At 72.5% G+C, this 56,170-nt stretch carries 55 protein-coding genes and 1 tRNA gene; 38 read left to right on the top strand and 18 right to left on the bottom strand.

Going from position 1 to position 56,170, the window contains the following annotated elements:
• The first annotated feature begins 208 nt into the window (after positions 1 to 208).
• Positions 209 to 613: a hypothetical protein gene (locus tag PSU4_RS16630; RefSeq protein ID WP_147109159.1), complete on the top strand. Its 405-nt coding sequence runs from the start codon at positions 209 to 211 to the stop codon at positions 611 to 613.
• A 43-nt stretch (positions 614 to 656) separates the two neighbouring features.
• Entirely contained in the window at positions 657 to 1,517 is an 861-nt protein-coding gene (locus tag PSU4_RS16625) for a pentapeptide repeat-containing protein (protein ID WP_147109156.1), read from the top strand.
• 121 nt (positions 1,518 to 1,638) lie between these two features.
• Here the strand turns inward: PSU4_RS16625 and PSU4_RS32805 are convergent, their stop codons facing one another.
• The gene (locus PSU4_RS32805; protein ID WP_222596290.1) at positions 1,639 to 3,657 is read right to left on the bottom strand and encodes a TPM domain-containing protein; all 2,019 of its coding nucleotides are present in this window, start codon (positions 3,655 to 3,657) and stop codon (positions 1,639 to 1,641) included.
• A gap of 166 nt (positions 3,658 to 3,823) precedes the next feature.
• On the opposite strand from PSU4_RS32805, the gene PSU4_RS16615 reads away from it, so the two are divergent.
• On the top strand, positions 3,824 to 5,995 hold the full coding sequence (locus PSU4_RS16615) for a molybdopterin-containing oxidoreductase family protein (protein ID WP_147109153.1): 2,172 nt from the start codon (positions 3,824 to 3,826) through the stop codon (positions 5,993 to 5,995).
• 1 nt (position 5,996) lies between these two features.
• Here the strand turns inward: PSU4_RS16615 and PSU4_RS16610 are convergent, their stop codons facing one another.
• The 5 genes from PSU4_RS16610 to PSU4_RS16590 form a co-directional block, all read right to left on the bottom strand.
• Positions 5,997 to 6,941, bottom strand: a complete 945-nt coding sequence (locus PSU4_RS16610; protein WP_147109150.1) for an AraC-like ligand-binding domain-containing protein — start codon at positions 6,939 to 6,941, stop codon at positions 5,997 to 5,999.
• 185 nt (positions 6,942 to 7,126) lie between these two features.
• Positions 7,127 to 7,333 carry a hypothetical protein gene (locus PSU4_RS16605; RefSeq protein ID WP_147109147.1) on the bottom strand — a complete coding sequence of 69 codons (207 nt, stop codon included), beginning with the start codon at positions 7,331 to 7,333 and terminating at the stop codon, positions 7,127 to 7,129.
• Positions 7,334 to 7,540: 207 nt separating this feature from the next.
• Positions 7,541 to 7,612: transfer RNA gene (locus PSU4_RS16600), tRNA-Arg, on the bottom strand.
• A gap of 24 nt (positions 7,613 to 7,636) precedes the next feature.
• On the bottom strand, positions 7,637 to 8,404 hold the full coding sequence (locus PSU4_RS16595; RefSeq protein WP_147109144.1) for a DUF305 domain-containing protein: 768 nt from the start codon (positions 8,402 to 8,404) through the stop codon (positions 7,637 to 7,639).
• Positions 8,401 to 9,207, bottom strand: a complete 807-nt coding sequence (locus PSU4_RS16590) for a thioredoxin-like domain-containing protein (RefSeq protein ID WP_147109141.1) — start codon at positions 9,205 to 9,207, stop codon at positions 8,401 to 8,403. The genes PSU4_RS16595 and PSU4_RS16590 overlap by 4 nt, the downstream gene beginning before the upstream one ends.
• A 121-nt stretch (positions 9,208 to 9,328) precedes the next feature.
• On the opposite strand from PSU4_RS16590, the gene argS reads away from it, so the two are divergent.
• The 10 genes from argS (at position 9,329) to PSU4_RS16540 (ending at position 21,819) form a co-directional block, all read left to right on the top strand.
• The gene (gene argS / locus PSU4_RS16585; RefSeq protein WP_147109139.1) at positions 9,329 to 10,978 is read left to right on the top strand and encodes an arginine--tRNA ligase; all 1,650 of its coding nucleotides are present in this window, start codon (positions 9,329 to 9,331) and stop codon (positions 10,976 to 10,978) included.
• Positions 10,978 to 12,438, top strand: coding sequence for a diaminopimelate decarboxylase (gene lysA / locus PSU4_RS16580; RefSeq protein ID WP_147109136.1), 1,461 nt, complete (start codon positions 10,978 to 10,980; stop codon positions 12,436 to 12,438). Before argS ends, lysA begins: the two co-directional genes overlap by 1 nt.
• Before the next feature lie 201 nt (positions 12,439 to 12,639).
• Positions 12,640 to 14,004: a homoserine dehydrogenase gene (locus tag PSU4_RS16575; protein ID WP_147109132.1), complete on the top strand. Its 1,365-nt coding sequence runs from the start codon at positions 12,640 to 12,642 to the stop codon at positions 14,002 to 14,004.
• Positions 14,001 to 15,098, top strand: a complete 1,098-nt coding sequence (gene thrC / locus PSU4_RS16570; RefSeq protein WP_147109130.1) for a threonine synthase — start codon at positions 14,001 to 14,003, stop codon at positions 15,096 to 15,098. Before PSU4_RS16575 ends, thrC begins: the two co-directional genes overlap by 4 nt.
• On the top strand, positions 15,098 to 16,006 hold the full coding sequence (gene thrB, locus PSU4_RS16565) for a homoserine kinase (protein ID WP_147109127.1): 909 nt from the start codon (positions 15,098 to 15,100) through the stop codon (positions 16,004 to 16,006). The genes thrC and thrB overlap by 1 nt, the downstream gene beginning before the upstream one ends.
• 332 nt (positions 16,007 to 16,338) lie before the next feature.
• Positions 16,339 to 18,732, top strand: coding sequence for a transcription termination factor Rho (gene rho / locus PSU4_RS16560; protein ID WP_147109124.1), 2,394 nt, complete (start codon positions 16,339 to 16,341; stop codon positions 18,730 to 18,732).
• Between the two features lie 123 nt (positions 18,733 to 18,855).
• Positions 18,856 to 19,080 carry a 50S ribosomal protein L31 gene (gene rpmE, locus PSU4_RS16555; RefSeq protein ID WP_147109121.1) on the top strand — a complete coding sequence of 75 codons (225 nt, stop codon included), beginning with the start codon at positions 18,856 to 18,858 and terminating at the stop codon, positions 19,078 to 19,080.
• A gap of 73 nt (positions 19,081 to 19,153) precedes the next feature.
• Positions 19,154 to 20,251 carry a peptide chain release factor 1 gene (prfA, locus tag PSU4_RS16550; RefSeq protein ID WP_147109118.1) on the top strand — a complete coding sequence of 366 codons (1,098 nt, stop codon included), beginning with the start codon at positions 19,154 to 19,156 and terminating at the stop codon, positions 20,249 to 20,251.
• Entirely contained in the window at positions 20,248 to 21,123 is an 876-nt protein-coding gene (gene prmC, locus PSU4_RS16545; protein WP_147109115.1) for a peptide chain release factor N(5)-glutamine methyltransferase, read from the top strand. Before prfA ends, prmC begins: the two co-directional genes overlap by 4 nt.
• Before the next feature lie 51 nt (positions 21,124 to 21,174).
• Positions 21,175 to 21,819, top strand: coding sequence for an L-threonylcarbamoyladenylate synthase (locus PSU4_RS16540; protein WP_147109112.1), 645 nt, complete (start codon positions 21,175 to 21,177; stop codon positions 21,817 to 21,819).
• A 144-nt stretch (positions 21,820 to 21,963) separates the two neighbouring features.
• On the opposite strand, the gene PSU4_RS16535 is transcribed toward PSU4_RS16540, so the two are convergent.
• The 3 genes from PSU4_RS16535 to PSU4_RS16525 form a co-directional block, all read right to left on the bottom strand.
• On the bottom strand, positions 21,964 to 22,824 hold the full coding sequence (locus PSU4_RS16535) for a DUF559 domain-containing protein (protein WP_147109110.1): 861 nt from the start codon (positions 22,822 to 22,824) through the stop codon (positions 21,964 to 21,966).
• A gap of 208 nt (positions 22,825 to 23,032) precedes the next feature.
• Positions 23,033 to 23,536, bottom strand: coding sequence for a GNAT family N-acetyltransferase (locus tag PSU4_RS16530; protein ID WP_246115159.1), 504 nt, complete (start codon positions 23,534 to 23,536; stop codon positions 23,033 to 23,035).
• Positions 23,537 to 23,754: 218 nt separating this feature from the next.
• Entirely contained in the window at positions 23,755 to 24,444 is a 690-nt protein-coding gene (locus PSU4_RS16525) for a TetR/AcrR family transcriptional regulator (protein ID WP_147109106.1), read from the bottom strand.
• Between the two features lie 104 nt (positions 24,445 to 24,548).
• Between PSU4_RS16525 and glyA the strand changes: the two genes are divergently transcribed.
• From glyA to PSU4_RS16455, 14 genes are all read left to right on the top strand, one after another.
• Positions 24,549 to 25,829 carry a serine hydroxymethyltransferase gene (gene glyA / locus PSU4_RS16520; protein WP_147109104.1) on the top strand — a complete coding sequence of 427 codons (1,281 nt, stop codon included), beginning with the start codon at positions 24,549 to 24,551 and terminating at the stop codon, positions 25,827 to 25,829.
• 13 nt (positions 25,830 to 25,842) lie between these two features.
• Positions 25,843 to 27,048, top strand: coding sequence for a glycosyltransferase family 4 protein (locus PSU4_RS16515; RefSeq protein ID WP_147109102.1), 1,206 nt, complete (start codon positions 25,843 to 25,845; stop codon positions 27,046 to 27,048).
• Positions 27,049 to 27,234: 186 nt separating this feature from the next.
• A complete protein-coding gene (locus PSU4_RS16510; protein ID WP_147109100.1) occupies positions 27,235 to 27,453 on the top strand; it encodes an AtpZ/AtpI family protein in 219 nt (72 codons plus the stop codon).
• A gap of 46 nt (positions 27,454 to 27,499) precedes the next feature.
• Entirely contained in the window at positions 27,500 to 27,907 is a 408-nt protein-coding gene (locus tag PSU4_RS16505) for an ATP synthase subunit I (RefSeq protein WP_147109098.1), read from the top strand.
• The gene (atpB, locus tag PSU4_RS16500) at positions 27,904 to 28,638 is read left to right on the top strand and encodes a F0F1 ATP synthase subunit A (protein ID WP_147109096.1); all 735 of its coding nucleotides are present in this window, start codon (positions 27,904 to 27,906) and stop codon (positions 28,636 to 28,638) included. The genes PSU4_RS16505 and atpB overlap by 4 nt, the downstream gene beginning before the upstream one ends.
• Positions 28,639 to 28,732: 94 nt before the next feature.
• Entirely contained in the window at positions 28,733 to 29,008 is a 276-nt protein-coding gene (atpE, locus tag PSU4_RS16495; RefSeq protein ID WP_013673846.1) for an ATP synthase F0 subunit C, read from the top strand.
• A gap of 7 nt (positions 29,009 to 29,015) precedes the next feature.
• A complete protein-coding gene (locus PSU4_RS16490; RefSeq protein ID WP_147109093.1) occupies positions 29,016 to 29,570 on the top strand; it encodes a F0F1 ATP synthase subunit B in 555 nt (184 codons plus the stop codon).
• Positions 29,570 to 30,100 (top strand): F0F1 ATP synthase subunit B, encoded by a 531-nt coding sequence (gene atpF, locus PSU4_RS16485; RefSeq protein ID WP_147109090.1) that lies wholly within the window; start codon positions 29,570 to 29,572, stop codon positions 30,098 to 30,100. The genes PSU4_RS16490 and atpF overlap by 1 nt, the downstream gene beginning before the upstream one ends.
• Positions 30,100 to 30,945 (top strand): F0F1 ATP synthase subunit delta, encoded by an 846-nt coding sequence (locus PSU4_RS16480; RefSeq protein WP_147109089.1) that lies wholly within the window; start codon positions 30,100 to 30,102, stop codon positions 30,943 to 30,945. The genes atpF and PSU4_RS16480 overlap by 1 nt, the downstream gene beginning before the upstream one ends.
• Before the next feature lie 59 nt (positions 30,946 to 31,004).
• A complete protein-coding gene (atpA, locus tag PSU4_RS16475) occupies positions 31,005 to 32,648 on the top strand; it encodes a F0F1 ATP synthase subunit alpha (RefSeq protein ID WP_147109087.1) in 1,644 nt (547 codons plus the stop codon).
• Positions 32,649 to 32,661: 13 nt separating this feature from the next.
• Positions 32,662 to 33,666, top strand: coding sequence for a F0F1 ATP synthase subunit gamma (locus tag PSU4_RS16470; RefSeq protein WP_147109084.1), 1,005 nt, complete (start codon positions 32,662 to 32,664; stop codon positions 33,664 to 33,666).
• Complete coding sequence (atpD, locus tag PSU4_RS16465; protein WP_147109081.1) at positions 33,666 to 35,099, top strand: F0F1 ATP synthase subunit beta; 1,434 nt, start codon at positions 33,666 to 33,668, stop codon at positions 35,097 to 35,099. The genes PSU4_RS16470 and atpD overlap by 1 nt, the downstream gene beginning before the upstream one ends.
• Positions 35,100 to 35,118: 19 nt before the next feature.
• Positions 35,119 to 35,499 carry a F0F1 ATP synthase subunit epsilon gene (locus PSU4_RS16460; RefSeq protein ID WP_147109078.1) on the top strand — a complete coding sequence of 127 codons (381 nt, stop codon included), beginning with the start codon at positions 35,119 to 35,121 and terminating at the stop codon, positions 35,497 to 35,499.
• A gap of 22 nt (positions 35,500 to 35,521) precedes the next feature.
• Positions 35,522 to 35,977 (top strand): DUF2550 domain-containing protein, encoded by a 456-nt coding sequence (locus tag PSU4_RS16455; RefSeq protein ID WP_147109075.1) that lies wholly within the window; start codon positions 35,522 to 35,524, stop codon positions 35,975 to 35,977.
• Between the two features lie 7 nt (positions 35,978 to 35,984).
• Here PSU4_RS16455 and PSU4_RS16450 read toward each other — a convergent pair whose 3' ends face one another.
• Positions 35,985 to 36,575: a cob(I)yrinic acid a,c-diamide adenosyltransferase gene (locus PSU4_RS16450; protein WP_147109072.1), complete on the bottom strand. Its 591-nt coding sequence runs from the start codon at positions 36,573 to 36,575 to the stop codon at positions 35,985 to 35,987.
• Between the two features lie 103 nt (positions 36,576 to 36,678).
• On the opposite strand from PSU4_RS16450, the gene murA reads away from it, so the two are divergent.
• The 3 genes from murA (at position 36,679) to PSU4_RS16435 (ending at position 40,942) form a co-directional block, all read left to right on the top strand.
• Entirely contained in the window at positions 36,679 to 37,947 is a 1,269-nt protein-coding gene (murA, locus tag PSU4_RS16445; protein ID WP_147109069.1) for a UDP-N-acetylglucosamine 1-carboxyvinyltransferase, read from the top strand.
• Positions 37,948 to 38,023: 76 nt separating this feature from the next.
• Positions 38,024 to 38,851, top strand: coding sequence for a DUF1206 domain-containing protein (locus PSU4_RS16440; protein WP_147109067.1), 828 nt, complete (start codon positions 38,024 to 38,026; stop codon positions 38,849 to 38,851).
• A gap of 99 nt (positions 38,852 to 38,950) precedes the next feature.
• Positions 38,951 to 40,942 (top strand): ethylmalonyl-CoA mutase, encoded by a 1,992-nt coding sequence (locus PSU4_RS16435; protein ID WP_147109064.1) that lies wholly within the window; start codon positions 38,951 to 38,953, stop codon positions 40,940 to 40,942.
• Between the two features lie 21 nt (positions 40,943 to 40,963).
• Here PSU4_RS16435 and PSU4_RS16430 read toward each other — a convergent pair whose 3' ends face one another.
• Positions 40,964 to 41,767 carry a hypothetical protein gene (locus PSU4_RS16430; RefSeq protein WP_147109061.1) on the bottom strand — a complete coding sequence of 268 codons (804 nt, stop codon included), beginning with the start codon at positions 41,765 to 41,767 and terminating at the stop codon, positions 40,964 to 40,966.
• Positions 41,768 to 42,040: 273 nt separating this feature from the next.
• Between PSU4_RS16430 and ehuB the strand changes: the two genes are divergently transcribed.
• From ehuB to ehuA, 4 genes are read left to right on the top strand one after another with little or no spacing between them, the layout of a single operon-like run.
• Complete coding sequence (ehuB, locus tag PSU4_RS16425; protein ID WP_147109058.1) at positions 42,041 to 42,937, top strand: ectoine/hydroxyectoine ABC transporter substrate-binding protein EhuB; 897 nt, start codon at positions 42,041 to 42,043, stop codon at positions 42,935 to 42,937.
• Positions 42,938 to 42,950: 13 nt separating this feature from the next.
• Entirely contained in the window at positions 42,951 to 43,658 is a 708-nt protein-coding gene (gene ehuC / locus PSU4_RS16420; RefSeq protein ID WP_147109055.1) for an ectoine/hydroxyectoine ABC transporter permease subunit EhuC, read from the top strand.
• The gene (gene ehuD / locus PSU4_RS16415; protein ID WP_147109052.1) at positions 43,655 to 44,311 is read left to right on the top strand and encodes an ectoine/hydroxyectoine ABC transporter permease subunit EhuD; all 657 of its coding nucleotides are present in this window, start codon (positions 43,655 to 43,657) and stop codon (positions 44,309 to 44,311) included. The genes ehuC and ehuD overlap by 4 nt, the downstream gene beginning before the upstream one ends.
• 16 nt (positions 44,312 to 44,327) lie before the next feature.
• The gene (gene ehuA / locus PSU4_RS16410) at positions 44,328 to 45,089 is read left to right on the top strand and encodes an ectoine/hydroxyectoine ABC transporter ATP-binding protein EhuA (protein WP_147109181.1); all 762 of its coding nucleotides are present in this window, start codon (positions 44,328 to 44,330) and stop codon (positions 45,087 to 45,089) included.
• Between the two features lie 22 nt (positions 45,090 to 45,111).
• On the opposite strand, the gene PSU4_RS16405 is transcribed toward ehuA, so the two are convergent.
• The 3 genes from PSU4_RS16405 to PSU4_RS16395 form a co-directional block, all read right to left on the bottom strand.
• Positions 45,112 to 45,990 (bottom strand): transporter substrate-binding domain-containing protein, encoded by an 879-nt coding sequence (locus PSU4_RS16405; protein ID WP_147109049.1) that lies wholly within the window; start codon positions 45,988 to 45,990, stop codon positions 45,112 to 45,114.
• A gap of 96 nt (positions 45,991 to 46,086) precedes the next feature.
• Entirely contained in the window at positions 46,087 to 47,544 is a 1,458-nt protein-coding gene (locus tag PSU4_RS16400; protein ID WP_186817000.1) for a class I adenylate-forming enzyme family protein, read from the bottom strand.
• 110 nt (positions 47,545 to 47,654) lie between these two features.
• Complete coding sequence (locus PSU4_RS16395; protein WP_147109043.1) at positions 47,655 to 48,428, bottom strand: enoyl-CoA hydratase-related protein; 774 nt, start codon at positions 48,426 to 48,428, stop codon at positions 47,655 to 47,657.
• A gap of 107 nt (positions 48,429 to 48,535) precedes the next feature.
• Between PSU4_RS16395 and PSU4_RS16390 the strand changes: the two genes are divergently transcribed.
• Entirely contained in the window at positions 48,536 to 49,204 is a 669-nt protein-coding gene (locus PSU4_RS16390) for a TetR/AcrR family transcriptional regulator (protein ID WP_373866060.1), read from the top strand.
• Positions 49,201 to 50,505: a cytochrome P450 family protein gene (locus PSU4_RS16385; protein WP_147109036.1), complete on the top strand. Its 1,305-nt coding sequence runs from the start codon at positions 49,201 to 49,203 to the stop codon at positions 50,503 to 50,505. The genes PSU4_RS16390 and PSU4_RS16385 overlap by 4 nt, the downstream gene beginning before the upstream one ends.
• A gap of 152 nt (positions 50,506 to 50,657) precedes the next feature.
• On the opposite strand, the gene PSU4_RS16380 is transcribed toward PSU4_RS16385, so the two are convergent.
• The 3 genes from PSU4_RS16380 to PSU4_RS16370 are packed head-to-tail and all read right to left on the bottom strand — an operon-like array spanning position 50,658 to position 53,000.
• Entirely contained in the window at positions 50,658 to 51,245 is a 588-nt protein-coding gene (locus PSU4_RS16380; RefSeq protein ID WP_246115158.1) for a DUF4232 domain-containing protein, read from the bottom strand.
• Positions 51,246 to 51,301: 56 nt separating this feature from the next.
• Positions 51,302 to 52,459 (bottom strand): acyl-CoA dehydrogenase family protein, encoded by a 1,158-nt coding sequence (locus PSU4_RS16375; RefSeq protein ID WP_147109033.1) that lies wholly within the window; start codon positions 52,457 to 52,459, stop codon positions 51,302 to 51,304.
• Entirely contained in the window at positions 52,446 to 53,000 is a 555-nt protein-coding gene (locus tag PSU4_RS16370) for an NUDIX domain-containing protein (protein WP_222596288.1), read from the bottom strand. Before PSU4_RS16370 ends, PSU4_RS16375 begins: the two co-directional genes overlap by 14 nt.
• A gap of 18 nt (positions 53,001 to 53,018) precedes the next feature.
• Between PSU4_RS16370 and PSU4_RS16365 the strand changes: the two genes are divergently transcribed.
• Positions 53,019 to 53,987, top strand: a complete 969-nt coding sequence (locus PSU4_RS16365; RefSeq protein ID WP_147109030.1) for a helix-turn-helix transcriptional regulator — start codon at positions 53,019 to 53,021, stop codon at positions 53,985 to 53,987.
• A gap of 84 nt (positions 53,988 to 54,071) precedes the next feature.
• Here the strand turns inward: PSU4_RS16365 and PSU4_RS16360 are convergent, their stop codons facing one another.
• On the bottom strand, positions 54,072 to 55,253 hold the full coding sequence (locus tag PSU4_RS16360; RefSeq protein ID WP_147109027.1) for an amidohydrolase family protein: 1,182 nt from the start codon (positions 55,251 to 55,253) through the stop codon (positions 54,072 to 54,074).
• Positions 55,254 to 55,365: 112 nt separating this feature from the next.
• Here PSU4_RS16360 and nucS point away from each other — a divergent pair, with 112 nt between their 5' ends.
• Positions 55,366 to 56,025 carry an endonuclease NucS gene (gene nucS / locus PSU4_RS16355; RefSeq protein ID WP_147109174.1) on the top strand — a complete coding sequence of 220 codons (660 nt, stop codon included), beginning with the start codon at positions 55,366 to 55,368 and terminating at the stop codon, positions 56,023 to 56,025.
• Positions 56,026 to 56,170: the final 145 nt, after the last annotated feature.

Here is a 56,170-nt window from a genome sequence, read left to right as displayed (position 1 = left end):
CCGGCACTCGGACGCCCTCGCCGAGACGCCGACGACGCGCGACGAGCGGCTGAGTTGCGGTGAAGCGCATCACATGTTCAGCGCAGCGAGTCGTGCCGGTCACAGCCGGTTCACCCGTTCGGGACACCCTGGTGGGTGACGAAGCCGTGTCCCGGGGGTCCGTAGTCGTACGGATGCGGCGCCGCACGAGCATGCCGACGATCGGGCCATGATCTCGAACCGGACTCCCCTTGCGTGCCTCGTCGGCGTCGTCCTGCTCGCCGTGGCGAGCGCGGGGTGCTGGTGGGCCTGGGCCGCGTGGGACACCACCTACCAGGTCGACCCCGTCACCGGGACGACCTCGGGCCCGTACGCCGGCTGGCAGATCGCGGGATGCGTGCTGTCGCTGATCGTCGTCACCGCCGTCGCCGGTGCCCGGCTGCCGGTGTGGGTCGTGGTGCCGACGGTGACCGTCGCCTTCACCGCCGCCTGGGCTGCGACGGCGTCCACCGACACGACGGGCCTCTGGGCCGTCGGTGCGGTGATGGTCGCGTGCGGGACGTTCCTCGGGGCCGCGTTCGTCGCCGGGTGCGCGGTCCCGGTGCGGTGGGCCCGGGCCCGGCTCGAGGCCTGACCCACCGGGGGTAGCGTCGGCCGACCAGACCCCCGGAGGACCGGTGCCCGACCCCCGATCAGCATTGCGTGCCGACTGCGGTGCCTGCGCCGGGCTCTGTTGCGTCGCACCGGCGTTCGCGCGGTCGTCGGACTTCCCCGTCGACAAGCCCGCGGGCACCGCCTGCCGCAACCTGCTCGACGACTTCCGCTGCGGCATCCACGACCGCCTTCGCGACGAGGGCTGGCCGGGCTGCACCGTGTTCGACTGCTTCGGCGCCGGCCAGCAGGTCGCGCAGGTGACGTTCGGGGGCCGTGACTGGCGCACCGAGCCCGAACTGGCGACGTCGATGTTCGCCGCGTTCGAGGTGATGCGCCCGATCCACGAGCTGCGCTGGTACCTCGCCGAGTCGCTGGCCACGCCCGCCGCCGCAGCCCTGCACGACGACGCCCGCGCCCTTCTCACCGAGACCGAGCGGATCGCCTGCCTCGCCTCCGAGGCGCTCGCCGGGGTCGACGTCGACGCGCACCGGGCTCGGGTGAACGAGATCCTGCTGGGCGTCGGGGAACGGGTGCGGGCCGCCTCGCCCGGGCCGCGGCCGAACAAGAGGGGTGCCGATCTCGCCGGGGCCCGGCTGCGCGGTGCCGACCTGCGCGGGGCGAACCTGCGCGGCGCCCTGCTGATCGGGGCCGACCTGCGGGGTGCCGACCTGCGCGCCGCCGAACTCATCGGCGCCGACATCCGCGGTGCCGACCTCGCCGGTGCCGACCTGTCGACGAGCCTGTTCCTCACCCGCTTCCAGCTCCACGGCGCCCGCGGCGACGCCGCGACCCGGCTGCCGTCCGTCCTCGACCGCCCGGCGCACTGGCCGGCGACCGCCGCGGCGGACCCGGCGCGCACCCGCCGCCGTCGCGCCCGCCGCTGACGAGCCCCGCCCACGCCGGCGGCCTGCGTGAACCCCACCCCGACCGAACGAACGGCACAGTCGCGCAACTGAGTTGCGCGACTGTGCCGTTCGTTCGCGGGAGAGCGGGAGCCTCGCGCGATCAGAAGCGGCCGCCACCCCCGCGGCGGCCGCGGGACGAGGAGCCACCGAAGCTGCCGGGGGACCGGCCACCGCCGCCACCGAACCCGCCGCCACCGAACCCACCACCACCGAACCCGCCGCCGCTGTACCCGCCGCCGCCTCCGCGCAGCGCACCGGACAGGATGCCGCCGAGGACGAGACTGCCGAGATCGACGCCGATGTTGCCGCCCCCACCGCCGGACGGGCCGGACCAGCGGGACACGTCGGACCGCGCCAGGTCGAGGGCCTGGCGGGCCATCGCCTCCGCCTGCTGGGCCTCCTGCAGCCCGACGGCCGGATCCCCACCCGCGGACGCCGCCGCGAGGTGGCGCTGCGCCTCCGCGAGCCGGGTGCGGGCGTCGGTGCCGACGGCGCCGCGTCGCGTCGACACGAAGTCCTCCGCGGCCGCGACCGCGGAACGGGCGGTGAGCAGCGCCTGGTCGCGGGCGGCGGCGGTGCGCCGGTCGCGTTCCTGCTGCTCACGGGCGTCTGCGACGGTGCGGTCGAGCGCCTCGTCGGCCTCCTGCAGCAGGTGCAGCGCCGCGATCGGGTCCGGGGTGGGGCCGGCGGCGGCCTGCGCGGAGGCGACGAGCGCGGCCCGGGCCCGGGCGACGACGCCCTGGTCGGCCGAGGGCAGCGCAGCGGCCTCGGCGAGGTCCTGCTCGACCTCGGCCCGGGCGGCCGGGATCTGTCCGGCGACCTCGGCGAGCTCACGGTCGCGGCGTTCGACCCCGTCGAGCAGCGTCTCGGCCTGGGTGACGGCGTCCTCGGCGGCGCGCCCGTCGACGACGGCCAGCGGCGGCGTCGCGAGCCGGGAGCGGGCCTCGGTGATCTCGGTGCGGGCGTCGCCGAGCAAGGCCTTGACCTGGTCGAGGTTGCCGGCGACCGGGTCGAGGGCGGTGGCGGCCCAGCGTCCCCGCAGCTGCGCCCAGACAGCCTCGACGGGCGCGACGCGGGCGGCGACGGCCTCCAGCCGGGCGGCGACGCCCTCGACGTAGCCGGGGGCGTCGGTCTCGAGTGCCCGGAGCCGGTCGAAGGCCTCGACCTGGGTGTCGAGCCGTTCGTCGGCGGCGGTGGCCAGGCGCAGGATCTCGGCGTGCATGCGGCGCTGGGTGGGCTCGTCCTCGGGGACGTCGTCGTCGAGCAGCTGGCGGATCTCGAACGCGGCGAGCATGTCGGTGCGGGAGGCGTCGAGGGCGGCGGCGAAGGGGGCGACGGGTTCGTCGCCGAAATGCGCGCGCGCGGCCGACAGCTCCTGCTCGGAGGTGCGGACGGCGTCGTCGACGGCGAGCAGCGCCTGGCTGGAGCGGTAGGCGAGGTCGGTGGTGGCCTCGCCGGGGAAGGGGTCCGGGGGAGCCACGGGCCCGGGAGCACGGCCCGCGTCGGCCTCCTTGTGCGCGGCCGCGCGACGGCGGCGGGTGAGAAGCCACGCCCCACCGCCCACGACCACGGCCCCGCCGACGACGAGCGGCAACGTCCCGACGCCGCTGCTCCCGCCGGCGCGCAGCCCGTCGGCCATCGCGACGGCGGCGCCCGCCCAGTCGCTCGCGGCCAGCTGAGGCTCGACCTGGTCGGAGACGATCCGCTCGATCGTGGAGTCGGACTCGGGGAAGTTGTCGGCGACGTCGTAGCCGTAGGCGCGGTCGACCGTCGCGACGGCGAGCAGGACGTCACGGTCGCCGAGTTGGGACTGCACGGCGGTGGCGCGCGCCCAGTCCTGGCCGCCGCGGCCGTCGAACGAGCGCACGTAGACGACGAACAGGTCGTAGCCGGTGTCGGTGCGCAGCCGCGCGATCGAGTCGGTGACCCGGGCCCGGCCGGACGCGTCGAGCGCGCCCGCGTTGTCGGTGATCCGGTCGCCGGCACGCAACGGCGGTTCGGCCGACGCGACGCCGGTGACCGCGGCGAGGAAGGTGACGACCAGCGCCGCGAGGAGCGCGGCGAGGGCGGGGAACCGGCGCACGTGGACTCCGATCATCGGGGTGTCACCGACCATCATCACGTGTCCGGGTCGCGCGGTGGCGAGGGCCGCCCGCAAACGGCCGCCGCGGACTCTGCCCGCACGGTCAAACACTGTGTTCCCCGCGCCAAGCGTGCCGCGGCCCGGCGCCGACACCCTCGCGGGGACGCCCGACCCACCACCACGCGCGCGACGGGGGACAGCCATGACGGTCACCGCCTCACCCGGCACGGACACCGGCGACGAACCGATCGGGACACGGACCGTGCGGGCCGCCTGCCCGCAGGACTGCCCCGACACCTGCGCGATGGTCGTGACCGTCGACGACGAGGGCCGCGCCGTCGGCCTCCGCGGCGACCGCGACCACCCGTACACCGCCGGCGGCCTCTGCGTGAAGGTCAACAACTACCTCGACCGTGTCTACGACCCCGGGCGCGTGCTGTTCCCCCTGCGCCGCACCGGGCCCAAGGGCAGCGGCCGCTTCGAACGGATCACCTGGGACGACGCGCTCGACGAGATCGCCACCCGCTTCCGCGGGATCGTCGACGAGCACGGCGGCGAGGCGATCATGCCCGTCAGCTACCTCGGGACCCAGGGGATCCTCAACGGGCTCAACGTCGGCGATCCGTTCTTCGCGACGCTCGGCGCCACGATCGCCGAGCGCACCTACTGCGACTCCGGGTCCTGCACCGCCTACGCCATGACCATCGGCGACACCGCCGGCGTCGACCCCGAGAGCCTCGTGCACTCGAAGTTCATCCTGATCTGGGCGTGCAACGTCATGTCCACCAACCTGCACCTGTGGCCCTACATCGCCGAGGCCCGCAGACGCGGCGCGAAGGTCGTCGTCGTCGACCCGGTCCGCACCCGCACCGCCGCGGCCGCCGACCAGCACATCCCGCTGCGCCCCGGCACCGACGCCGCGCTCGCCCTCGCGATGGCCCACGTGATCATCTCCGAGGGGCTCACCGACCAGGCCTACGTCGACGCGCACACCGTCGGTTTCCCGGAGTTCGCCGAGCGGGTCGCGCAGTACACGCCGGAGTGGGCGTCGGGGGAGACGGGCGTCCCCGCCGACACCATCCGCACACTGGCGCGCGAGTACGCGGGCGGCCAGCCCTCGGTCATCCGGATCGGGGTGGCCGTCGAACGCCACGCCGGCGGTGGCCAGACCGTCCGTGCCCTGGCCTGCCTGCCCGCACTCGTCGGGGCCTGGCGCAAGCCCGGCGGCGGCATCCTGCAGCTGCCGCTGTGGGCGTTCCCCGTCAACTGGGGCGCCTTCATGCGCCCGGACATGCTGACGCCCGGTACCCGGATCGTGAACCAGTTCCTGCTCGGTGAAGCCCTCACCGGTGGGCTCGCGCTCGACCCGCCGATCAAGGGCCTGATGGTCTACAACTCCAACCCCGTCGTCGTCTGCCCCGACCAGGACAAACTGATCGAGGGCCTGCAACGCGAGGACCTGTTCACCGTCGTCAGCGAACAGTTCATGACCGACACCGCCGACTACGCCGACATCGTCCTGCCCGCGACGACGCAGCTCGAGCAGGACGACATCATGTTCTCCTGGGGCCACCTCTACGTGACCTACAACGAGCGCGCCATCGAGCCCCTCGGCGAAGCCGTCCCCAACACCGAGCTGTTCCGACGCCTCGCCGCCCGCATGGGCTTCGACGACCCCGTCTTCCAGCGGTCCGACGACGACATGATCGCCGAGGCCTTCGACTGGACCCACCCGCACATGCAGGGCATCACCGTGGAATCGCTGAAGGCGAAGGGCTGGCAGCGGCTCACGGTCCCACCGCCCGACGAGTACGCCCCGCACGCCGAGGGCGGCTTCCCGACGGCGTCGGGCAAGACCGAGCTCGCCGCCTCCGCCGCGGCCGGCGGCAACTTCGTCGTCCCGCTGTTCCGGCAGGGCTCCAACGAGTTCCAGCCCGGCCAGCCCGTCGACCCGCTGCCGCACTACATCCCGCCGCGCGAGGCCGCCCACACCGACCCGGAGCGCGCCGCGCGCTACCCGCTGAACCTGTTGACGCCCAAGTCGCACGCCTACCTGAACTCCAGCTTCGCCAACCACGCCTTCCACCGGCGGGCGCAGAAGGAACCCAACGTGGTCATGCATCCCGACGACGCCGCCGCCCGCGGGATCTCCGACCAGGACCCGGTGCGTGTCTTCAACGACCGCGGCGAGTTCACCGTGCTCGCCAAGCTCGACGACGCCGTCATGCCCGGAGTCGTCGTCTCCAGCCTCGGCGGCTGGCGCAAACACTCCAAGTCGACGTCGACGCTGGCCGCGGTGAACTCGACGCAGTTCGCCGACCTCGGCAACGCCCCGACCTTCTCCGACACCCTCGTGGAGGTGGAGATCGCCTGAGCTACCCGGCGCTGCGGGCCCGGTGCGCGCTGGGGGAGACCCCGAACCGGGCCCGGAACGCGCGGCTGAAGTGCGCGGAGTCGGGCAGCCCCCAACGGGCGCCGATCGCGCTCACCGTCAGCGACGCGCACTCCGGCCGGGTGAGGTCGGCGAAGCAGCCCTGCAGCCGCCGCTCCCGCACGTACGCGCCGACGCTCGTGTCGGTCTCGGCGAACAGCTTGTGCAGGTAGCTCACCGAGATGGCGCAGGCCGCCGCGATCTCCGCCGGCGCGAGGCCTACGTCGGCCAGGTGCTCGTCGACGTAGGCCTGCGCGCGCATCAGGTGCAGGTTCGGCGACGCCGCCGCATCCACCCGGCTGCGCACGAGCGCGACGTACAGGTCGCCGATCGACTGCATCATCGCCGTCCGGCTCGCCGCCGGAAGGCTGTCGACGTCGAGCCGGTGCAACGCGGCCAGCAACGGCGGGACCATCGCGCCGATCCCCGCGCGACCGTCGAACCGGATCGCCGTGGCGGCCCGCATCTCGCTGTGCGACAACGCGAGCAGCCGCGTCGGGAACAGACACACCGAGTACTCGAAATCGCCCGCGGTGACGAAGCGGAACGGGCGGGCGCTGTCGTAGAGCACGAAGTCGCCGGGGCCGATCACCGTCTCCCGACCGTCCTGGGCGACGAGGGTGCGGCCCTTGCGGGCGAGCGCGATCTGCAGGTAGTCCTCGTCGGCGCTGCGGACCTGGCGCGTCGTGCGTTCGAAGCGGTGCGCCCCCGCGGAGATCTTGCGCAGCTGGGTGTCGGCCAACGACACCGCCGTCACCCGGCCCTGCACCTCGGACCCGGCCGCCGGCCGGACGTCGAGCGTCACGAACTGGTCGCACACCGTCGAGCGCCAGAAATCGAGCCGGTCGCGTTCCGCCACCGACGCCGTGTCGATCGTGGTGATACCCATGGCTGCTCAGGGACGCTAGCGGCCCGGCGTGATGTGCGCACGTGGCCGATCGGGCGTCTAACCTGCGACGACGCACCTGCGGCTCCGTGGCGTCCGTGGCGCCGAGGATGCGTCGGCGCGGGGTCAGCCCGTCGCCGGGAACGGTGCCGTGTCGGGCCGGCAGACGGTGCCCTTCGGCGGCGTCGTCAGGTTGACGAGTCGGTGTGGCCCGGCCAGTTCGCCGCGCACGGCGCCCACAGCCACCAGCCCAGCACCGGACCCCAGACCGTGCTGGAGTCGGTGAAGCGGCCGATGTTCCGCGGCCACGCGCTCACGGGCTGGGTCGCCGACCCGTCGAGGCACGAGACGGCCGCCGACGTCGTCGCCCCCGCGAACCCCGCCGGCGAGAGCATTGCTCGATCGAGCGCGAGCAGACCGACTCGGGACGCCACCCGCAAGGCACGCGCTGCGGCGCGGCAACCGGCGGCCCGCGACCGTGCCGGAGTCCGCGACCACGCTCGGCGGGCCCGGTGGCGTCCTGATCGGACATCAGGAACGCGAAACGGCCCCTCACCCTGTTGCAGCAGGTGAGGGGCCGTTTCGGCTGTTGGCACTCGAAGTGCCCCCGGTAGGATTCGAACCTACGCTCCCGCCTCCGGAGGGCGGTGCTCTATCCCCTGAGCTACGGGGGCCGTACTTCCAGAACCCTAGCGCACCTACTGCAGCGGCAACGGCTGGGCCCCGCGCTCGGCGAGCAGCTGCGTCATGTATTGGGACTCGCTGGTCTGCGAACTGAGCATCTGCGCGGCGAGGTTGCGGACCTCGGGGATCTGGGCGTAGCGGGCGCCGTATTCGAGCATGCCCACGCCGCCCTGGTGGTGGCGGAGCATGAGCTGCAGGAACAGGACGTCCATCTCGGTGCCGGTGGAGGCCCGCAGGCGGCGGAGCTCGTCGGCGGTCGCCATGCCGGGCATGGCGGCGAGCCCACTGTTGGCGACGGTGGGGCCGTGGGAGTGGGCGGGTGCTCCGACCATCCACTGCATGTAGCCGCCGGAGTGTTGCGCGGGTGCGCCCCACAGTGCGAGCCAGCCCTGCATGCGCCCGATCTGGGCTTCCTGGGTGGACTCGATGTCGTAGGCGAGCTGGCGCAGTTCGGGGCTGGTGGTGTGGTCGCGCTCCCAGGTTGCCATCTCGACGGCCTGCTGGTGGTGGGTGCTCATGTCCTGCGCGAAGCCGACGTCGACGGAGTCGGAGGCGGGGGCGACGAGGTCGCCGGTGGCGTTGTGCAGGCCGAGCAGCAGGCCGCCCGCGCCGCCGAGCAGCAGCAGCGCGAGGACGGCGCCGACGACGAGGACGGGCCGCACCCAGCGCGGCTCACGACCGCCGCCACCGTCGTCGCCGTCGTGGGAGTCGGCCGGGGGAGGGCCGGGCGGTTCCTCGGCCCCGGCGGGCTGGTCGCGGCGCGCCACGTCCGCGGACGTCACTGGCCGGTGTTCGTGCCGGTGCTGCCGGGCATGGCACCGCCGGTGTCGGTGTTCGCCGCGGCCGGGTTGCCGACGTTCTCGTCGACGACGGTGGTGTTGTCGATGTCGGAGGTCGGCGGGGTCGGGACGAAGGGCGGCGGGTTGTCCTGGTCGAACTGGCCCGGGCCGAGCGCGGCACAGGAGGCGCCGACCTCGGGGTACTGGTAGCGGTTGAGCCGCAGCGCCTGGATGAACTGGTCGATCCGCGGGTCGTTCACGTCGGAGAGCTTGAGCTGGTGGCCCCACGACTGCAGCGAGATCGGCTGGTCGAGGCCGGGGTAGGGCGCCATCATGATGTAGGTCTGGCCCTGGACCTTGGCCGCGAGCGTCGCGACGCCGTCGGCGTTCACGAGGTCGGGGTTGTAGGCGATCCAGACCGCGCCGTGCTCGAGGCCGTGGACGAGGTTCTCCTGGCGCACCGGATTGGGGTAGACGACACCGTTGCAGGCCGCCCAGTACCCGTCGTGCGCGCCACCGAAGGGCGGGCTGTGGGTGTAGGCGACCTGCTGCGTCGGCAGCACGTGCTGGCCACCCACGTACTTGATCGTCTGGACGCCCGCGATCTGGGAGGAGGGGTCCTGGTTGCGGTCGGACGGGGTGAACGACGGCTCGTTCGACTTCGCCACGAGGAACCACGACAGGCCGCCCGCGAACAGGACGACGACGAGGATCCCCGCGATCATCCCCCACGGCGTGGACCGCGTGTTGACGACGGACGTCCTGCGCGCGTTCCTGACCGCCTTGCTGCTCTTACCGCTGGGCATCGATCCGCCGACCTCTTCCGACCACCTCGGGCACCGTCGCGCGTGCTGCACACCGCGCGGTGCCGCAGTGTAGAAGTGCCGCCTGAGAGCACTCTGAGCAGCACCTCCTAGACTCTCCAGAGTGACTCCCGACGTGCTCGCCGACCTGGTGCGGGCCACCGCGCGTGATGTTCTGACCGATCGAGGCCTGGACGTGGCGGCGTTGCCCGACGATGTCGGCGTCGAGCGACCCCGCAATCCGGAACACGGCGACTACGCGACGAACGTGGCCCTGCGCACCGCGAAGAAGGCCGGGGTTTCCCCGCGTGATCTGGCGACGTGGCTGGCCGAGGCGCTCGTGTCCCGCGACGGTGTGGCCTCCGCGGAGATCGCCGGCCCCGGCTTCATCAACCTGCGGCTGGCCTCGGACGCCCAGGGCGCCATGGTCGGTCAGGTCCTGGAGGCCGGCCCGGCCTACGGCACCGGCGACGAGCTGGCCACCCGCAACGTGAACCTCGAGTTCGTGTCGGCCAACCCGACGGGCCCGCTGCACCTGGGCGGCACCCGTTGGGCTGCGGTGGGCGATGCGCTGGGCCGCGTGCTCACGGCGCGCGGGGCGAAGGTGACCCGCGAGTACTACTTCAACGACGCCGGCGCCCAGATCGACAGGTTCGTCGCGTCGCTGGTGGCGGCGGCCGAGGGCGAGCCCGCCCCGGAGAACGGCTACGGCGGCGCCTACATCGCCGACATCGCGGCGCGTGTCGTGGCGGCCGAACCGGGCGCGCTCGGGAAGAGCGAGAAGGAGCGGGACGAGACGTTCCGCCGCGTCGGCATCGGGTTCATGTTCGACGAGATCAAGCAGGACCTGCACTCCTTCGGCACCGACTTCGACGTGTGGTTCCACGAGCAGTCGCTGCACGAGTCGGGCGCCGTCGACGCCGCGGTCACGCAGCTCAAGGAGTCGGGCAGCCTCTACGAGGCGGACGGCGCCTGGTGGTTGCGCTCGACCGACCACGGCGACGACAAGGACCGCGTCGTCATCAAGAGCGACGGCCGTCCGGCCTACATCGCGGGCGACATCGCCTACCTGCGTGACAAGCGCGCCCGCGGGTTCGACCTGTGCATCTACATGCTCGGCGCCGACCACCACGGCTACGTGGCCCGGCTCAAGGCGGCCGCGGCCGCGTTCGGTGACGATCCCGCGGTCGTCGAGGTGCTCATCGGGCAGCTGGTCAACCTGGTCAGGGACGGGCAGCCGGTCCGGATGAGCAAGCGCGCCGGCACCGTCGTGACCATGCAGGACCTGGTCGAGGCCGTCGGGGTCGACGCCGCCCGCTACTCGCTGATCCGCAGCTCGGTCGACTCGTCGCTCGACATCGACCTCGACCTGCTCGTCAAGCGCAGCAACGACAACCCGGTGTTCTACGTCCAGTACGCGCACGCGCGGCTGTCGTCGTTGGCGCGCAACGCCGCCGACGTCGGGCTCACCCAGGGCGAGGAGTTCGGCCTGCTCGACCACCCCCGCGAGGGCGACCTGATCCGCACGATCGGGGAGTTCCCGGAGGTGGTCCGCGCGGCCGCGGAGCTGCGCGAGCCGCACCGCGTCGCCCGCTACCTCGAGTCGCTGGCCAGCGCATACCACAAGTTCTACGACGCCTGCCGCGTCCTGCCGATGGGCGACGAGGAGATCACCGAGCTGCACCGGGCCCGGCTCGCGTTGTGCGTCGCCGCGCGTCAGGTGCTGGCCAACGGCCTGGAGCTGCTGGGCGTGTCCGCGCCGGAGCGCATGTGATGAACGCGCACCCTGCCGGCCCGCTGCACGCGGGCGTCACCACCCCGCCGGAGACGGCCGGTCCGCGCCCGGGCGACGCGGCGGCCATCGACGAGCTGGCGCCCGCGGTGTGGCCCCGCAACGCCTCCCGCGGCGCCGACGGCGTCGTCTCCTTCGCGGGTGTCGACGTCCGTGAGCTCGCCGAGACCTACGGCACCCCGCTGTTCGTGCTCGACGAGGACGACTTCCGCGCCCGGGCCGCGGAGTTCGCGGCGTCGTTCGGCGCCGAGGCGGTCCTCTACGCGGCCAAGGCCTTCCTCTGCACCGAGGTGGCCCGCTGGGTCGCCGAGGAGGGCCTGAGCCTGGACGTGGCCAGCGGTGGCGAGCTGGCCGTCGCGCTGCGTGCGGGCTTCCCGGTCGAGCGGATCACGATGCACGGCAACAACAAGTCGGTCGCGGAGCTCGTCGAGGCGGTGGAGGCGGGAGTCGGGCGGATCGTCGTCGACTCCTTCCACGAGATCGCCCGGCTCGACGCCGTCGCCCACGAGCGCGGCCTCGTCGTGCCGGTGATGATCCGGGTGACGGTGGGTGTCGAGGCGCACACCCACGAGTTCATCGCGACGGCGCACGAGGACCAGAAGTTCGGGTTCTCCATCTCGGGCGGCGTGGACAGCGTCGCGGCGGAGGCGGCGCGCCGCGTGCTGGCCGCGCGCGGGCTGTCGCTGGTCGGGCTGCACAGCCACATCGGCAGCCAGATCTTCGACACCGAGGGCTTCGAGGTCGCCGCCCACCGCGTGGTGCGCTTCCTCGCCGGCCTGCACTCCGAGCACGGGTCCGACGTCCTCGGCGACCTGACGACGCTCGACCTCGGCGGCGGCTTCGGCATCGCCTACCGCGCCGACGAGACCCCGCTCGACGTCACCGACCTGGCCGAGGAGCTGCGCGGCATCGTCAAGCGCGAGTGCCACGCCGCGGGCCTCGACGTGCCGAAGCTGGCCGTCGAGCCCGGCCGATCGATCGCCGGGCCGGGCACGGTCACGGTGTACGAGGTCGGCACGCTCAAGGACGTCCCGCTGGGCAGCGGCGCACGTCGGTACGTGTCCGTCGACGGCGGCATGAGCGACAACATCCGCACCGCCCTCTACGACGCGGTGTACGACTGCCGGCTGGTGTCGCGGTCCTCGGCCGCCGACAGCGTGGACGGCGCCGGCGGTGCCGTCGACGTGGCGCTGTCGCGGGTCGTCGGCAAGCACTGCGAGTCCGGCGACATCGTCGTCCGCGACTGCTGGCTGCCCGACGACATCGCCCCCGGCGACCTGCTCGCCGTCGCCGCGACCGGCGCCTACTGCTACTCGATGGCCAGCTCCTACAACCGGCTGCCGCGACCGGCCGTCGTCGCCGTGCGCGACGGCGTCGCCCGGCTGCTGCTGCGTCGGGAGACCCCCGAGGACCAGTTCCGGCTGGAGGTGGGCGCGGAGTGACACCGGCGACGGGCCGTACCGTGACGGACTGCGAACGAGGATGATCTGGCGGTCGCCCCGGTGGCGACCGCGCGAGACGGGCCCGCGACGAGGCGGGCCCGGTGCGACACCGCAGGTGGGAGACGCCTGCGCAGGCCCATGTGCGTCGACGACACCGTCGGCCGGGTGACGAGGAACTGGCGCAAGGGGAGAAGCGAAGCGATGACCGACAGGGGTCCGGGCGCACCCGTCAGGGTGGCGCTCCTCGGCTGCGGCACCGTCGGCGGTGAGATCGTGCGGCTGCTGAGCGAGCAGGCGGGCGATCTGGCCGCTCGCGTCGGCGCGCCCGTGGAGCTCGTCGGCGTGGCGGTCCGCCGCCCGCACCGCCATCCGGAACTGCCCGAGGGGCTCGTCACGACCGACGCGGCGACGCTCGTCGGCAGGCCCGACGTCGACGTCGTCATCGAGGTCATCGGCGGTATCGAACCGGCCCGCACGCTGCTGCTGGAGGCGTTGAAGGCGGGCAAGTCCGTCGTCACCGCCAACAAGGCGTTGCTGGCCGAGGACGGTGCCGCGCTCGCCGAGGCCGCCGACGCCTCGGGTGCCGACCTCTACTACGAGGCGTCCGTCGCCGGCGCGATCCCGCTGCTGCGGCCGCTGCGCGAGTCGCTCGTCGGCGACCGCATCACCCGCGTCGCCGGCATCGTCAACGGCACCACGAACTTCATCCTGTCGTCGATGGCCTCGTCCGGGGCCGGCTACGCCGACGCGCTGGAGGAGGCCACCCGGCTCGGGTACGCCGAGGCCGACCCGAGCGCCGACGTCGACGGCTACGACGCCGCGTCGAAGGCCGCGATCCTCGCGTCGCTGGCGTTCCACACCCGCGTCACCGCCGCCGACGTCCACTGCGAGGGCATCCGCAACGTCAGCGCCGCCGACATCGCCGCGGCCGACGGGCTCGACTGCACGATCAAGCTGCTCGCCATCTGCGAGCGCCTCGAGGACGGCGGGGACGGCGAGTCCGTCTCGGCCCGCGTCTACCCGGCCATGATCCCCAAGACGCACCCGCTGGCGTCGGTCGACGGCGCGTTCAACGCCGTGTTCGTCGAGGCCGACGCGGCCGGCCAGCTCATGTTCTACGGTCAGGGCGCCGGCGGTGCCCCGACGGCCAGCGCGGTCCTGGGCGACCTCGTCGCGGCGGCGCGCAACATCGTCGTCGGCGGACGGGGGCCGCGGGAGTCGACCTACGCACGGCTGCCGGTCCGCGCGATCGGCGCCGTCTGCACCCGCTACCACGTCAGCCTCGAGGTGGCCGACCGTGCCGGGGTCCTCGCCGCGGTCGCGAGCGCGTTCGCCGAGCACGACGTCAGCATCGCGGCCGTCCGCCAGTACGGCGGGGGGCGCAACGGCAAAGCGGGCCGCAGCGGCGCCGTGCGGCTCGTCGTCGTCACCCACGCGGCGCCGGACGCCGCGCTCGCATCGACCGTGGAGGCGCTCGGCGACCTCGACGCCGTCCGGGGCGTCGAGGGCGTGCTGCGCGTCGAGGATCTGGGCCGCTCGGTGAGCGCCCTGGGGGTGACCGGGTGAGCAAGACCGCCGCAACTCCGTCGCGGACCGGCGCGGTGCGCTGGCCCGGTGTCATCGAGGCCTACCGCGACCGGATGCCGGTCCAGGACGACTGGACGATCGTCACCCTCGGCGAGGGCGGCACCCCGCTGCTGCCCGCGCCGGTGCTGTCGGAGCTGACCGGCTGCGACGTGCACCTCAAGGTCGACGGCGCCAACCCGACGGGGTCGTTCAAGGACCGCGGCATGACGATGGCGGTCACCGCCGCGCTCGCCGAGGGCAAGCAGAGCGTGCTGTGCGCGTCGACGGGCAACACCTCGGCGTCGGCCGCGGCCTACGCCACGCGCGCCGGGATGACCTGCGCGGTGCTGGTGCCGCGCGGCAAGATCGCGCTGGGCAAGCTCGCCCAGGCCGTCGCGCACGGAGCCCGCATCCTCCAGATCGACGGGAACTTCGACGACTGTCTGGAGCTCGCCCGCAAGACCACGTCGGACTACCCGGCGATCGCGCTGGTCAACTCCGTGAACCCGACCCGGATCGCGGGCCAGGCCAGCGCCGCCTACGAGATCTGCGACGACCTCGGCGGCCGGGCGCCGGACGTGCACTGCCTGCCCGTCGGCAACGCGGGCAACATCAGTGCCTACTGGAAGGGCTACCGCGCCTACCACGCCGACGGTGTCGTCCCGGAGCTGCCGCGCATGTTCGGCTTCCAGGCCGCGGGTGCTGCGCCGCTGGTCGGGGGCGCGCCGGTGAAGAACCCGGAGACCATCGCGACGGCCATCCGCATCGGCGCCCCGGCGTCGTGGGGGACCGCGGTCGCCGCGCGCGACGAGTCGAACGGCCTGTTCGCCGCCGTCACCGACGACGAGATCCTCGCCGCCTACCGGCTGCTGTCGACACGTGAGGCCGTGTTCGTCGAGCCTGCGTCGGCGGCGAGCGTCGCCGGGCTGCTGAAGTCGTCGGCCGAGGGGACGCTGCCCCGCGGGTCGCTCGTCGTGTGCACCGTCACCGGGCACGGGCTCAAGGACCCCGACACGGCCCTGCTGACCGCGCCCGACCCGGAGATCGTCCCGATCGACCCGACGGCTGTCGCGGCCGCCCTCGAGCTGGCCTGATGGGTCGCCCGACCGAGGTACGGGTCCGCGTCCCGGGATCGTCGGCCAACCTCGGACCGGGTTTCGACTCGCTCGGCCTCGCGCTCGCGCTGTACGACGAGATCGAGGTCTCCGTCGACGGCCACGACGACGTGCGCGTCGAGGTCGAGGGGGAGGGCGCCGGGCGGGTCCCCTGTGACGAATCGCACCTCGTCGTCTCCACGATGCGCACGACGTGGGCGCTGCTCGGGGAGGAAGCCCCCGCGGGGCTGCGGATGCGCTGTCGCAACGCGATCCCGCACTCGCGGGGGCTGGGCAGCTCCGCGTCGGCCGCCGTCGCCGGTGCTGTCGCGGCTGCGGTGCTCGCCGCCCGCGACCTCGCACTGGAGCAGTCGGCGTTGCTGCAGGTCACCGCCGGTATCGAAGGTCATGCCGACAACGCGGCGGCCAGCCTCATGGGCGGGTTCGTCGTCGCCTGGGAGACGGCGGGGAACACCGCCGACCGGTTCCACGCCATCCGGCTCGAGACCCACGCCGACATCCATCCCGTCGCGCTCGTCCCGCAGCTCGAGTCGTCGACCAGGATGACGCGCGGCCTGCTCCCCGAGCGGGTCCCACTGGCCGACGCCGCGTTCACCGGCAGCCGCACGGCGCTGTCGGTGCTCGCGTTCACCCAGCGGCCCGACCTGCTGCTCGCGGCCACCGAGGACCGGCTGCACCAGGGCTACCGGCGGCCCGCCTACCCCGAGTCGGCCGACCTGGTCGACGCGTTGCGCGCCCGTGGTGTGCCCGCGACGATCTCCGGCGCCGGCCCGACCGTGCTCGCCCTCACCTCCGACGCGCGCATCCCCGACGGTGTCGATCTCACCGGTTTCGCCACGCTGGCGCTGCCGGTCGACACCGAGGGTGCCCAGGTCGAGATCGGCTGAGACGTTTCTTCCGGCGCGCCGAGCAGGGGGTTGGTTGCCCCGACCAGGGCGGACCGTCTACCCTCGGCGTCGCACGGCGATACACGCGTCATCCGCGTGGTCCATTCGAAGCCGGCACCCTCGCCACCCCTCCCGCAGAGCGGACTGGCGGGCGAACCGGCACCGGAGGGCCTCTTCCCCGCGACCGTCGCATCCATCGCCACCCATTTGTCGTCGGGACGGCAGCCGGCCACGCGGCCCCGTCACCGATTCTCGTCCGGCGGACCGTTCGGACGAGCGTGTGAATCCGCTGGTCCGGGCCGGACGACCCGGGCTGGTCAGGAAGGACCTTCGTGAGCGAGACCGATCTCGTCAGCACCGCCGCCCCCGCCAAGCGCAAGGGCCTGTCCGGCATGGTTCTGGCGGAGCTCCGCCAGCTCGCTGGTGAGCTGAACATCCCTGGCACGGCTGGGATGCGGAAAGGTGATCTGATCGCCGCCATCAAGGAGCACCAGAGCGGGGCTCCCGCGGCCGGCGCCTCCTCCCAGCTGTCGCTGGGCGACTCCGGGCAGGGCAAGGACTCCGGGCAGGGCAAGGACTCCGCGCAGGGCAATGGTTCCGCGCCTGCCGCGAGCAGCGAGCCCGCACCCGCAGCCGAGGTGCCCGCCGCGAGCAGCGAGCCCGCTGCCGAGGCGCCTGCCGCCGACGCCGCTCCCGCCGCGCCGGCCCGTGGCCGTCGTCGCGCAGCGACCCGTCCGGCCGGTGCCCCGAGCAACCGTCCGGGGGCGTCCGAGGCCCCGGCTGCTGCCGAGGCCCCGGCTGCTGCGCAGGCTCCGGCTGCCGCCGAGGCGCCCGCTGCCACAGAGGCGCCCGCCCCGGCCGTCGAGAGCCCGTCGGCCGGCACCGTGGCCGCCGCTGCCGCGACGACCGACCCCGCCGCGACGACCGACACCGCAGCGACGACCGGCACCGCAGCGACGACCGGCACGCCTGTCGAGACGGCCGCGCCGTCGATCAACGGCTCGGCCCCCGCGGCCGCCGCCGTCACCGAGGCCGCCGCCGTCACCGAGGCCCCCGCGGCAGGCGACGCCCCCGCGGAGACCACCGGCCGTCGTCGTCAGACCCGGCGCCGTGGCGGCGACCAGGCCGACGCCGAGGCCGAGGCCCGTACCGACACCCGTCCCGACACCGAGGGCGGTTCGCGCCGCTCGCGTGAGGACGGCGAGGGGCGCAACCGTCGCGAGAACGACCGTGGCGACCGCAACGACCGTGACGGTCGTGGCGACCGCGCCGGTGACGACCGTGAGTCCGGTCGTGGCGACCGCGGCGGCCGCAACCAGCGCGGCGGCAACGACCGCAACGCCGACCGCGCCGGCAACGACCGCGGCGGCAACGACCAGCGCAACGACCAGCGCAACGATCGCGGCGGCAACGACCAGCGCGGGACCGACCGCGACCGGGACAACCGCGACGTGCGCGACGACGACGGCGACGACGACGGTGAGGGCCGCGGTCGCCGCGGTCGCCGCTTCCGCGACCGCCGTCGTGGCCGCGACCGCGCCGGTTCCGGCGGCCAGAACACCGTCGACACCGAGGTGCGCGACGACGACGTGCTCCTGCCCGTCGCCGGCATCGTCGACATCCTCGACAACTACGCGTTCGTCCGGACCACCGGCTACCTGTCGGGCCCGAACGACGTCTACGTGTCGCTGTCGATGGTCCGCAAGTACGGCCTGCGCCGCGGTGACGCGATCACCGGTGCTGTCCGCCAGCCCCGCGACGGGGAGCAGCAGCGGCAGAAGTTCAACCCGCTGGTGCGCGTCGACACCGTCAACGGCCGTGACCCCGAGACCGCCAAGGCGCGTCCCGAGTTCACCAAGCTGACCCCGCTGTACCCCAACGAGCGGCTGCGTCTCGAGACCGAGCCGTCGAAGCTCACCACCCGCGTCATCGACCTGGTGATGCCGGTCGGCAAGGGGCAGCGGGCACTCATCGTCAGCCCGCCGAAGGCCGGCAAGACGATGGTGCTGCAGTCGATCGCCAACGCGATCACCACGAACAACCCCGAGGTCCACCTCATGGTCGTGCTCGTCGACGAGCGGCCCGAGGAGGTCACCGACATGCAGCGGTCGGTGAAGGGCGAGGTCATCGCCTCCACCTTCGACCGTCCGCCGTCGGACCACACCGCGGTCGCCGAGCTCGCCATCGAGCGGGCGAAGCGCCTGGTGGAGATGGGTCACGACGTCGTCGTCCTGCTCGACTCGATCACCCGCCTCGGCCGCGCCTACAACCTGGCCGCCCCCGCGTCGGGCCGCATCCTGTCCGGTGGTGTCGACTCGACGGCGCTCTACCCGCCCAAGCGGTTCCTGGGTGCGGCGCGCAACATCGAGGACGGCGGCTCGCTGACGATCTTCGCCACGGCGCTGGTCGAGACGGGGTCGACGATGGACACGGTGATCTTCGAGGAGTTCAAGGGCACCGGCAACGCCGAGCTCAAGCTCGACCGCAAGATCGCCGACAAGCGGGTCTTCCCGGCCATCGACGTCGACGCCTCCGGCACGCGCAAGGAGGAGCTACTGATGTCGCCCGACGAGTTCGCGGTGACCGTCAAGCTCCGCCGCGTGCTCGCCGCGCTCGACGACCAGCAGGCCATCGACCTGGTCCTCGACCGGCTGCGCAAGACGCGCACCAACATCGAGTTCCTGATGACCGTCGCCAAGTCCACACCGGGCAACGACAACGACTGACGCACGGGCACCAGGGGCCGCCGGGAACATCCGGCGGCCCCTGGTGGTTCAATTGTGCGTCGAGCGACCGGCACCGGTTCACCCCGTACGGGGACCCGGCGGCCACCACGAGAGGAACGAACCATGAAGTCGGGCATCCACCCCGAGTACGTCGAGACCACCGTGACCTGTGGGTGTGGCAACACCTTCACCACCCGCAGCACCAAGGCGAACGGCGCGATCCACGCCGAGACCTGCTCGCAGTGCCACCCGTTCTACACGGGCAAGCAGCGCATCCTCGACTCCGGCGGCCGCGTGGCCCGCTTCGAGGCCCGCTACGGCAAGCGCCCGGCGCGCAACGCCAAGTAGCTCCACCGACGGCGCCCACCACGGTTCGTGGTTGGGCGCCGTCCGTGTGTCCGGACCCTGCACAGGAGGTGAGATGAGCACCGAGGAGAAGACGGCGCCGACGGCCGAGTCGTTGCTGAGCGAGTACGCCGAGCTCGAGCTCACGCTCGCCGACCCCGCCGTGCACGCCGACGCCGGCAGGGCCCGCCGCCTCGGCCGTCGGTATGCCGAGATCGGGCCGACCGTCGCCGTCGCCCGTGAGCTGACGGCCACCCGCGACGACCTCGCCGCGGCCCGCGAGCTCGCCGCGGACGACCCCGCCTTCGCCGACGAGGCCGCCTCGCTCGCGGAGCGGGTACCGGTGCTGGAGGCGCGGCTCGCCGAGCTGCTCGTCCCGCGCGACCCCCACGACGCCGACGACATCCTCCTCGAGGTCAAGTCCGGTGAGGGTGGCGAGGAGTCCGCCCTGTTCGCGGGCGACCTCGTCCGCATGTACACCCGGTTCGCCGAGAGCCGCGGCTGGACCACCCAGGTCCTCGACGCCACCGTCTCCGACCTCGGCGGGTACAAGGACGTCACGCTGTCCGTGCGCTCGCGCGTCCCCTCCGCCGACGGCGTCTGGTCGGCTTTGAAGTTCGAGGGCGGCGTGCACCGCGTCCAGCGCGTCCCCGTCACCGAGTCGCAGGGCCGCATCCACACCTCCGCGGCCGGTGTCCTCGTCTTCCCCGACACCGGGGCCGACGAGAGCGGCGTCGAGATCGACGAGAACGACCTGCGCGTCGACGTCTTCCGGTCCTCCGGGCACGGCGGGCAGAGCGTCAACACCACCGACTCCGCCGTCCGCATCACGCACCTGCCCACCGGCATCGTCGTGAGCTGCCAGAACGAGCGCTCCCAGCTGCAGAACCGGGCCCGCGCCATGGAGGTCCTCCGGTCCCGGCTGCAGGCCCTCGCCGAGGAGGAAGCCGCCGCCAAGGCGTCCGACGTGCGCCGGTCCCAGGTGCGCACCGTCGACCGCTCGGAGCGCATCCGCACCTACAACTTCCCCGAGAACCGCATCGCCGACCACCGCGTCGGCTACAAGGCGCACAACCTGTCCGCGGTCCTCGACGGCGACCTGGGCGACGTCATCGCCGCGCTCGTCGCGGCCGACCGGGCCGAGGCCGTCGCGATCGGGGACGGCGGGTCGTGAAGCGGCTGCCGCTGCGGGTCGCCCTCATGGAGGCCGAGCGGACCCTGGCCGAGGCCGGCGTCGCCAGCCCCCGCGCCGACGTCGAATGGCTGGCGGTGCACGTCATCGGCATCGACCGCGGCAGGCTCGCCGCCGTGCCGCTCGTCGACGCCGACGTCGTCGAGGCCCTGCAGGTGCTCGTCGCGCGGCGCGCCACCCGGGAACCGTTGCAGCACATCCTGGGTACCGCCGTCCTCGGCCCGGCGGAGGTCGCGGTCGGGCCCGGCGTGTTCATCCCGCGCCCCGAGACCGAGGTCCTCCTCGAATGGGGCCTGAAGCAGCTCGCCGACGTCACGTCACCGCTGGTCGTCGACCTGTGCACCGGCTCCGGCGCGCTCGCCCTCGCGATCGCCACCTGCCGGCCCGACGCCCGCGTCCACGCCGTCGAGGCCGACCCCGGTGCGCTGGTCTGGGCCCGCCGCAACGCCGACGCCCACGCCGCCGCCGGGGGCACCCCCATCACCGTGCACGCCGCCGACGTCCGCTGGAACGACCTCCTCGTCGAGCACGAGGCCAAGGTCGACCTGGTCGTCTGCAACCCGCCCTACGTCCCCGACGGCACCCCTGTGCCCGCCGAGGTCGCCGACTGGGACCCGCCCGGCGCCGTCTTCGGGGGCCCCGACGGCCTCGAGATCATCCGCGCCGTCATCAGCGCCGCCGCCGGGCTGCTGCGCCACGGTGGGTGGCTCGGCATCGAGCACGACGACACCCATGGCGAGACCGTCCCCGCCCTCTTCGCCCGCCGCCGTGTGTTCTCCGACGTCGTCGACCACCTCGACTGGACCGGCCGCCCCCGCTTCGTCACCGCGCGTCGCAGCCCGCTGAGCGGCTGAGTCGATACAGCCCGCTGGGGAGCTGATCCGGGCCGGTCGTAGAGTCGCCCGGTGACCACGTACGACTGCGCCGACCCGGATGCCCGGGCCGAGGGCCTCGCCGCTGCGGCACGCGCTGTTCGGGCGGGCAGCCTCGTCGTGATGCCCACGGACACCGTCTACGGCATCGGCTGCGACGCCTTCTCCGCCACGGCCGTCCGGTCCCTGCTGGCCGCCAAGGGGCGGGGGCCCGACATGCCCGTCCCGGTGCTCGTCGGCTCCTGGTCGACGATCGACGGCCTCGTCATCGGCGTCCCCACCGCCGCGCGCGAGCTGATCGAGGCGTTCTGGCCCGGGGGTCTGTCCCTCGTCCTGCCGCACGCCCCGTCGCTGGCCTGGGACCTGGGCACGACGCGTGGCACCGTCATGCTGCGGATGCCGCTGCACCCGGTCGCCCTGGAGCTGCTGCGTGACGTGGGCCCCATGGCCGTGTCCAGCGCCAACCGCTCCGGCTCCGCCCCCGCCGCCGACGCTCCCGACGCCGAGGCCCAGCTGGGTGAGCACGTCGCGGTGGTGCTCGACGGCGGGTCGTCGGGGGAGAACGTGCCGTCGACGATCGTCGACCTCACCGCCGACGCCCCCCGCGTCCTGCGCGAAGGTGCCGTCTCGCTGTCGGCGATCTCCGAGGTCCTGGGCCGTGAGGTCGCGACCGCCTGACCGGGCTCCGGAGGGCAAGAACCGGGCGCAACCTCACGGTCGTGTTCCGGCCGATCCGCAGCAGTGAGGTTGCGCGCGGAGATGTCGGGCGCAACCTCAGCGCTGTGCCGACGCGCATCCGCAGCGCTGAGGTTGCGCGCGGTATCAGGGACCGGCGTGGAGCAGCAGGCGTCGACGCAGGACGGCGCGGACCGACGCCGCCGTCTCCTCCGGGGTCTGGAAGATGTCGGCGGACACCAGCCGGATCGTCTGCCAGCCGAGCGCACCGGTGCGGACGTCGCGCTGCCGGTCGAGAACGTCGTCGTGATCGGCGCCGTCGTACTCGATCGCGAGCCGCGCGTCGGGGTAGGCGAGATCGAACCGGGCGACGACCCGCCCGTCGACGACCAGCTCGTACTGCGACACGGGCGCGGGCAGCCCGGCGTCGGTGAGAACGAGGCGCACCCGCGTCTCCATCGGTGACTCGGCACGCGGATCGGCGAGGGACACCGCGGTCCGGACGAGCGCGGCGCCCCGCACGTTTCGGAGGCGGAAAGCCATGTCCGCCAAAGCCTCGAGTGGGAGGCCCGCGTTACGGGCCAGAGAGTCGATCGCGACCACGGCATCGGCACGAGCTTCCCGGCGGGCGATGTCCCACGCGGTGCGCAGCGGCGTCGTCACCCGGCAGCCGCCGACGACGGTGACCTCCTCGGGCAGCAGCCGCCAGCGACCGACCCGCACGCCCGGTACCGGTTTCACGTAACGCGGCACGACGACGACCGCGTCCGCTCCCCGGTGCGCTCCCGGTGCGCCGAGCAGCGTGGCCGCCGACCAGCCGCCGATCACGCCCCCGACGTCCTCGACCCGGCGGTACGCGGCGACCGACCGCGTCGACAGGTCGGGTTCCGTGCCGGCGGCGACGTAGACGTCCGGAGCCAGCCGGATGAAGTCGCGTCCGCGCAGCCGACCCGGGGTGACGAGGCCGGTGGCGATGGCGGTACTCCCGCGGAAGGGTTGCTGCAGCACGCGGCGATGGTCGCTGCTGCGCCGCCGGAGCGTGGGCGAACGCGGACGTCGTCCGCAGGTGCGAACGCCCGCGGCGAGTTGTTCCCGCGCGCAACCTCGCGTCGTCCCGAGGCGGCTCAGGAGCAGTGTGGTGGCGCGCGGAAACTCGGGCGCAACCACACTGCTGCGAATCGGCCTTCCGGGAGCAGTGAGGTTGCGCGCGGGGTGGTCAGCGGACCATCCGGACCTCGACCATCGCCGGGTCGTCGGGGTCGGTGAACTCGACGCCGTCGGCGGCGAACCCGTTGCGCGTGTAGAACGCGATCGCGCGGTCGTTGCCGCGCAGTACCCAGAGCTGTGCGGGTGCGCCGTCGAGCACCTCGTCGAGCAAGGCCTGGCCCAGGCCGCTCCCGAGGTGCGCCGCCAGTACGTAGATCGCGTAGAGGTGCAGCGGTCGTGCCGCAGGGAAGCCCTGTTCGGCGGCGTGGGCGTCGCCTGCGCAGGCGAACCCGACCACCTCGCCGTCGACCGTCGCCACGACGAGCCGGCCCGGGGGCGGGTCCGAGGCGAAGAACCGCGTCCACTGTTCGCGGCGGCGATCGTAGGCCCCGCCGTCGAAGTGGTGCTCGGCGAGGATTCCGGCGTAGGTCTCGCGCCAGGACCGGACGGTCACCCGGGCGATGCCGTCGACGTCGTCGACGTCTGCCGGTCGCACCTGCCCGACGCTCGTCACGCAGGGGACGCTAGCGCGCATCGGCGGCGCGCAACCTCAGCGTCGCCCAGAGGTGCCCGGACAGCAGTGAGGTTGCGCGCGGAAAGTTGGGCGCAACCTGACTGTCGCGGATGGCCCGGACGGCAGCAGTGTGGTTGCGCGCGGAAGTTCGCGCGCAACCTCACTGCTGAGAATCGGCCTGACGGCAGCAGTGGGGTTGCGCGCGGGGTGGCCGGGGGTCAGGGGAGGCCGAGGGCGTCGGCGTGGGTGTCGACGACGCCGCGGAACCAGGCGGCGTGGTCGCTGACGACGTTGTGGGTGTGGCCGTGCAGCTCGAAGCCGATGGCGCCGAAGAGCCCCGACCAGGCGGCGACGACGAGGGCGGCCCGGGTGGGGTCGTCGGTGAGGCCGACGTCGGCCAGCGCCCGGGGCTCGATCACGTCGGCACCGCCGGGCAGCGGGGTCAGGGCGCCGCTGGCCAGCCCGTCGGCGACGATCCCGGTGACGAGCAGGCCGACGCGTCCGGCGGGCGCGATGGTGGTCTCGGGGGCGGCGTAGCCGGGCACGGGGGAGCCGTAGAGCAGGGAGTACTCGTGGGGGTGGGTGAGGGCCCAGTCGCGGGCGGCGGCGCAGGCGGCGCGGAGCCGGCCGCGCAGGTCGTCGCGCGCGACGGCGGCCTCGGCGCGTTCGGCGGCGTCGCCGAGTGCGTCGTAGGCGTCGACGATCAGGGTGGTGAGCAGGTCGTCGCGGCTGGGGAAGTAGCGGTAGACCGCGGAGGAGGCCATTCCGAGCTCGCGGGCGACGGCGCGGAGGGAGAGGGCGGCGGCGCCGTCGGTGGCGAGGTGGGTGCGGGCGACGTCGGCGATCTCGGTGGTGAGCTGGGCGCGGACGCGGGCGCGGGCGGTTCGGGGCGCGGACACCCGGCGCATTCTGCCCGATTCCGAGAGCGCCGACAACCGACGAGAGCATTGCTCTGTCGAGGCGGCCCCTCCCGTTGGGGTGATCAGTTTCGGCGCAGGTAATCTCGGCAAACGTGAGCACACCGTTCTGGGGCCCGGATTTCGACGCACTGCAGCAGCAGGATCCCGAGATCGCGGGAGTCGTGCTGGACGAGCTCGACCGGCTGCGTGGCGGACTGCAGCTGATCGCGAGCGAGAACCTCACCAGCCCCGCGGTCCTGGCGGCACTGGGTTCGACGCTGTCGAACAAGTACGCCGAGGGCTACCCGGGCAAGCGGTACTACGGCGGGTGCCAGGTCGTCGACGTGGCCGAGGAGATCGGCAACGCGCGCACGAAGGAGCTCTTCGGCGCGGAGCACGCCAACCTGCAGCCCCACTCGGGTGCGAGTGCGAACCTCGCCGCCTACGCGGCGTTCACCCAGCCCGGCGACACGGTCCTGGCCATGGACCTCAAGCAGGGCGGGCACCTCACGCACGGCAGCAAGGTCAACTTCTCCGGCAAGTGGTTCAACGCGGTGTCCTACACCGTGCGTGAGGACTCCGAGCTGATCGACTACGACCAGGTCCGCGACCTGGCCCGCGAGCACCGGCCCAAGATGATCATCTGCGGCGCGACGGCGTACCCGCGGCTGATCGACTTCAAGGCGTTCCGCGAGATCGCCGACGAGGTCGGCGCGAAGCTCATGGTCGACGCGGCGCACTTCATCGGCCTGGTCGCGGGCAAGGCGATCCCGTCGCCGGTGCCGTTCGCCGACGTCGTGACCGCGACGACGCACAAGGTCCTGCGCGGCCCGCGCGGCGGCATGGTGCTGTGCCGCGAGGAGCACGCGAAGGCCATCGACAAGGCGGTCTTCCCGTTCTCGCAGGGTGGCCCGCTGATGCACGCGGTGGCGGCCAAGGCCGTCGCGATGCGGGAGGCGGCGCAGCCGGAGTACCAGCAGTACGCGACGCAGGTCATCGCCAACGCGCAGGCGCTCGCGAAGGGCCTGGAGGCCGAGGGGATGCGCGCGGTGTCCGGCGGGACCGACACCCACCTGGCCCTGATCGACCTGCGGCCCATCGGCGTCACCGGCGCCGAGGCGGAGTCGCGGTGCGACGCGGCGCGGATCACGCTGAACAAGAACGCGATCCCGTACGACCCGGCCCCGCCGATGAAGCCGTCGGGCATCCGGGTCGGGTCCCCGTCGTCGACGACGCAGGGCATGGTCGAGTCCGACATGGCCGAGGTCGCGTCGCTGCTGGCGCGGGCGGTCAAGGCGCCGCAGGGCACCCCCGAGGGTGACGCGGAGCTGCGTGCGGTCGCCGACGCGGTGTCGGCGCTCGTCGAACGGGTCCCGGCCTACCCGCGCGGCTGACCGGTCACGGTCCGTGCCGCTCGAGGCCGCACACGCCCTCGCGCCCGTCGGTCTCGGGCTGCCCATCCGCGAGTACCTGCTCGCGGGGCTGACGGCGGCCGTCGTCACGTTCCTGCTCACCGGCCTGGTGCGCGTCCTCGCGCTCAAGGCCGGTGCGGTGGCGTGGCCGCGCAACCGTGACGTCCACACGACGCCGACGCCGCGGTGGGGCGGGCTCGCGATGTTCGGTGGCGTGCTGGCGGGCATCGGGCTCGCGTTGCAGCTGCCGGCGTTGCGGCTGGCGTTCGACTACTCCGACGACGTCCTGGGCGTGGTCATCGCGGCCGCGCTGATGTGTGCGGTCGGGGTGCTCGACGATCGTTGGGAGCTCGACGCCCTCACCAAGCTGGCGGGTCAGATCACCGCGGCGGGGGTGCTGGTGCTGTTCGGTATCCAGTGGGCGGTGTTCTGGGTGCCGTGGGGCGGGGGCGGGGAGAGCTCGGGCTCGCTGCTGATCCTGGGGCAGGGCCAGGGCGTGCTGCTCACCGTGCTGCTGACGGTCGCGCTGGTCAACGCGATGAACTTCGTCGACGGGCTCGACGGGCTGGCGGCGGGTGTCGGCATGATCGCGGCCGCGGCGACCGGGGTGTTCGCGATCGGGCTGGTGCGTCAGAACGGCAACGATCCGTCGGCGTACTCGCCGGCGCTGCTGGCCGCGGTGCTGGCAGGGGCGTGTCTGGGCTTCCTGCCGCACAACTTCAACCCGGCGCGGATATTCATGGGCGACTCCGGGTCGATGCTGATCGGGCTGCTGCTCGCGGCGGCGACCACGGGGGCGTCGGGAAAGCTGCCGATCAGCGTCACGACCGACGGGACCGACATCGTGGCGCTGTTCGCGCCCGTGATCGTCGTCGCGGCCGTGATGTTCGTCCCGCTGCTGGACCTGCTCATGGCGGTGATCAGGCGGACGCGGGCGGGGCTGAGTCCGTTCTCGCCCGACAAGATGCACCTGCACCACCGGCTGCTGGAGATCGGGCACAGCCATCGACGCGCGGTGCTGCTGATCTACCTGTGGGCGGCGATCGTGGCGTTCGGTGCCGTGGCCCTGGCGTTGGTCGACGACCCGACCGTCGTGCTGTGGGCGGTGGGCGCCGGGATCGTCGTCGCGGTGGTCGCGACGCTCGTTCCGCGCGACCGCGCGCTGGCCGTGCTGCGACGCGGCTCACCGACCCGGCCCTGACCTGCGCGGCGAGTCGCGGGTACACGCCGTAGGAGTCGTCGTCCTCACAGGTCAGGGGGGTGCGGCGGGTGAAATTTCCTGTGATAGCGTCCGTTTTCGAGACCGGTCGCCGGGTGGGTCCGTCCGAGCTTGTGAAAGTATCCACAAGCTCGCGGAGGGCACGACGGCGTCGAGGCGAGGACACAGGTGGACAGCAACAGTCCGCAGGGCCCCCAGGGCCCCGAGCTGGGCGATCTCCTGTCGATGGGCTTGACCATCGCGCTCTGCGTGATGGCCGGTTTCGGACTCGGTTGGCTGGTCGACCGGCCGTTCGGGACGTTCCCCGTGTTCGCGTTCGTGGGGCTGCTCCTCGGAGTGGCAGCGGCCGCAGGGCTCGTCTATCGACAGTTCAAGAGGTTTCAGTGACGAAACGAGGGCTAGCTGTGACCCAACGAGACGGGGTGAGACATCCATGACGACGGCAGTCCCAGGCTACGTGCCCCCTGTCAGCCGGGCCACCTTCCGGCGTACGGCCATCGCGGGCGTCGCGCTCGCGATCGTCGTCGTCGCGGTGTGCGTGCCCCTGGGCTACGGCCTGTTCGCGCTCTTCGGGTGCGTGGGTATCGCGCTCGGAATCATCAACTCCGCCTTCGCGATGGGGTCGGTCGTGCGCTTCTCGCACGGCAGCGCGACGCCGTCGAAGGCCAAGTTCTCCGGCGGCGTGCTGCTTCGCCTCGCCGTCATCACCGTCGTCGCGTTCGGCTGTGCGCTCCTGGTGCGTCCTTACGGGATCGCCGTGTTCGGGGGGCTCGCGGTCTTCCAGCTGCTGGCGACGGTGAGCTCGATCCTGCCGTTGATCAAGGAGATCCGACAGAAATGAACGTTGAGGTCCTCGCGGCCGAGGGCGAGATCAAGCCCGGAGAGCACTGGACAGGGTCGCTTTTCGGCCTGACCGTGAACCTCGACACGATCATCGGCACGCTCATCGCCGCGGTGATCGTCTGCGGCCTGGGCTACTACATGGCCCGCCGCGCGACGAAGGGCCGGCCCTCGGGCCTGCAGGTCGCCTTCGAGGCGCTCACGGGGTGGATCCAGGGCCAGATCCGCGACGGGATGGGCCTGCGGGCACCGCGCGGGGTCGTCGGGCTGTGCATCACGCTGTTCGTCTTCATCCTGACGTGCAACTGGCTGGCCACGCTCCCGTCCGAGCACTGGATCCCGCCGCCCACGTCGGACGTGAACCTCGTCTACCCGATGGCGCTGCTCGTGATCATCTGGGTGAACGTGGCGGGCATCCGGAGGAAGGGCGCCGGGAACTACTTCGGCCACTTCACCAAGCCGTACGCGTTCCTCGCTCCGATCGAGTTCATCACCCAGTACTTCTCGCGTCCGCTCTCGCTCGCGCTGCGGCTCTTCGGCAACATCTTCGCCGGCGGGATCATGGTCGCGGTCATCGGGCTGATGCCGGCGTACGTGCTGTGGGCGCCCGAGGCGGCCTGGAAGCTGTTCGACATGTTCATCGGCGGCATCCAGGCGCTGATCTTCACCCTGCTGACCCTCATCTACTTCACGGAGGCCGTCGGCAGCGAGGCCGACGAGCACGCGCACTAGCGCGTCCGTCCCGTACCGAGCACAACAAAAATCCTGCCCCGACGCACGACTCGCGCCGCGTGACGGCGCGGTACGAGAGAGCACGAGGAGAGTCATGAGCATTTCCTACCTGGCCCAGGAAGCTGCCAGCGGCGGGTCGAGCACGCTCGGCCTCGCGATGATCGGCGGTGGCATCGCCCTCGCCGGTGGCGCCATCGGCGCGGCGATCGGTGACGGTCTCGCCGGCGCCTCGGTCATCCAGGGTGTCGCCCGCCAGCCCGAGGCCGCCGGCCGCCTGAACACCACCATGTTCCTGATCATCGGTCTGGTCGAGGGCATGTACTTCATCAACCTGGCGTTCATGGCGCTGTTCGTCTTCGTCCTGGCGTGATCCGGCCATGACGACCGAGGTGCTGGCGCAGGAGGGTGGCGAGACCACCAACTTCCTGCTGCCCAACTTCACGATCGTCGTCGAGATCGTGATCTTCCTCCTCGTCCTGTTCTTCTTCTACCGGTTCGTCGTCCCGCCGCTGACCAAGGCGATGCGGGAGCGCGACGAGATGGTGCGCAAGCAGGTCGAGGAGCGCGACAAGGCCGTGCGCACGCTGCACGAGGCCGAGGAGCGGTACTCGAAGTCGCTCGCCGAGGCGCGCTCCGAGGCGACGACGATCCGCGACGAGGCCCGGGCGGACGCGCAGAAGATCCGCGACGGCATGCGTGCCGAGACCGACCGCGAGGTCGCCCGGCTGCGCGCCGAGGGTGAGGCCGAGCTGGCCGCCCAGCGTGCGCAGACCGCGACCGCCCTGCGTGCGGAGATCGGCGGGCTGTCGAGCGGTCTGGCGTCGCGTGTGCTCGGCCGTCAGATCGACGACGGGAGCCACCGCGCGACCGTCGACAGGTTCCTTGCCGAGCTCGAGCAGGGGCAGGCCAAGGACGCCGAGGGGGTCCGCTGATGGTGCACTTCATCGCTCAGCTCGTCGCCTTCGTCATCGTCCTGCTGGTGTTGTGGCGCTTCGTGTTGCCGGTCCTGTCGAAGATGGTCAAGGCCCGGCAGGACACCGTGCAGCAGCAGGTCGACGAGGCCGAAGAGGCGACGCGCAAGCTGAATGAGGCCCAGGGCAAGCTCGACTCGGCCGTGGAGGAGGCCCGCCAGGAGGCGGCCCGTATCCGCGACGACGCGCGTGCCGACGCCACCCGCATCCACGACGAGCTGGTGGAGCAGGCGCGCCAGGAGGTCGAGCGCATCAAGGCCCGCGGTGGCGACCAGCTCGCCGCCCAGCGGGACCAGGTCGTGCGTCAGATGCGCGCCGAGCTGGGTGCGCAGTCGATGGGGCTCGCCGAGAAGCTGGTCGTCGAGTCGCTGTCCGACGAGAGCGCCCGCCGCGCGTCGGTCGACGACTTCCTCGACGACATCGACCGCCTCGTGACCGACCGTGCCGGGCAGCCGGCCGGCGAGCACGCGGGTGCAGGGGGAGGAGCCTGATGGCCGAGTCGACGCTCGAGTCGACGCTGCAGTCCGCCAGCCGTGAAGCGCTGACGGAGGCCGTCCGCAGGCTCGACACCCACGTCGACGCGTCGGCGGGAGCCGACCTCGCGGTCCTCGGCGACGACCTGTTCGGCGTCCAGCACCTGCTGGAGTCCGAGCCGACGCTGCGCCGTCACCTGGCCGACCCGTCGGTCCCGGTGGAGTCGCGCACGGAGCTGGCCCGCAGGCTGTTCGACGGAAAGGTCGGCGCCGCGGCCCTCGGCGTCGTGACCGATCTGGTCGCGTCGCGCTGGTCGCGGTCGATCGACCTGGTGGAGGCGCTCGAGGCGCTGGCCCGCCGGGCCGTGCTCGGCGTGGCGGAGAAGGACGGCTCCCTCGACGAGGTCGAGGACCAGCTGTTCCGTTTCGGTCGCGTCCTCGACCGCGAGCCGCAGCTGGCCGCACTCCTCGTCGACCGGGCCACTCCGGTCGACAAGCGCGTGGGCCTTCTTTCGGACGTGTTGCGGGGCAAGGCTTCCGCGGTCACCGTGACGTTGCTGGAGCACGCCGTGCGGTCCCCGCGCGCGCTCGCTCTCGACCTCGTCGCGGGCCGGCTCGCCGAGCTGGCCGCGGCCCGCCGCGACCGGTACGTCGCCCACGTCCGTTCCGCAGTGGCGCTCACCGAGCAGCAGGAGCAGCGCCTGACCGAGTCCCTGGGCCGGCTGTACGGCCGTCCCATCTCGCTCCAAGTCGAACTCGATCCCGACCTCCTCGGTGGTCTCGTCGTCAGGGTCGGCGGCGAGCTGATCGACGGCAGCGTGGCGGGCAGGCTCGCCTCCGCACGCCGCGCGCTGCCGACCTGACCGGCCGACCCAACCGACGCGACGCGCACAGCGCGACCGACTGAAGAAAGACGAGAGCCATGGCAGAGCTGACGATCTCCCCGGAGGAGATCCGGAGTGCGATCTCCAGCTACGTCTCGTCGCTGGAGAGCCAGACCTCCCGCGAGGAGGTGGGCACCGTCTCCGACACCGGTGACGGCATCGCCCACGTCGAGGGTCTGCCCTCGGCGATGACGAACGAGCTGCTCGAGTTCGAGGGTGGCGTCCGTGGCGTCGCGCTGAACCTCGACCAGCGTGAGATCGGTGCGGTCATCCTGGGTGACTACGCCGGTATCGAGGAGGGCCAGTCGGTCCGCCGGACCAACAGCATCCTGTCGGTGCCGGTCGGCGACGCGTTCCTCGGCCGGGTCATCGACCCGCTGGGCGCCCCGATCGACGGCCTCGGCGACATCGAGGCCGAGACCGAGCGTGTCCTCGAGCTGCAGGCCGCGACGGTGGTGCAGCGGCAGTCCGTCAAGGAGCCGCTGCAGACCGGCATCAAGGCGATCGACGCGATGACGCCGATCGGCCGCGGCCAGCGCCAGCTGATCATCGGCGACCGCAAGACCGGCAAGACCGCGGTCTGCGTCGACACGATCATCAACCAGAAGGACAACTGGGCCAGCGGGGACCCGACCAAGCAGGTCCGCTGCATCTACGTCGCGGTCGGCCAGAAGGGCTCCACGATCGCGGGTGTCCGCCAGGCGCTGGAGGACTCGGGCGCCCTGGAGTACACGACGATCGTCGCGGCCCCGGCGTCCGACCCGGCCGGCTTCAAGTGGCTCGCGCCCTACACCGGTTCGGCGCTCGGCCAGCACTGGATGTACCAGGGCAAGCACGTCCTCATCGTCTTCGACGACCTGTCCAAGCAGGCCGAGGCGTACCGCGCGATCTCGCTGCTGCTGCGCCGCCCGCCGGGCCGTGAGGCCTACCCGGGCGACGTCTTCTACTTGCACTCGCGTCTGCTCGAGCGTTGCGCGAAGCTCTCCGACGAGCTCGGCGGCGGCTCGATGACCGGCCTGCCGATCATCGAGACCAAGGCCAACGACGTGTCGGCCTACATCCCGACCAACGTCATCTCGATCACCGACGGCCAGGTCTTCCTGGAGTCCGACCTGTTCAACCAGGGCGTCCGGCCGGCCATCAACGTCGGTATCTCGGTCTCCCGGGTCGGCGGTTCGGCGCAGGTGCGCGCGATGCGCACGGTGTCGGGCTCGCTGCGTCTGGACCTGTCGCAGTACCGCGAGCTGGAGGCCTTCGCGGCGTTCGGCTCCGACCTCGACGATGCCTCGGCGCGTGCCCTCGGCCGCGGTGAGCGCCTGGTCGAGCTGCTCAAGCAGGCCCAGTACTCGCCGTTCTCGGTCGAGGACGAGGTCGTCGCGATCTGGCTGGGCACGTCGGGCCAGCTCGACACCGTCCCGGTCCGCGACGTCGGCCGGTTCGAGACCGAGTTCCTCGCGCACGTCCACCGCAACCACCAGGCTGCGATCGACGACATCCGCGAGACCGGCAAGCTGAACGACGACAACGTCGAGCGGCTGCAGGGCGTGGTCGACGCGTTCAAGCGCGACTTCACCGCCTCCGACGGTTCCTCCGTCGTCGCCAACGACGAGCAGGCGCTCGACGAGGACGACGTCCAGCAGGAGACCGTGAAGGTCAACAAGCCGGCACCGGCTTCGAGCTGACGGGTAGGGACCGATGGCGGCACAGATCCGTGTGCTGCGGCGGCGGATCAGGTCGACGCAGTCCATCAAGAAGATCACGCGCGCGATGGAGCTCATCGCGACGTCGCGTATCGCGAAGGCCCGCGCGCGGGTCGAGCAGTCGCGTCCGTACGCCGAGCTGATGACCTCGGTCCTCAGCGAGCTGGCGTCGAACGCGGCGCTCGACCACCCGCTGCTGGTCGAGCGGCCCGACGCCAAGCGGGCCGCGGTGCTGGTGGTCACCAGCGACCGCGGCCAGGCGGGCGGCTACAACGCCAACGTGCTCAAGGAGACCGAGCAGCTCCGCTCGCTCCTGCGTGAGCAGGGCAAGGAGCCCGTGCTCTACGTGATCGGGCGCAAGGGCGTGAACTACTACCGGTTCCGCCGGCAGGCCGTCGCGCAGTCGTGGACGGGCTTCTCCGAGCAGCCCGAGTACATCCACGCGGCCGAGGTCGCCCGCACGCTCGTCGACGCGTTCATGGTCGGCAGCGAGGGGCGGACCGGTGAGGGCGAGGACGGCGTCCAGGGCGTCGACGAGCTGCACCTGGTCTACACGCAGTTCCGCAACATGGTGAGCCAGACGCCGCAGGCGCGGCGGATGGCGCCCATGGAGGTCGAGTACGTCGGCGCCGAGTCGTCGATCGACGCGGCCTCCGAGACCGAGACCGGCGGGGCCACAGGCGTGACGGCCGGTGAGGCGCGCGAGCAGTCCTCCGGCCCGAAGGCGCTCTACGAGTTCGAGCCCGACGCCGACGAGCTGTTCGACGCCCTGCTGCCGAAGTACGTCGGGGCGCGGCTGTTCGCGGCCCTCCTCGACGCCGCGGCGTCGGAGTCGGCCAACCGCCAGCGCGCGATGAAGGCCGCGACCGACAACGCGAACGAACTCATCCGTACCCTGACACTGGAAGCCAACCAGGCACGTCAGGCACAGATCACCCAGGAGATCAGTGAGATCGTCGGTGGCGCCGACGCTCTCGTGACCGCAGGAAGTGAGAGCTGATGACCGCCACCGCCGACACGCCCACCCAGGCCAGGACAGGCCGGGTCGTCCGGGTCACGGGCCCGGTCGTCGACGTCGAGTTCCCGCGCAACCAGGTACCGCCGCTCTACAACGCGCTCACCGTGCAGGTCGAGTTCGGTGACCTGGCGAAGACGCTGACCCTCGAGATCGCCCAGCACCTGGGTGACAACCTGGTCCGCACGATCTCGATGCAGCCGACCGACGGCCTGGTCCGCGGCCAGGAGGTCTCCGACCTGGGCCGCCCGATCTCGGTCCCCGTCGGTGACCAGGTCAAGGGCCACGTCTTCAACGCCCTCGGCGAGTGCCTCGACAAGCCCGACCTCGAGATCACCGGCGACCTGTGGGGCATCCACCGCAAGGCGCCCTCGTTCGACCAGCTCGAGGGTCGTACCGAGATGCTGGAGACCGGCATCAAGGTCATCGACCTGCTCACCCCGTACGTGCAGGGCGGCAAGATCGGCCTGTTCGGCGGCGCCGGCGTCGGCAAGACGGTGCTCATCCAGGAGATGATCACCCGTGTCGCCAAGAACTTCGGTGGTACGTCGGTGTTCGCCGGTGTCGGTGAGCGCACCCGTGAGGGCAACGACCTGATCACGGAGATGACGGAGTCGGGCGTCATCGCCGACACCGCGCTGGTCTTCGGTCAGATGGACGAGCCGCCCGGCACGCGTATGCGCGTCGCCCTGTCGGCCCTGACGATGGCCGAGTACTTCCGTGACGAGCAGAACCAGGACGTGCTGCTCTTCATCGACAACATCTTCCGGTTCACCCAGGCCGGTTCGGAGGTCTCCACGCTGCTCGGCCGTATGCCGAGCGCCGTCGGTTACCAGCCGACCCTGGCCGACGAGATGGGCGAGCTGCAGGAGCGGATCACGTCGACGCGTGGCCGGTCGATCACCTCGATGCAGGCGATCTACGTCCCCGCGGACGACTACACCGACCCCGCCCCGGCGACGACGTTCGCCCACCTGGACGCGACGACGGAGCTTTCCCGCCCCATCTCGCAGAAGGGCATCTACCCGGCGGTCGACCCGCTGACCTCGACCTCGCGGATCCTGGACCCGCAGTACATCGGCGACGAGCACTTCCGCGTCGCCAACGAGGTCAAGCGGATCCTGCAGCGCTACGCCGACCTGCAGGACATCATCGCGATCCTCGGTATCGACGAGCTCTCGGAAGAGGACAAGCAGCTCGTCGGCCGGGCGCGTCGTATCGAGCGCTTCCTGTCGCAGAACCTGCTGGTCGCCGAGCAGTTCACCGGCCAGCCGGGCTCGACGGTCCCGCTCAAGGAGACGATCGAGTCGTTCGACAAGATCGCCAAGGGCGAGTTCGACGACGTTCCCGAGCAGGCGTTCTTCCTCTGCGGTGGCCTCGAGGACCTCGAGAAGAACCGCAAGCGGCTGCAGGGCTGACCGGGGCGGAAAGGGCATCATGGCGGAGATGACGGTCGACCTCGTATCGGTCGAGCGGAAGATCTGGACGGGTCAGGCGTCGTTCGTGCTGGCCCGCACCACGGTCGGTGAGATCGGCATCCTGCCGGGCCACGAGCCGACACTGGCTCAGCTGGAGGAGGCCGGTGTCGTGCGCATCGACACCACCGACGGCCAGTCGCTGACGGTGGCGGTGCACGGCGGGTTCCTGTCCGTGACGCCGGACCACGTCTCGATTCTCGCGGAGTTCGCGGAGCTCTCCGAGGAGATCGACGTGGACCGCGCGCGGGCGGCGCTCGACCGGGCCGACGGCTCGGACGAGTCCGGGGCCGCGGCCAGGGCGCGCGCGGAGGCGCGGCTCAAGGCGGCCGGCGTCCAGTAGCGGGTAGCAGGACAGCACGGGCGTGGGAACGGTTGCGATCGTCGTCGGGATCGTTCTGCTGTGTGCCTGTCTGCTGCTCGGCTGGTTCGCCGTGCGGCGTGTACGACTCATGCGGGGCGGCGGCGTGGACCTGTGTCTGCGCCGCCGCCCTGCGTCGTTCGACGGGCGTGACGACGTGGCGGGCTGGCACTTCGGTGTGGGCCGCTACCACGGCGACGAGTTCGCCTGGCACCGGCTGACCAGCGTGCGGCTCGGCCCGACGCTGCGGATGGACCGCACCGACCTGCAGATCGTCGACCGGCGCGCACCCAGCGCGGTCGAGACCTACGCGATCCCGCACGCCACGTCGGTCCTGACGCTGCGCACCCACGGCGAGACCCTGGAGCTGGCGATGGCCCCCGGTGTCCTCACGGGCTTCCTGGCGTGGCTGGAGGCGGCCCCGCCCGGACGCATGACGGGCTACCGCCAGGCCTCCTGAGGGCCGCTCAGGCCTGCTCTGTGGCCGCTTCCGGGCCGCCGGGCTGCCACAGCACGTCCCCACCCGGGTTGGCGACGCGCCCGAGGATGAACAACAGGTCCGACAGCCGGTTGAGGTAGCGCGCGGTGAGGGGGTTGGTCCGGTCGGCGTCGGCCTCCAGCAGCGCCCACACCGACCGTTCCGCGCGCCGGGTCACGGTCCGGGCGACGTGCAGGTACGCCGCACCCGGGGTGCCGCCCGGCAGGATGAACGACGCCAGCTTGGGCAGGTCCTCGTTGAACTCGTCGCACCAGCTCTCGAGGCGGTCGACGTAGCTGTCGGTGACGCGCAGCGGCGGGTACTCCGGGTCGGGCACGATCGGTGCGCACAGGTCGGCGCCGACGTCGAACAGGTCGTTCTGGATCTGGCGCAGCGGCACGAGTACCCGGTCGTCCAGCCGGCCCACGGTGACGGCGACGCCCAGCGCGGCGTTCGCCTCGTCGGTGTCGGCGTAGGCCGCGAGCCGCGGATCGGTCTTGCGGACGCGGCTGAAGTCGCCCAGCGCGGTCGTCCCGTCGTCACCGGTGCGGGTGTAGATCCTGGTCAGGTGCACGGCCATGGTCCGACCGTAGCCGCCCGCGGCCCGGCGCAGCTGTGGCGGGGACGACATGCCCCGGGGTGGGGGCCGGGCCGCGGTGGGGCAGCCGCTAGCGTCGTCGGCCGTGGCAGAGCATTTCGCGGTCCGCGGCGGCGCCCGTCTCGACGGGACCGTCGACGTCGTCGGCGCCAAGAACAGCGTGCTCAAGCTCATGGCGGCAGCGCTGCTGGCCGAGGGCACGACGGTGCTCACCAACTGTCCGGAGATCCTCGACGTCCCGCTGATGGCCGAGGTGCTGCGCAGCCTGGGCTGCACGGTCGCCGTCGACGGCGCCACCGTCACGATCGACGTCCCCGCCGATCCGGGCGCCCAGGCCGACTACCGCTCGGTGTCGAAGCTGCGTGCCTCGGTGTGTGTGCTGGGTCCGCTCGTGGCCCGCTGCCGGCGCGCGGTCGTCCCGCTGCCCGGTGGCGACGCCATCGGCTCCCGCCCTCTCGACATGCACCAGAGCGGCCTGCGCAAGCTCGGTGCGACCACCGAGATCGAGCACGGGCGCGTCGTCGCCCAGGCCGACGAGCTGCACGGCGCCCAGATCTGGCTCGACTTCCCCAGCGTCGGCGCCACCGAGAACATCCTGATGGCCGCGGTCCTCGCCGAGGGAACCACGATCATCGACAACGCCGCACGCGAGCCCGAGATCGTCGACCTGTGCACGATGCTGCAGCGGATGGGCGCCAAGATCGACGGCGCCGGCTCCTCGACGCTCGTCGTCCACGGCGTCACCAGCCTCACCCCGGCGCACCACCGGGTCATCGGCGACCGGATCGTCGGCGCCACCTGGGCGTTCGCCGCCGCGATGACCGGCGGTCGCGTCGACGTCCGCGGTGTGGACCCGCACCATCTCGAGCTCGTCCTCGACAAGCTGGGCTCGGCGGGGGCGCAGATCGCTCCGCACGCCGACGGCTTCGCGGTGACGATGGACGGCCGCGCGCGTGCCGTCGACTTCGTGACGCTGCCCTACCCGGGCTTCGCCACCGACCTGCAGCCCATGGCGATCGCGCTGTCCGCGGTGGCCGACGGCACGTCGATGATCACGGAGAACGTGTTCGAGGGGCGGTTCCGGTTCGTCGAGGAGATGGTCAGACTCGGCGCCGACGCCCGTACCGACGGCCATCACGCGGTCGTGCGCGGGGTGGCGAAGCTCTCCAGCGCGCCGGTGTGGGCCAGCGACATCCGCGCGGGTGCGGGGCTGGTGCTCGCCGGGTTGTGCGCCGACGGCGAGACCGTCGTCTGGGACGTCGACCACATCGACCGCGGTTACCCGCGCTTCGTCGAGAACCTGCAGGGCCTGGGCGCCGACATCGACCGCGTCACGGTCGCCGGCGAGGGCTGAGCCGAACGGCGCATCCCCGGTCGCGCCGGCCCCCTGATCGTGCGACCTTGCGGATCACCCTGCGAGGAGGTCCGGGATGGTTGGTGTGCCGAGCGCGGCGTCGGATGCCGCCGGAACGGTCCGCGACGCCGCGCGCAGCACGCCGGCGGCGGTGGCGGTACGCGTCGGCATCCTGGCCTACGGCCTCACGCACCTGCTGATCGCGTGGCTCGCGCTGCAGGTGGCGTTCGGGGACTCGGGGCAGCGTACCGACCAGCAGGGCGCGTTCCAGACCCTCGCGGGGGGCACCGCGGGCCGCGTCCTGCTGTGGGTGCTGGCCCTCGGGTTCGCGGCCGTCGCGCTGTGGCGGGCCGGTGAGGCGGCGGCGGGGTTCTCCTACCGCGCCTCGCGCAAGGAGGAAGTCTTCTCCCGGGTCTCGAGCGGGGCGAAGGCCGTCATCTTCGCGGCGTTGACGGTCCTGGCGGTCCGCACGGCGCTGGGCGGGTCGTCGGGCGGTGGCGGGCAGGAGGCGGCGGCGGGCGTGCTGGGCCGGCCGGGCGGGCAGTGGATCGTCGGCATCGCGGGGGTCGTGATCGTCGTGGTCGGTGCGGTGACGGCGAAGCACGGCTGGGAGAAGACGTTCACCAAGGACATGACGTTGCCGCTCGACACCCGCGCGCGGCAGGCCGCCGTGCGCACCGGGCAGGTCGGGACGATCGCGAAGGGCGTGGTCACCGCGTTGGTGGGGGTCCTGGTGGTCGTCGCGGCGGTGCGGTTCGACCCGAACCAGGCGAACGGGCTGGACTCGGCGCTCAAGACGTTGGCGGCGCAGCCGTTCGGGTCGGTACTGCTGGTGGTGGTCGCGCTCGGGCTGGCCGCGTTCGGGGTGTTCTGTGCGTTCGACGCCCGCTGTCACCGGGTGTGAGCGAGTCGGTTCTTCCCGGAGCCGCGCCGCTCGCGTAGTTTCCCGACAAACGCTGCGTGGTATCCCAACCGCGTTCGCAGCCGAGGGCGGAGGTGTCCGGTGCCGTACCCGACCGACCACGAGCGTGATCGCCCCTGGGTGATCCGCACCTACGCCGGGCACTCGTCGGCGGAGAAGTCCAACGCGCTCTACCGGCGCAACCTCGCCAAGGGCCAGACCGGCCTTTCCGTCGCCTTCGACCTGCCGACCCAGACCGGCTACGACCCCGACGACGAGCTCGCCAAGGGCGAGGTCGGCAAGGTCGGCGTGCCGGTCAGCCACATCGGCGACATGCGCACCCTCTTCGATGCCATCCCGATGGCCGAGGCCAACACCTCGATGACCATCAACGCCCCCGCGATGTGGATGCTCGCGCTCTACGTGGCCGTCGCCGACGAGCACGAGGCCCCCCGCGCCACGCTCGCCGGGACCACGCAGAACGACATCGTCAAGGAGTACCTCTCCCGCGGGACCTACGTCTTCCCGCCGGCGCCCAGCATGCGGCTGATCGCCGACACGATCGCCTGGTCCGTCGCCAACATCCCCAAGTGGAACCCGATCAACATCTGCAGCTACCACCTGCAGGAGGCGGGGGCGACGCCCGCGCAGGAGCTCGCGTTCTCGCTGTCGACGGCCATCGCCGTGCTCGACGCCGTCCGCGACTCCGGGCAGGTCCCGCCGGAGAAGTTCGGCGACGTCGTCGGCCGCATCTCGTTCTTCGTCAACGCCGGGCTGCGCTTCGTCGAGGAGATGTGCAAGCTGCGGGCGCTGGGCCGGCTGTGGGACGAGATCACGCTGGAGCGCTACGGCGTCGAGAACCCCAAGCAGCGCAGGCTCCGCTACGGCGTGCAGGTCAACTCGCTCGGGCTCACCGAGGCCCAGCCGGAGAACAACGTCCAGCGCATCGTGCTGGAGATGCTCGCGGTGACGCTCTCGCGCGACGCCCGCGCCCGCGCCGTCCAGCTGCCCGCCTGGAACGAGGCGCTCGGCCTGCCGCGGCCCTGGGACCAGCAGTGGGCGCTGCGCATGCAGCAGGTCCTGGCCTACGAGACCGACCTGCTCGAGTACGAGGACATCTTCGACGGCAGCCGCGTCGTCGAGGCCAAGGTGTCCGAGCTGATCGAGGGCGCCCGCGCCGAGATCGACCGGGTCGCCGAGATGGGTGGGGCCGTCGCCGCGGTCGAGAACGGCTACATGAAGGGCGAGCTGGTCAGCGCGCTGGCCGAGCGGCGTCGGCGCATCGAGTCGGGCGAGGACGTCGTGGTCGGCGTCAACAGGTTCGACACCACCGAGCCCAGCCCGCTGCAGGCCGAGGGCGCCGCTGCGATCGAGACCGTCGACCCGGCCGTGGAGGCCGCCGCCGTCGAGGCCGTCACGCGGTGGCGCGCGAACCGCGACCAGACGGCGGTCGACGCCGCCCTCGACGCGCTGCGCGACGCCGCCAAGACCGACGCCAACCTCATGGACGCCTCCATCGCGTGTGCCAAGGCGGGTGTGACGACGGGGGAGTGGGCCGGCGCCCTGCGCGGCATCTTCGGCGAGTTCCGTGCCCCCACCGGCGTCTCGGCCGCCGTCGCGTCCGGGGAGGCCGCGAGCGAGATCGGCGAGGTCCGCGCCCGGGTCAAGGCCGCGGGTGAGGAGCTGGGCGAGCGGCTGCGCATGCTCGTCGGCAAACCGGGTCTCGACGGCCACTCCAACGGTGCCGAGCAGGTCGCCGTCCGTGCCCGCGACGTCGGCTTCGAGGTGATCTACCAGGGCATCCGGCTCACGCCCTCGGAGATCGTGGCCGCCGCGGTGCAGGAGGGCGTGCACGTCGTCGGGTTGTCGGTGCTGTCGGGCTCGCACCTGGAGGTCGTGCCGGCGGTCGTCGACGGTCTGCGCGCCGCCGGTGCCGACGACGTCCCCGTCGTCGTCGGTGGGATCATCCCGGAGGACGACGCGAAGGCGTTGCGGGACAAGGGGGTAGCGGCGGTCTTCACGCCGAAGGACTTCCGGCTGACCGAGATGATGGACGCCATCGTGACCCTGGTCCGCGAGGCCCACGGCCTGTGAGCCCGTGAGCCTGTGAGCGGCTCACGACTCCTGGTCGGTCTTCTCCTCGCCGCGGCGGCGGAAGAAGGCGAACCCGGGGATGCCGAGGATCGCCTGCCGGACCTCCTTGAGGACGTCGAGCAGCTCGTGGACGTCGGGTCCGACACGGTCGAGCGTCGTCAGGATCGGCATGATGTCGTTCTCGAGGTGCTCGGTGAGCTGCGGCAGGTGGTCGACGAGCCGGACCGCGGCGCGCACCTCGTCCTCGGAGAACTGCTCGACGAACGTGCGCGCCAGCGGAGCGGCGCGCTGCGACACGGGTCCCCAGGTCGCGAGCAGCGCGGCGGCGGCGTCGGAGGTCGACCCCGCCGATCCGACGACCTCGCCGGCCCGGCGCGCGACGACGCCCGCACCGTCGACGACCTCACCCGCCTGCTGCGCGACCCCCTGTGCCGCGCCGACGACCGTGGCCGCCTGCGTCGCGACGGCGCCGGCCGTACGGACGATCGTCTCCGCCTCGCCCGCGACCCCGCCGACGGTGGCGACGAGCTTCTCCGCGGTGCCGACGACGGTGGACGTGCGTGCGACGACGCCGCCGACCTCGGTCAGCAGGGCGTCGACGGCCGCGACGCTGCCGTCGACCCGGTCGAGCAGCCCGTCGACCCGGTCGGCGATGCCGCTGATGCGTTCGACGAGAGCCTCGGCGCCGTCGAGCAGCCGGCCCGCGCGCCCGGGCAGCTCGCCGGCCATGCCGACGGCGTCCTCGGTCCAGCCGGCGACGGCGCGGGCGCCGGCGAGGACGTCGGACGGGCCGAGGACGGGGAGCCCGGCGATGCGCACGACCATGACCGCATCATGGCCCATCCGCAGCCCTCGGCGCCCGTTCGGGCGCTGGGCAGAGTTACGACCGCGAGTACCCGCCCACACCGCCATCCATGGCCGCCGATCGGGTGAACGTTCGGTTCCGGTCGGAACGGCGATTGCGGTCGGATAACGACCCTTGATCCATGCCCGGTGACGTCGCGTGCAAACCCCTAGGTTCGAAACGGCGGCGGTGCCCTCCGGCGAGGGCACCGCGTGCGCGAGACCCACTGACGAGAGAGCCCCAGGGAGTCGACGATGACCGGCAGGACGTGGAGCAGGCGGGACTTCTTCCGACGCAGCGCCGTGGCAGGAGCCGTGGTCCTGGGTGGTCCCGCGTTGATCTCGGCGTGCACCAGCACCAACGCCGGTGGCAACGTCCTCGACAACGCCCGCAGCGCGGGAAAGATCAAGATCGGCATCGCGGGCGAGGAGCCCTACGGGTTCACCGACACCTCCGGCAAGGTCACCGGCGAGGCCCCCGAGGTGGCCCGCGCGGTGCTCAAGGCGATCGGCATCGACGACGTCGAGGCCGAGCAGGTCGAGTTCGGCCAGCTGATCCCCGCCCTCAACGCCAACCAGTACGACATGGTGTGCGCGGGCATGAACATCACCTCCGCCCGTTGCGAGCAGGCCACGTTCTCCATCCCCGACTACTCGGCGAAGACGGCCTTCCTGGTCCCCAAGGGCAACCCGCAGGCGATCACGTCGTTCCAGGACGTGGCGTCGAAGAACGTGCAGCTCGCGGTGCTCAGCGCCGCCGTCGAGCAGGGCTACGCCAAGGACGCGGGTGTGCCCGACGGCAACGTCCAGGCCTTCCCCGACCAGAACGCCCTGCTGCAGGCGGTCACCGCGGGCCGGGTCGCCGCCGCCGCGCTCACCGACATCTCGCTGAAGTGGCTGGCGAGCAAGAACCCGTCGGCGGACGTCGAGGTCACCGAGGGGTTCGACCCCGTGCAGAACGGCCAGCCGGTCGTCTCCGCGGGAGGGTTCGTGTTCCGCAAGGCCGACGGCCCGCTCGTCGAGGCGTTCAACGGCGCCCTCGACACCCTGCACAAGAACGGCCAGTGGGTGCAGATCGCCCAGCCGTTCGGGTTCACGCAGGCCAACCTGCCGGCGGCGGACCTGACGACCGAGAAGCTCTGCGCCGCCTGACCCGGACGGCCGGATGGACAACCTCGGAACCTTCCTGTCGGTCCTGTCCCAGGGCCTGCCGTTCACGATCATCGCGACCGTCGGCGGCATCCTGCTGACGATCGTGCTGTCGTTCGTCGCGGGCCTCGCGCTGCTGTCCTCGTCGAAGACGGTGCGGGTGATCTCCCGCATCTACGTCGAGGGGCTGCGCGGCACGTCGGAGGTCGTGCAGCTGTTCTGGATCTTCTTCGCGCTGCCCGTGCTCGTCGGCTTCCAGATCGTGCCCATCTGGGCGGGCATCCTCGTGCTGGGCCTCAACCACGGCGCCTACGGCGCGGAGATCGTGCGCGGCGCCGTGCAGTCGGTGCCGCGCGCGCAGGTCGAGGGCGCCATCGCGCTGAACCTGACGCCGGGCCAGCGGATGCGCCGCGTCGTGCTGCCGCAGGCGGTCGTCGAGATGATGCCGCCGTTCAACAACCTGTTCATCCAGCTGCTCAAGAGCACCTCGCTGCTGTCGTTCGTCTCGATCAACGAGATCACCCGCCAGGCCCAGCAGGTCCTCGTGCCGCGGTTCAACCCGCAGGCGTTCGAGATCTTCCTGCTCCTGCTGGTGATGTACCTGATCCTGTCGCTGGTCATCACGGCGATCATGCGGACGCTCGAACGGGTCGCAGCCGCGCGCGTCGGGCGCAGGCCGTCGGCGCGGTCGCGTCGGCAGGCGACCGGGGCGGGGGTCGCGTGAACGTCTGGGACTGGAGCTTCGCCGCGCAGATCCTCCCGGCGCTGCTCGACGGGCTGCGCATCACCCTGATCGCGACGGTCCTCGGCTCGCTCATCGCCTTCGTCCTCGGGCTGGTGCTGGCGATCCTGGGCAGGGGCCCGACGCCGGTACGGATCGTCGTCCGCGCGATCGTGGAGTTCATCCGCAGTACGCCGCTGCTGGTCCAGGTGTATTTCCTGTTCTTCGTGCTGCCCACGTTCGGTGTGGTCCTGCCGGCGCTCACCGTCGGCGTGCTGGCGCTGGGCGTCCACTACGCGACGTACACCTCCGAGGTCTACCGCGCCGGTATCGACGCGGTGCCCCGCGGCCAGTGGGAGGCCACCACCGCGCTCAGCCTGCCGCGGATGCGGGTCTGGACGGGAGTCGTGCTGCCGCAGGCGATCCCGCGGGTGCTGCCCGCGCTGGGCAACTACGTCATCTCGATGTTCAAGGAGACGCCGTTGCTCATCGGCATCGGCGTCTACGACATCGTGGGGCAGGTCCGTGAGGTCGGGGGCCAGTCGTTCCGCTATGTCGAGGCCTACACCCTCGCCGGCCTGCTGTTCCTGCTGCTGAGCTACCCGGCGTCGCTGGCCGTCCGGAGATTGGAGCGCCGCAGTGCCGTCCCTCGATAAGACGGTCGCCGAGCCGATGATCGTCTTCGACGGTGTCGAGAAGCGCTTCGGCGACAACGTCGTGCTCTCCGAGCTGAGCTTCACCGTCGCGCCCGGTGAGCACGTCTGTCTCATCGGACCGTCGGGCTCGGGCAAGACCACCATCCTGCGGCTGCTGATGACGCTCGAGAAGTGCGACGGCGGCACGATTTCCGTCGCCGGACAGTCGTTGTCGCACATGACCCACAACGGCAGACGTGTCCCCGCCGACGAGAAACACGTCCGCGACGTGCGCAAACGCATCGGCATGGTCTTCCAGCAGTTCAACCTCTTCCCCAACATGACGGTGCGCGGCAACCTGATCGAGGCGCCGACGCGGGTACTCGGAATGTCCAAGGACGAGGCGAACGCCCGCGCGACGGAGCTGCTCGACCTCGTCGGCCTCGGCGACCGGATCGACTCCCACCCCACCCAGCTCTCCGGCGGGCAGCAGCAGCGCGTGGCCATCGCCCGGGCGCTGGCCATGCGCCCCGACGTCCTGCTGCTCGACGAGGTCACCTCCGCACTCGACCCCGAGCTCGTCGCCGGTGTCCTGAAGCTGTTGCGCGACATCGGCTCCAGCACCGACATCACGTTCCTGTGCGTCACCCACGAGATGGGCTTCGCCCGCGACTTCTCCGACCGCGTGATGATGTTCGACGGCGGCCGCGTCATCGAGGACGCCGCTCCCGAGAAGCTCTTCACCGCCCCGGAACACGAGCGGACGCAGGCGTTCCTGCACGCGGTGGTGGACCGGTAGGCAGGCCCGCTCCGTCACCGAATCAGGCCGTGCCCGCGCAGAGCGCCGCCGTCGTGAGGCCCTCTGGCGGGAGGTTCACGGCGCCGAACCCGAACGGCGACGCCACCCGCAGCCACTCACCCGAGGCCTGGGCCGCGGCGAGGCCGTCGTCGAACGCCGCGACCAGGTCGGCGTCCTCGCGGCGGAACGCGAACCCGCCCGCGGGCACGACCTCGCGCCCGTCGATGGTCACCCGGAAGGGGCGGGTCACCTCGAGACGCCATCCGGGGTTGCGGCGCAGCTCGTCGAGCAGCGAGATGCGGGTGAGCACGGCGGCGTCGACGTGTTCGTCGGCCACGGCCCGCACCAGGGTGCTCTGCCCGTCGAAGGCGGTGACGACGTCGTCGGGCACCCCGGAGGCCTTCGCCCAGCTCTGCTCGGCGGACCCGCCGAGCACCCCGAGCCGCACGCGGCGACGGACGTCGGCGAACGAGCGCAGCCCCAGGGGGTTGCCGCGGCGCACCAGGAAGGCGGGCTGAGCGACGAAGTCGGGCCGCGAGAACGCCACCCGGGCGCAGCGGTCCGGGCTGATGGTCATACCCGCGGCGACGAGGTCGACGTTGCCGGCGACGAGGGTGTCGAGCAACCGGTCGAACGGCACCTGCACGGCCTCGATGCCGTCGACGCCCATCGCCTGCAGTACCAGCCGTGCCACCTCGGGGCTCTCGCCGGTGACGTGTCCGCTCGCGTCGGAGAAGCCGTAGGGCTGCTCGCCGGCGATCGCGACGCGGGCGACCCCCGAGTCGCGAATCCGTTGCAGGGTCGGGGTGTCGTCGGGGCGGCCGCAGCCGGCGGCCCCGGCCGCGAGCAGTGTGGCGCCGGTGGCGCCGAGGGCCACCAGCAGCCGGCGTCGGGTCAGCATCGCGGGCGACCCTAGGCGACTCCTGCGGTACACGCCCGCTCCGGGAGCAGGTCAGGCCTTGTGAGTGGCGATAGTCGCTATAGCGACTATCGCCACTCACAGGGGTTCGTGGAGCTCGTGGTGCGCGATCTTGCCGCTCGCGGTGAGGGGAAGGGCGTCGCGGAAGTGGAGGCGGGCCGGGAGCTTGTAGGCGGCGATGCGCTCGGACAGGAACGCGGTCAGCGCCCCGGCCGACAGCGTCCGGCCCGGTCGCGCGACCACGAACGCGACGGGCACCTGACCCTCCTCGGGATCGGACGCGGCCACGACCGCCGACGTCGCGACATCGGGGTGCTCGTCGATCGCCGACTCCACCTCACCCGGGGTGATCTTCGACGTCCGCCGCACGATCAGGTCCTTGAGCCGACCGCGGAACCACCACACCCCGTCGGCGTCGGCCTCGCCCAGGTCGCCCGTGTGCAGCCAGCCGTCGGTCAGACAGGCGCGGGTCAGCGCCTCGTCGTCCCAGTAGCCGGTCATGAGCATCGGCCCCCGGACGAGGATCTCGCCGGTCCCGGGGTCGGTGCGCAGCTGCGCACCGCCGACGGGCACGCCGATGCACCCGTCGCGGTCGGTGCGTGGGGTGCGCCGGATCGTCAGCCAGATCGCCTCGGTCATGCCGTAGCCGACGGCGATCGGCCGGTCCGCGATCGCGAGGAAGTCCCGTTGCAGGGCCGCGGGGACGGTGTCGCCGCCGGTGTAGACCCCGCGCAGCGAGGAGAACCGGTCAGCGGTGGCGCGCGGGTCGCGGACGACCTGGGCGAGCAGGTCGATGTGGGTGCACACGAGCGTCGGCCGGTGGGTGAGCAGCCCGTCGACGTAGGTGTCGAGGTCGAAGCCGTCGTAGAGGGCGACGGTGCCGCCGCCGCGCAGCGTCGTCAGGGTGGCGATGAACCCGCTGACGTGCACCTGCGGCTCGCAGACCTGGGTGACGTCGTCGGTGCCGACGTCGCCCATCGCCTCCGACGTGCTCGTGAGCATCGCGAGCGCCGACGCGTGCGAGTGCACGACCCCCTTCGGCGTCCCCGTCGAGCCGGAGGTGAAGAACATGACCGCGGGGGCGCCGGGGTCCGGGGCGGGCGGCTCGGGCCCGCTGCCCGCCGGGAGCCCGGTCCCGTCGACCACGACCTGCTCCACCCCGGCGAGGACGGCGGGGTCGACACGCTGCAGCAGCGGCAGCCGGGACTCGTGCACCACCAGCCACGACGGCCGAGCCCGGCGCAGCGCGCGCTCGATCTCGGGTGGGGCGAACCGGGAGTTGAGCGGCGTCGCGACGGCACCCGCGGCGAAGCACGCCAGGTAGGTCACGACCGTCGCCGGGCTGTTGGGCAGCATCATCGCGACGCGTTCGCCCGTGGCCCCGGCGGCGTGCAGCCGCGCCCCGAACGCCGCCGACGCCGCCGCCAGCTCGCCGTACGTCCGGCGGCGCTTCTCATGGACCAGCGCGACCCGGTCGGGGGCGCGGCGTGCGTGCGGACCGATCAGGTCGTGGAGTGCGGCGTCGTCGCTGCTCACGGGATCATCCTGGTGGGCCGGGCATGCTGTGATCAGCCGCCGTCCGAGTAGTTCGCGCGCAACCTCACGGTCGTCCTCGCGCCCCGCGACGACCGTCAGGTTGCGCGCGGTCAGTCGGTCCAGGCCGGGTGACGCTTCTCCAGGAACGCGGCCATGCCTTCCTTGGCCCCCGGCGACTGCGACATCGACGCCATGACCTCGACGGCGATCCCGTAGGCGTCGCCCTCCGGGCGGTCGAGCTGGCTGTAGAGCGTCTGCTTGCCGACGGCCTTGCCGAAGCGGCTGCCCCGAGTGGCGCGGGCGAGCAGGTCGTCGACGCGGGCGTCGAGCTCGGCGTCGGGGACCGTGTAGTTGACCAGCCCCCAGTCGGCGGCGGTGGCGGCGTCGACGACGTCGCCCGTCAGAGCCATCTCCATCAGCCGCTTGCGCCCGACGTTGCGCGCCACCGGCACCGCGGGCGTGTGGCAGAACCAGCCGCCCTTCCCGCCGGGCAGCGCGAAGCCCGCCGACTCGGCGGCGACGGCCAGATCGCAGCTCGCGACGAGCTGGCAGCCCGCGGCCGTCGCCAGCGCGTGGACGCGGGCGATCACGACCTGCGGCACCGACTCGATGGTGCGCATCAGCTGCGTGCACAGCTGGAGCAGGTCGCGGACGCCGGCGAGGTCGCGGGAGGCGACGTCGGCGAAGTCGTGGCCGGCGGAGAAGACCTTGCCCTCGGCGCCGAGCACGATGCCCGTCGCGTCGGACTCCCCGGCCTCGGTGAAGGCGCGCAGCAGTTCCCGCAGGTGCGCCTCGGACAGCGCGTTGCGCCGCTCGGGCCGGTTCATCGTGATCCGGACGGTGTCCCCGTCCTGCTTGACGAGCAGGTACTCGTAGTCCGCCATGCCCGTGACGGTACGGCCTTGCAGGCCTACCGATCCAGGCCTACCGTGACTGTATGACCGGAAACGCGAATCCAGTCATCGCGTCAACCGACGCGAGGCTCGAACGCGTGCTCGACGCGGCGGCCGACCTGCTCGTGCGGTGGGGCTACCAACGCGTCACGGTCGAGGACGTCGCCCGCCACGCCGGCATCGGCAAGGGCACCGTCTACCTGCACTTCCGCACCAAGGACGCCCTGTTCCTGACCGTCCTGCTGCGCAGCCACCACCACGTCGTGGCCCGGATGGCCGACCGGATGGCCGCCGACCCGGCCGAGGTGCTGCCCAGCCGGATGACGGCGTCGGTGTACCGCGATCTCGCCGACGACGCAGTCGTACGACCGCTTTACCTGGGCGATCCCGAGGTACTCGGCCGGCTCGCGCACGAGGCCGCCGAGACGCTCGGGGAGCTCGGCGGGAAGCGCGACGTGGCGTCGCGGCGCCTTTTCGGGCTGCTGCGCGACGCCGGTGCGCTGCGCACCGACCTGCCGATCGAGGAGCAGGAGTATGTCCTGCGCGCGGTCGCGACCGGGTTCCTGTTCGTCGACTCGCTGTCGACGCCCGAGGTTCCCGTCGACCGCGACCGGCGAGCCGAGCTGATCGCGCACTCGATCGCGGCGGCCATCGAGGAACCCGGCGCCGCCGCACAGGCCGGAGCCGTTGCGCCGCAAGCCGTCGCGATGTTCCGGGAACTGGCCGCCGACATGGATGCGGAGTGGCGGCGGCGCGTCCGCCGATGAGCGCGTCCGCCGATGAGTTGGGGGAGAAGATGACCGTCACCGATCTGACCACCACCGAGTTCGTCACCGACCCGTACACCGCATACGGGCGCATGCGGGAGGAAGCGCCCGTCCTGCGCGGCACGTTCTTCGGCGGGGCACCGGTCTGGGTCGTCACCCGCTACGACGACGTCCGCGCCGTCCTGGGCGACCCGACCCACTTCGCCAACGACCCGGCGGCCGTCCCGGGCAGCGGCGCCGCCGACCTCAAGCGCGACGCCATGGTGCAGATCGGCATCCCCGAGGACCTGCTGCACTACCTGACCGACAGCATCATCAGCGCCGACGGCGCCCACCACACCCGGCTGCGCAAGCTCGTCTCCCGCGCCTTCACGGTCCGCCGCGTCGGCGAGCTCCGCCCGCGCGTCGAGGCGATCACCGCGGCGCTGCTCGACCGGCTCGAGAAGCTCGGTGCCGGTGGCACGCCGGTCGACCTCGTCGAGGAGTTCGCCTACCCGCTGCCGATCACGGTGATCTGCGAGCTCGTCGGCATCCCGGAGACCGACCGGGAGGCCTGGCACGCCTGGAGCAAGGACCTCGCCACGATGGACCGCGAGCGCATCCCGACGGCGTTGCGCGACATGGTCGACCACATCCTCTCCCTCGTCGCGTGCCGGCGGGCCGAACCCGCCGACGACCTGCTCACCGCGCTCGTCCGCGTCGCCGACGCGGACGGCGACCGGCTCTCCGACGACGAGCTCGTCACCATGATCCTGTCGCTGGTCATCGCCGGGCACGAGACCACGGCGCACCTGATCTCCAACGCCGTCGTCGCGCTGCTGACCCGGCCCGACCAGCTCGCCGCCCTGCGCGCCGACCCGGAGCTGTGGCCGGGGGCGATCGCGGAGCTGATGCGGCGCAGCGGCCCGGTGCAGTTCGCGTCGACGCGCTACGCCCTGGCCGACACCGAGCTGGGCGGGGTCAAGGTCAAGGCGGGGGAGGGTCTGCAGCCCGCGCTCGTCGCCGCCAACTCCGACCCGCGGGAGTTCGACGACCCCGAGCGTCTCGACGTCGCCCGCCGCACCGCCGAGCGCGGCGAAGGGCACGTCGGCTTCGGGTTCGGGCCGCACTACTGCCTGGGCGCGGCGCTGGCCCGGCAGGAGGGGGAGGTGGCGCTGCGCGTGCTCGTGGAGCGCTTCCCCGATCTGGCGCTGGCCGTCGACCCCGGCGAGCTCGTGTGGCTGCCGGTGCCGGGGATGCGCCGGCTGTCCGCGGTCCCGCTGCGGCTGCGCTGCGGCTGGGCTGAGCTGCGGCTGGGCTGAGCTGCGGCTGGGCTGACCAAAACCCGCGCGCAACCTCACTGTCGTCCCGCAGCGGAAACGCGACAGTGAGGTTGCGCGCGATCTGTCGGGTGCAACCTCACGGTTCTCGAACGTGCCCCGGACGACCGTGAGGTTGCGCGCGGGGAGGGGCCTCAGCTCTGCGAGCCCGGGGCGACCGGGTCGATGAACGTGCCGGGGCTGGTGGCGCCGTCCTGGCGCAGCACCGCGCCGCCGGGCCAGCCGACCGTCGCGGAGCGGGTCTCGTCGGGCGGGGTCACCGCCATCCCGGTCGGCGTCCAGCCCGGACCGTCCTGCGGCGGCAGCCAGGTGATCGTCGTGTGCGCGGTGGCGCCGGGGGCCAGCGTCACCGTCGACGGCGTCTTCGAGGACCGGGGCAGGGAGTAGGTCGCCCCGAACGTGGGGTCGTTCGGTCCGGTCAGGTCGACGCCGCCGAAGCCCGTCATCGTGCACGGCTTCGCGGACCTGTTCGTCCACACCACGGTGGTGTGCCGCTGGCCGGCCTCACCGGTGGTCGCGCCCAGGGCCGCCTCGAGGTCGGCGAAGACACACTTCGCGACGGCACCGCCCGCGTGGGTGGTCGCGGCGGCCGCGGTCGTCGTCGGCACGGCGGTGGGGGTCGGGGTCGCGGTCGGGGTGGTCGAGGACCCACCTGCGCACCCCGCGAGCAGGGCGGCCCCGGCCACGGCGACGGCGGCGAGCGGGAGGCGCATGATCGACATGCGGCACAGGGTGGTGCGTGCGCGTCGCCGACGCCAGTGGGGACACCCGAACGAGGTCAGTACGACTTCGGCAGCCCCAGTGCGTGCTGGGCCACGTGGTTGAGCACCATCTCCCGGCTCACCGGCGCGATCCGGGCCGCGCGCACCGCGCCGATCAACCCGCCGACGCCGTACTCCAGCGACATCCCGTTGCCGCCGTGGGCCTGCACGGCCGCGTCGACGGCCTTGATCGCGGCTTCCGCGGCGGCGTACTTGGCGATGTTGGCGGCGTCGCCGGCGCCGCGGTCGCCCGCGTCGTAGAGGAACGCGGCGCGGGTCGTGGCCATCCGGGCCAGCTCGACGTCGATGTGCGCTGCGGCGAGCGGGTGCGCGACGGCCTGGTGCGCTCCGATCGGCGTGCCCCACACGTCGCGGTCCTTCGCGTAGGCCACCCCGCGACCCAGGGCGTAGCGGGCCAGCCCGTTGGAGTAGGCGGCGACGGTGATGCGCTCCGGGTTGAGCCCGGCGAACAGCGCGGACAGGCCCGCCTCCTCGCCGCCGACGAGCGCGTCGGCGGGCAGGGGTGCGTCGTCGAAGAACAGCGTGAACTGCCGCTCCGGGCTGACGATCGCCATGTCGATGGGCTGGTAGCTGACACCCGGGGTGTCGCGGGGGACGACGAACATCGCGGGCCGCAACGTCCCGCTCGCGGCATCCTCCATCCGCGCGACGACGAGCGTCGCGTCGGTCTCGTCGACACCGGAGATGTAGTACTTGTGCCCCGAGAGCCGCCAGCCGCCGTCCGGGTCGCGGCGCGCCGTCGTCGTGATGCGGTGGGAGTTGGAGCCCGCGTCGGGCTCGGTGATGGCGAACGACATCCGCAGCGAGCCGTCGGCGAAACCGGGCAGCCAGCGTTCCTTCTGCTCGGCGGTGCCGCTGGTGGCGATCACCGTCGCGACGATCGCGGGCGACACGACGATCAGCAGCAACGGGCAGCCCGCCGCGGCGATCTCCTCGGCGACGATCGCGAGCTCGACCATCCCGGCGCCCCCGCCGCCGTACTCCGGCGGGACGGCGACGCCCAGGTAGCCGGCCTTGCCCGCCTCGGCCCACAGCTCGGTCGTCTTCTCGCCGGCCTTTGCCTTGGCGAGGAAGTAGTCACCGCCGAAGCGGCCCGCGAGCGCGGCCACGGACTCGCGCAGCAGCTGCTGCTCGTCGGTCTCACGCAAATCCATGACCGTCCCCATTCCTGTCGCGCAGCATCAACAGCGCGTACGCGGCGAGCGTCTGGGCGTCGGCGACGACGCCCTCGCCGATCATGGCCTCGAACTCCGATCGCGTGAACCACCCGGCGCGCATGTCGGCCTCGCTGTCCTCGCGCCGCACCTCGCCCTGCGTCAGCTCCGTCGCCAGGTAGACGTGCCCGCGCTGGCTCGACATGCCGGGCGCGACGTCGATCGTCCCCAGCAGCTCCATCCGCCCCGCGGCGAGCCCGGTCTCCTCGACGAGCTCCTGGACGGCCAGGTCGTCGGGGTGCGGGGCGGCGCGGTCGGGCGCGGTGCCCGCGGGGAACTCCCAGCGCCGGGCGCCGACGGGGTAGCGGAACTGCTCGACCAGGTGCAGCCGCCCGTCGTCGGCACGAGGGATGACCAGGGCGTACGTCGGTTTGTCGATGACGCCGTAGATGCCGTCGGTGCCGTCGGGTCGGCGGATCTCGTCCTCGCGGACGGTCATCCAGCTGTTGGCGTAGACCTGCCGGGTGCTGAGGCGTTCCACGGGCGCGAGTATGGGCCGGTGCGCGCATCCCGGCTGATCGCCCTGCTGTTCGTGCTGCAGCGACGCCGGTCGGCCACGGCAGCGCAGCTGGCCGTCGAGCTGGAGGTCTCGGAGCGGACGATCTACCGCGACGTCGCCGCGCTCGTCGAGGCCGGGGTGCCGTTGTGGACCGAGGGCGGGCACGGGGGCGGGATCCGGCTCGTCGACGGCTGGCGCACCCGCCTCGACGGGCTCACCGCGCAGGAGGCCGCCGCGATGCTGACGACGGCCGCGCCGCAGCTGCTCACCGCGCTCGGGATGGGATCGGCGCTGGTCACGGCCCAGTCGAAGATGTTGGCGACGTTGCCCGCCGACCTCGGTGAGCACGCCCGGCGCATCGCCGAACGCGTCCACCTCGACGCCCCCGGCTGGTTCCGGACACCCGCAGAGCCGGCTCACCTGGCGACGCTCGCGCGGGCCGTCTGGGACCAGCGCCGGGTGCGGATCGGCTACCGGCGTGGTTCCGGTTCCGTGGACCGCGTGGTCGAGCCGCTCGGGCTCGTCCTCAAGGCGGGAGTCTGGTACCTGGTCGCCGGTGTCGCTGGCTCCGCGGACGTCCGCACCTACCGGGCCTCCCGGGTGGTGGACGCGGAGGTGACGGGGGAGCGCTTCGAGCGGCCCGAGGGTTTCGACCTGCCCGGCTGGTGGGTCGAGTCGGCTGCCCGGTTCGCGGGGTCGATGCTGCGCGAGACCGTCCGCATCCGGCTCACGCCGCGCGGTCTGCGGGCGTTGCCGCACGTCACCGACGCCGACGCGGCAACGGCTGCCGTGGCTGCCGCGGGTCCGCCCGACGAGGAGGGTCGGCGCGAGGTGACGCTCGAGGTCGAGTCGATCGAGGTCGCCGCGGGTCAGCTCGTGGCGCTCGCGGGCGAGGTGGAGGCCCTGGACCCGGGCGTCCGCGCCCTGCTCGCGGCCCATGCGAGAGCGCTGCTCGACAACAACTCGTGACCGGGGCGGGCCGTCCGCCCGGCGCCGCGGCCCCGACCTCGTGAGTGGCGATAGTCGCTATAGCGACTATCGCCACTCACAGGATCAGGCGGCCACCGGGACCACCGCCCGGCCGCCCGCGAAGACCTGCAGGGGGCGCAGCAACGCGGTCGTGTCGGTGACCGGGTCGCCCGCCACCGCGAGCAGATCCGCGTCGTATCCCGGCGCGACACGGCCCTTGCGCTCGCCGAGCCCGCACACCGTCGCGGCCACGGACGTCCCCGCGGTCAGCGCCTGCAGCGGCGTCATCCCCAGCTCGGTCAGCTGCACCAGGCCCCGCGGCAGCACACCGTGCGGCTTCGGCGGGGCGATCCCGGCGTCGGTGCCCGCCACCACCAGCGCGCCGGACCCGCAGATCGCCGCGGCCACCCCGAGGATCGCGGGCAGGTGCCTGCGGATGTCGGGCGGCGGCTCCAGGCCGGGGACCATCTCGAGACCGACGGTCAGGCCGACCGCGACCCGCCGCCGCACCACCCCGGCCAGCAGCTTCTCGTCGAGGCGCGGCCCGTCGGCGGTGACGAACGTGGCGTGCTCCAGCCCGTCCGCCCCGGCAGCGAGGGCATCCCGGATCGCGTCCACAGCGTGGGCGTGCGCCGTCACCGGCAGCCCGTGCGCGTGCGCCTCGTCGACCAACGCGCGCAACACCTCCGGCGGGAACTGCGTCGCGTCCCAGTTCGTCCCCGGGGTCATCTGCCCGCCCGACGCCATCACCTTGACGACGTCGACGCCCCGCTCCGCGTGCTCGCGCACCGCCGCCCGCACCCCGTCGGCACCGCTGGTGGCCGCGCCGAGGAAGTGGCAGTGCCCGCCCGGGGAGGTGATGGGCGGACCGGCGGCGACGATCGTCGGCAACAGCCCGCCGCGTTCGCGCAGGGCCAACGTCAGGTAGTCGCGGTCGCCGAGGTCGCGGACGGTGGTGACGCCCGCGCTCAGCTGCGCGGCCGCGGCGGCAGCCATCGCGTCGAGGACCTCGTCGGGGTCACGCTCGGCGAGCGTCGCGACCGGGTCCAGGCCCGCGTCGAACCCCAGATGGACGTGGGTGTCGACGAGCCCGGGCAGCAGCGTGGCGCCCGGCAGGTCGACGAGCTGCGCGTCGGCGGGCGGCGCGACCCGGGTCCCGGCGTCGACGGAGACGATCCGGCCGTCCTCGACGACGACGAGCGGGTCGCGGGCGGCGGTCGCGCCGTCGAACATCGCGGCGGCGCGAAGAGCGATGCGGCTGGTCATGACGTCGATCGTGGAGCCGGGCCCGCCCGCGGCCATCGGTGGAAACACCGATCCCGCTACGGTCTCCGCCGCGGCGGCCGGGCCGTCACCCGCCATCGGTAGGGTCGGCCGGGTGCGTCTCGTCATCGCCCGCTGCCAGGTCGACTACGTCGGCCGGCTGACGGCCCACCTCCCGATGGCGCCCCGGCTGCTGCTGGTCAAGGCCGACGGATCGGTCTCCGTGCACGCAGACGACCGCGCCTACAAGCCGCTGAACTGGATGAGCCCGCCCTGCTGGCTGGAGGAGCAGCCCGGCGTCTGGACCGTCCGCAACAAGGCCGACGAGTCCCTCGTCATCACCATCGACGAGGTCCTTCACGACACCCGCCACGAGCTCGGCGTCGACCCCGGCCTGGTCAAGGACGGCGTCGAGGCCCACCTGCAGGAGCTGCTCGCCGCCCACCCCGAGACCTTCGGCGAGGGTCACACACTCGTGCGCCGCGAGTACATGACGGCCATCGGCCCCGTCGACCTGCTCCTGCGCGACGCCTCCGGAGCGAGCGTCGCCGTCGAGGTCAAACGCCGCGGCGAGATCGACGGCGTCGAGCAGCTCACCCGCTACCTCGAGCTGATGAACCGCGACCCGCTGCTCGCCCCCGTCGCCGGGGTGCTCGCCGCGCAGCAGATCAAGCCGCAGGCCCGCACGCTCGCCGAGGACCGCGGCATCCGCTGCGTCGTCGTCGACTACGACGCGTTGCGCGGCATCGAGGACCCGTCCCTGACACTGTTCTGAGGCCCTTTTTCCCGGCCTCCGGTAATCGGGCGCCGGACCCTCGCGCGGCTCACCGCGCTGCCGGATGGTGGACCCCGCGACGTCCACATCGGGGTGGGCGGGAATGAGGGGGTTGAACCCATGGCCGACACCATGCGCGCACTCA

The organism is Pseudonocardia sulfidoxydans NBRC 16205 (genome assembly GCF_007989085.1).
Classification (GTDB): Bacteria; Actinomycetota; Actinomycetes; order Mycobacteriales; family Pseudonocardiaceae; genus Pseudonocardia; species Pseudonocardia sulfidoxydans.
This window is presented reverse-complemented; position numbering and strand designations above follow the sequence as displayed.

Bases quoted from the DNA above. Each gene is read 5' to 3' on its own strand.
- PSU4_RS16630 (WP_147109159.1), top strand. From the start codon at position 209: ATGATCTCGAACCGGACTCCCCTTGCGTGCCTCGTCGGCGTCGTCCTG.
- PSU4_RS32805 (WP_222596290.1), bottom strand. From the start codon at position 3,657: ATGATGGTCGGTGACACCCCGATGATCGGAGTCCACGTGCGCCGGTTC.
- PSU4_RS16615 (WP_147109153.1), top strand. From the start codon at position 3,824: ATGACGGTCACCGCCTCACCCGGCACGGACACCGGCGACGAACCGATC.
- PSU4_RS16610 (WP_147109150.1), bottom strand. From the start codon at position 6,941: ATGGGTATCACCACGATCGACACGGCGTCGGTGGCGGAACGCGACCGG.
- PSU4_RS16605 (WP_147109147.1), bottom strand. From the start codon at position 7,333: ATGCTCTCGCCGGCGGGGTTCGCGGGGGCGACGACGTCGGCGGCCGTC.
- PSU4_RS16590 (WP_147109141.1), bottom strand. From the start codon at position 9,207: ATGCCCAGCGGTAAGAGCAGCAAGGCGGTCAGGAACGCGCGCAGGACG.
- lysA (WP_147109136.1), top strand. From the start codon at position 10,978: ATGAACGCGCACCCTGCCGGCCCGCTGCACGCGGGCGTCACCACCCCG.
- PSU4_RS16575 (WP_147109132.1), top strand. From the start codon at position 12,640: ATGACCGACAGGGGTCCGGGCGCACCCGTCAGGGTGGCGCTCCTCGGC.
- thrB (WP_147109127.1), top strand. From the start codon at position 15,098: ATGGGTCGCCCGACCGAGGTACGGGTCCGCGTCCCGGGATCGTCGGCC.
- rpmE (WP_147109121.1), top strand. From the start codon at position 18,856: ATGAAGTCGGGCATCCACCCCGAGTACGTCGAGACCACCGTGACCTGT.
- prfA (WP_147109118.1), top strand. From the start codon at position 19,154: ATGAGCACCGAGGAGAAGACGGCGCCGACGGCCGAGTCGTTGCTGAGC.
- PSU4_RS16525 (WP_147109106.1), bottom strand. From the start codon at position 24,444: ATGCGCCGGGTGTCCGCGCCCCGAACCGCCCGCGCCCGCGTCCGCGCC.
- PSU4_RS16505 (WP_147109098.1), top strand. From the start codon at position 27,500: ATGACGACGGCAGTCCCAGGCTACGTGCCCCCTGTCAGCCGGGCCACC.
- atpB (WP_147109096.1), top strand. From the start codon at position 27,904: ATGAACGTTGAGGTCCTCGCGGCCGAGGGCGAGATCAAGCCCGGAGAG.
- atpE (WP_013673846.1), top strand. From the start codon at position 28,733: ATGAGCATTTCCTACCTGGCCCAGGAAGCTGCCAGCGGCGGGTCGAGC.
- PSU4_RS16490 (WP_147109093.1), top strand. From the start codon at position 29,016: ATGACGACCGAGGTGCTGGCGCAGGAGGGTGGCGAGACCACCAACTTC.
- atpF (WP_147109090.1), top strand. From the start codon at position 29,570: ATGGTGCACTTCATCGCTCAGCTCGTCGCCTTCGTCATCGTCCTGCTG.
- PSU4_RS16480 (WP_147109089.1), top strand. From the start codon at position 30,100: ATGGCCGAGTCGACGCTCGAGTCGACGCTGCAGTCCGCCAGCCGTGAA.
- atpA (WP_147109087.1), top strand. From the start codon at position 31,005: ATGGCAGAGCTGACGATCTCCCCGGAGGAGATCCGGAGTGCGATCTCC.
- PSU4_RS16470 (WP_147109084.1), top strand. From the start codon at position 32,662: ATGGCGGCACAGATCCGTGTGCTGCGGCGGCGGATCAGGTCGACGCAG.
- atpD (WP_147109081.1), top strand. From the start codon at position 33,666: ATGACCGCCACCGCCGACACGCCCACCCAGGCCAGGACAGGCCGGGTC.
- PSU4_RS16460 (WP_147109078.1), top strand. From the start codon at position 35,119: ATGGCGGAGATGACGGTCGACCTCGTATCGGTCGAGCGGAAGATCTGG.
- PSU4_RS16450 (WP_147109072.1), bottom strand. From the start codon at position 36,575: ATGGCCGTGCACCTGACCAGGATCTACACCCGCACCGGTGACGACGGG.
- PSU4_RS16440 (WP_147109067.1), top strand. From the start codon at position 38,024: ATGGTTGGTGTGCCGAGCGCGGCGTCGGATGCCGCCGGAACGGTCCGC.
- PSU4_RS16430 (WP_147109061.1), bottom strand. From the start codon at position 41,767: ATGGTCGTGCGCATCGCCGGGCTCCCCGTCCTCGGCCCGTCCGACGTC.
- ehuB (WP_147109058.1), top strand. From the start codon at position 42,041: ATGACCGGCAGGACGTGGAGCAGGCGGGACTTCTTCCGACGCAGCGCC.
- ehuC (WP_147109055.1), top strand. From the start codon at position 42,951: ATGGACAACCTCGGAACCTTCCTGTCGGTCCTGTCCCAGGGCCTGCCG.
- ehuA (WP_147109181.1), top strand. From the start codon at position 44,328: ATGATCGTCTTCGACGGTGTCGAGAAGCGCTTCGGCGACAACGTCGTG.
- PSU4_RS16405 (WP_147109049.1), bottom strand. From the start codon at position 45,990: ATGCTGACCCGACGCCGGCTGCTGGTGGCCCTCGGCGCCACCGGCGCC.
- PSU4_RS16395 (WP_147109043.1), bottom strand. From the start codon at position 48,428: ATGGCGGACTACGAGTACCTGCTCGTCAAGCAGGACGGGGACACCGTC.
- PSU4_RS16385 (WP_147109036.1), top strand. From the start codon at position 49,201: ATGAGCGCGTCCGCCGATGAGTTGGGGGAGAAGATGACCGTCACCGAT.
- PSU4_RS16380 (WP_246115158.1), bottom strand. From the start codon at position 51,245: ATGTCGATCATGCGCCTCCCGCTCGCCGCCGTCGCCGTGGCCGGGGCC.
- PSU4_RS16375 (WP_147109033.1), bottom strand. From the start codon at position 52,459: ATGGATTTGCGTGAGACCGACGAGCAGCAGCTGCTGCGCGAGTCCGTG.
- PSU4_RS16360 (WP_147109027.1), bottom strand. From the start codon at position 55,253: ATGACCAGCCGCATCGCTCTTCGCGCCGCCGCGATGTTCGACGGCGCG.